The following is a 55,578-nucleotide window of genomic DNA, read 5'->3' on the forward strand; positions in this document are numbered from 1 at the left end:
ACGCCTTGCGGGCCGACGCGGAAGCCGGTCATGACCTCATCGAAAATCAGCACGGCGCCGTGGCGCGTGCACAGTTCGCGCAGGCCTTCCAGGAAGCCCGGGGCCGGCTTGATCAGATTCATGTTGCCCGCCACCGGCTCGACGATCACGCAGGCGATGTCGGTGCCGTGTTCGGCGAAGGCGGTCTGCACCGCCGGCAGGTTGTTGTAGTCGAGCGTGAGCGTGTGCGAGACGAACTCGGGCGGCACGCCGGCCGAGCTGGGGTTGCCGAAGGTCAGCAGACCCGAGCCGGCCTTCACCAGCAGGCTGTCGGAGTGGCCGTGGTAGCAGCCCTCGAACTTCACGATTTTGTTGCGGCCGGTGGCGCCACGCGCCAGCCGGATCGCGGTCATGGTGGCCTCGGTGCCCGAGCTCACCAGACGCACCTGTTCGAGCGAGGGCAGGCGTTGGATCAGCAGCTCGGCGAGTTCGATCTCGGCCTCGGTGGGCGCGCCGAACGACAGGCCGTGCACGGCGGCGTCCTGGACCGCGCGCACCACTTCCGGGTGGGCATGGCCCAGGATGGCGGGGCCCCACGAGCCGACGTAGTCGATGTATTGCGTGCCCTCGGCGTCCCAGATGTAGGGGCCCTGCGCGCGCGCGATGAAACGCGGCGTGCCACCCACGGAACGGAAGGCGCGCACGGGCGAGTTGACGCCACCAGGAATGCTGCGGCTGGCGCGTTCGAACAATTCGGCGTTACGGGACATGGTATGCGGTCTTAAAGTCAGGGTTGGGGGCGGGCCGGCGCGCCGCGCTGGACGCTGGCGCAGGCCGCGGCGCAGGCGCGCGCGGCGGCCCGGATATCGGGCATCTCGAACAGGCCGGTGATCACGGCGATGGCGTCGGCGCCGGCCTGGGCCACGAGCGGCGCGTTCTGAGCGGTGATGCCGCCAATGGCGACCACGGCGGGGCGCGGCGCGGGGCAGGTGTCGGCCAGCGCCGCCGCTTCGGTGAGCAGCGAGAGCGGGGCCTGAACGGCCTGCGGCTTGGTGGACGAGGCGAACACCGCACCGAAGGCGATGTAATCCGCGCCCTGGGCGAGCAGGTCGCGCGCCCGGTCGAGGTCGTTGTAGCAGGAGACGCCCAGCAGCAGGTCGGGCCCGACTTCGCGGCGCACCCCGGCGAGCGCGTCGTCGTCGCGGCCCAGATGCGCGCCGTCGGCGCCGACCTCGAGCGCGAGGCGCCAGTCGTCGTTGATCATCAGCACGACGCCGAGCTCACGGCACAGCGGCACGAGGGCGCGCGCCTGGGCGGCGCGCTCGTCGGCGGTGGCGTTTTTGCGGCGCAGCTGCAGGGAGCGCATGCCCCCTTCGGCGGCGTGGCGTACGGCGGTCAGCAGGCGGGCGGTATCGGCCCAGTCGGGCGTGACCCCATACAGGCCGGCCGGAAAGCGCAGGGGTTTCATTGCAGGGTGGCTCCGGCGTCGACGTGGCGGCGCGGCACGCGCCGGCCCATGCCGGGCAGGAAACTTGCGGCGAGCACCTGGTCGGCGTGCTGCAGCGCCTGTTCGACGGCCTGAGGCATCTCGAGCCCCTGCGCCAGCAGCGCGGCCGCGGCCGCGGCCGTCACGCCGCCGGTGTCGGCATTGCGGTCGGGCGCGGCCTGCCAGGGCAGGTTGCTGGTCTGGCCGCCGGGGCCCACGAGCAGGTTGGTGTAGTGGCCCGGCCGGGTCGGGTGGCCGAGCACCAGCGCCCATTGGGCGCCGCCAGCCAGCAGGGCATGGCCCGGCGTGGGCGAACCCGAGGTGTCGATGCTGCCATCGGACTGCCATTGCGCCAGGCGCATGTGCTCGACCACGACCAGGTCGGTCTGGGGCAGCACGAGCTCGAACGTGGCGGCGAGCAGGTCGTCGGCGTCGTCCTGTTCGACGGCGTCTTCGGGCAGCAGCGCGCGCGGACCGAGGTGCAGGACCAGCGGTACCTGGCTGTAGTCGGCCGCGATCTGGGCCGCCACGCTGGCGCCTTCGGCGGTGTAGAGCCCGCCGACCTTGATCGCCTGCACCTGCATGTCTTCGAGCAGGCAACGCGCCTGGTCGTCGAGCAGCTCGGGCGAGACGGGATGGATTTCTTCGATGCCGGCGGTATCCTGGACGGTCAGGGCCGTCGCGGCGGCCAGGGCATGACAGCCCAGCCGGGCGCAGGTGACGGCGTCGGCCGGCAGCCCGTCGGTGCCAGTGGGATCGAACGGGCCGAACACGAGTACGAGAGGGGGGGCAAGAGGGGCCAATTGAACCTGAACAGCGCGCATCGTGATGGCGAACTTCCCGATTTGCGTTGCATCAGGAAAGAACCCCATCGGGTTTCGGTAAGATATGCCCATTCTAATGGATGCTTTCCGCGAATTGCCCGCTCCGGGGCAGCGCGGCGCAAGGCAAGAGAGAACTATGCGTACTTGGATGTGTCTTATCTGTGGCTGGGTTTACGACGAGGAGGCAGGCTTGCCCGACGAGGGAATCGCTCCCGGCACCCGTTGGGAAGACGTACCGCCGAACTGGGTCTGTCCCGAGTGCGGCGCACGCAAGGAAGATTTCGAACTGATGGAAATCTGAGCCCGTAGCGGCTCAAGGCAGGCCGCCCTCGGGGCGGCCTCGTGCCCCCGGCGGGTGCCCGCTCAGATTGCCCTTGCAAGGGGTTTGCCATGACCGAACACACTCGCACCGACGACGCCGACGACGCACCTGCGTTGGCGGCCGATTTCTCCAATCAGTTCCTGCTCGCCATGCCCGGCATGGTCGAGGGCGCCCTGGCGGGCACCGTGATTTTCGTCTGCGAGCACACGCCTCGCGGCGCGCTCGGGCTCGTCATCAACCGGCCCACCGATCTCACGCTGGCGCTGCTCTTCGAACGCATCGATCTCAAGCTCGAGATCGGACCAGTCGACGATCCCGTCTTCTTCGGCGGACCCGTCCAGACCGACCGCGGCTTCGTGCTGCATGCGCCGGCGGGCGAATACACGTCCAGCATCCGGCTGGGCGAGCTCGCGCTCACCACCTCGCGCGACGTGCTGCAGGCCGTGGCCGACGGCAACGGGCCGAGCCGCATGCTGGTCACGCTTGGCTATGCCGGGTGGGGCGCGGGCCAGCTCGAGAGCGAGATGGCACAAAACGCCTGGCTCAACGTCGATGCCGAAGCCCACATCATCTTCGATACGCCTGCCGAAGAACGCTATCCCGCCGCGCTCAAGCTGCTGGGCATCGATCCGGTGATGCTGGCCGGTGAAGCCGGACATGCGTGAGGAAACCCTGCTCGCGTTCGATTTCGGCGAAAAGAAAATCGGCATCGCGATCGGCAACACGCTCACCCGGCACGCTCGCCCGCTCGAGATCATCATGTCCGAGCGGCGCGATGCGCGCTTCGGCCGCATCGAACAGCTGCTCCAGGAGTGGCAGCCGCAGCGCGTCATCGTGGGCCTCGCGCTCGATAGCGATGGCGGCGATCAGCCGGCCACGCTGCGCTGCCGGCGATTCGCCAACCAGCTGCACGGCCGCTTCGGCCTCGACGTGACGCTGGTCGACGAGCGCGGCTCGAGCATGGAGGCCCAGCGCCTGCTGGGCAGCCACGCGGCCGACGATGCGATGGCCGCTGCCGTGATCCTGCAGCGCTACCTCGACGCGCTGCCGCAGGTCTGATGTTCAATCCCCAGCTCGACCGGCAGGGCGCGCTCGTGCATCTGCTCACAACCGAAGGCTTGCCGCGGCGCCTGCTCGAGCCGCTGCTCGATGGCGCGGCAAGTCATGCGCGCGATGCCGCCGTGGCGCCCCGCGCGCCGGCGGGGGCGGTCTCGATGCTGTTCGATGCGCCGGATCCCTTCTGGGAGCAGGCGTGTGCGGCCGCCGCCGAGCTGACGGGCCGTGCCTGCGTGGCGCCCGGCGTGCCGTGCCTGCCGCGCGGGGCCGCACTGCCGCGCTGGCTCGGCGAGCTGCGCGCGCGTGGCGTGACCACGTTGGTGCTGCGGCACGGCAGCAGCGGTGCCGCGCACCTGGCCGCGCGTCATGCGCCGGCGGGCCTGCGCGTCATCAATGCCGGCGATGGTCTGCATGCCCAGCCGCTTGCCGCGTTGGCCGACCTGATGGCCATCCGCGACGCGCTGGGCGGCTTTACCGAACTCACCGTGACGCTGCTCGGCGATCTGGCCCATGCGCCCGCCGCGCGCTCGCTCATTCATGCCCTCACCACGCTGGGTGCGCCGCAATTGCGCGCCGTGGCGCCTGCTGCCCTGTTGCCGGACGGTCTGGCCGAGCTGGGCGTGCACGGCTGGCCCGACCTCGATTCCGGGCTGGCCGGCGCCGATGTCGTGGTCGTGCTGCCGCTCGCGCCCGAAAGCGTGGCGCAGGGCCGCGTCGCCAGCGCGGCCGCGTATGCGGCCGATTGGCGCCTGGACGGTGCGCGTCTGGCGGCGACGCGTCCGGATGTCGTGGTCCTGCATGCCGACGTCGATGCCGCAGCCGCGCTCGAGCTCGACGCGGCCGCCGTGCAGCGGGCCCGTCCGGCCATGGCCAGTCGCGCGGTTCACGCGCGGGCGGTCGTGGCGGCAGTGTTCGATCAGATCGCGGAGCTCCGATGACAGCCCCGGCCAGTCTGCGTATCGACAACGCCCGCCTGCTCGACCCCGCCAGCGGCCGCGATGCCATCGGCTCGCTGCGCGTGGTCGATGGCCGCATCGCGGCGCTCGGCGAGCTGACGCCCGGCCCGAACGCCGAGCGCGTGGTCGATGCGCGGGGCAGGGCGCTGCTGCCCGGTTTGATCGATCTCTCGGTGCGCCTGCCCGACGACAGTGCCGCCTCTCGCGCGGTGCTGCAGGCGGCCCTGCGCGCCGGCGTGACCTCGCTGGTCCTGCCGGCGTGGCATGGCGCCACCGCGCTGACCGATGCGGCCACGCTGCCTGCCGCGCGCGCGCTCGGCGCGCCCGGCCTGCCGCGCGTGTTTGCCTGTGGCCTGCTTCACGACGGCGAGTCGCGCCGGGCCGATCCCGCCGCGCTGGCCCGCGCCGGTGCGCTGTCGGGGGCGCTCGACCCCGCGCTGCCGCGCGATGCGCGCGTGCTGCGCTGGCTCATGCAGGACGCGGCGCAGGCCGGCCTGCCGCTGTGGATACGTCCGCACGACCCGCGCTTCGGCGCGGGTGTAGTGGCCGCCGGCGCCTATGCCACGCGGCTCGGCCTGCCCGGCGTGCCGCTGGCCGCCGAAACCCAGGCGGTGCAACTGCTGCTCGCGCTGCAACGCGAAACCGGCGCGAGGCTGCATCTGACGCGTCTGTCGAGCGAGGCCGCCGTGACGCTGGTGCGGCAGGCGCGCGCTGACGGCCTGTCCGTCACGTGCGACGTGTCGATCCAGCATCTGCACCTCACCGAGCTCGATATCGGTTTCTACGACGCCCATTGTCATCTGCGGCCGCCGCTGCGCGGTCAGCGCGACCGGGCGGCACTGGCTCAGGGCCTGGCCGACGGCACCATCGCCGCGCTCTGCTCGGATCATGCCGTGCTCGGTCCGGACGACAAGATCGCGCCCTTTGCCGAGACCGCCCCGGGGGCGGCGGGCGTGGGGCTGTTGTTTTCGCTGGCCTGCAAATGGGCGCTGGACAGCCGCTTGCCGCTCTCGCGGGCGCTCGCCTGCGTCACCAGCGGTCCGGCCGCGGTGGCCGGTCTGGCGGCGGGGCGCCTGCAGGTCGGCGCGCCCGCGGATCTCTGCCTGGCCGACCTCGACGCGGAGTGGTTCGCCAGTCCGGACGCGCTGGGCGCCGTGAACGCCGCGACACCGTTCGCGGGTATGATGCTGCCCGGTCGAGTCTGCGCTGCCTGGGTGGGCGGTGATCCGGCCTGGGAGAGTCCGTTTTGAAGCTTTTGCGTTTCGTGTTCCGGGTGGCCCTGGTGCTGCCGTGGATCCTGTTCGGCCTGTTCTGCGTGAGCCTGGTCTACCGCGTCCTGAACGGCCGGCAGCGCGCCGCGCTCAACCGTTTCTGGTCGCGCGTGCTGTTGCGCATGTGCGGCGTGCACGTCACCACCACCGGCGAGCCGCGCCTGACGGGTTCGGTGCTGTGGGTCGCCAACCACGTCTCCTGGATCGACATCTTCGTCGTCAACGCCGTGCGCGCCACGTCGTTCGTCGCCAAGGCCGAAATCCGCGGCTGGCCCGTCATCGGCTGGCTCGCCGCCGGCGCCGGCACCCTGTTCATCGAACGCACCCAGCGCCACGCCGTGCATGCCATGGGCGAATCGATTCAGTCCTGTTTCGACCGGGGCGAGGCCGTCGGCCTGTTTCCGGAAGGCACCACGACCGAGGGCCTGGATCTGCGGCCCTTCCATGCCAGCCTGTTCGAACCGGCGCGCGCCGCCGACGTGGCCGTGCAGCCCGTGGTGCTGCGCTTCATGCACCACGGTCAGCGCAGCGGGTTCGCCGCGTTCGTGGGCGAAGAAAGCCTGGTCGCGAATCTCTGGCGCGTGCTGGGCGCGACGGGTGTGGCGGTCGAGGTAGCCTTTCTGCCCGTGCTCGCCACGCATCATGCCGACGGTACGCCCTTCACGCGGCTGGAGCTGTCCCGCGCCGCGCGCGAGGCCATCCTCGCCCGGCTCTGAGCACGACGCCCGGCACCATGAAAAACGCGGCCCGAAGCCGCGTTTTTTTTCGTGCCGGCGTGCGCGGTGTCATTCGGATCCGGGCGCCTGCGATTGGGCACAGCGGATCTGCACCAGCTTGCGATCGTGCAGGCGCATGCCGGTAAGCGAGCCACCCCAGACGCAGCCGGTGTCGAGGCAGAGCAGGTGCGGACGCACCAGCAGGCCCAGCGTCGACCAGTGGCCGAATACGATCGTCACGTCGCGCGTGGCACGGTTGGGCACGTCAAACCAGGGCACCAGGCCGGCAGGCCAGGCGCCGGGCGCCACCTTGGTGGCGAACTCCATGTGCCCGTTGGGCGTGCACAGACGAATCCGGGTCAGCGCATTGATGATGACCCGCAGCCGCTTGCCGCCCTTGTGATCTTCTTTCCAGTTGGCCGGCTCGTTGCCATACATCTTCTGCAGGGCCTTTTGCCAGTTGGGGCCGCGCAGCGCGCGCTGGACCTCGTCGGCCAGCTCCAGCACCTTTTCCACGTCCCATTTGGCCAGCACGCCGGCGTGCACCATCAGGTGGCCATGTTCGAAGTGGGCGAGCGGACGGTGGCGCAGCCAGTCGATCAGGTCGCCGGCGTCGGGCGCGCGCAGGATGTCGTCGAGCGTGTCGGATTTGGACGGCTTGCGCACACCGGCGGCCGCCGCGAGCAGATGCAGGTCGTGGTTGCCCAGCACCGACACGGCGCGGTCGCCCAAGCCGATGATGCGGCGCAGGGTCGCGAGCGATTGCGGGCCGCGGTTGACCAGGTCACCCGCGAACCAGAAACGCGCGTCGGGGTCGGCCGCCACCTCGGGGTGAGCCAGCAATTGATCCAGCGAGGCGCAGCAGCCCTGCACATCGCCGATCATCCAGATGCTGCCAGTCATACCGGAACTTTTCTCCAGGGCCAGCGGCGCTCGGCGAGGCGAGAGATCGCATGGCGGTATTCCATCATGGTGAGGGCGCCCAGCGCGAGCGCGAGCGCGGCCAGATTGGGGCCGAGCGCCGTGAGCCAGGGCGGCCAACGGTTGAGCATGCCCACGTTGAGGGCGAGCTGATTGACCATGAAGAAGGCCACGCCCAACAGGATGCCGATGAAGACCTTGGCGCCCACCCCGCCGCGGCGGGTCTGCATGAAGCCGATGGGCGCGGCGATCGTGATCATCACCAGCAGCGTGAAGGGGTAGACGAACTTGCGCCACAGCGCCACGACCTGGCGGTCGGCCTGTAGCTGGTTGTTGTGCAGATAGTCGATGTAATCGATCAGGGTCACGAGCGACATGCGCTCGGGCGTGAGCACCCGCGCCAACAGGCGCTCGCCGCTCAGCGTGGTGTCGAGTCGCAGCTCGGGCACCTTGACCACCTGGGCGGGTTTGCGCTCGGGCGGCTTGCCGTTGGCCAGCGCCTGCGCCGCCTCGTCGTCGATGCGCGTCTCGGTCACGTCCGTGAGGATCAGGTCGCCGTCCTGGAAGCGGCCGCTGGCGGCCTGCGCCAGCCCCTGCAGTTCGAGGTTGGGCTTGAGCTCGAACAGCATGACGTCCCGGACCTGGCCGTCGCCCAGCAGGGTCTTGATGTTGATGACGCGCGTGCCGCCGGTGCCGGTGGGCTCCTTGAACCAATAACCGCTGTTCAGGCGTCCGCCGCCGGCCTTGCCGCGCAGGGTGAGGTCCGCCTCGCCGCTCTTGATCTCGGCGATCGGCGTGACGAACTCGGAGAGCAGGGTGGCGCCGACCATGAGCGGGATCGTGATGAGCCACAGCATGCGCATGAGCCGCATGCCGCTCACGCCGGAGACGCGCAAGATCACGAGCTCGTTGCGCTGCGCCAGGCCGGCCAGGGCCAGGATGGCGCCGATCAGCAGGCCGATGGGCAGGAGGTCGTAGAGGCGCGTCGGCAGGGCGAGACCCTGCATGTAGAACAGCGCCCACATGCTGAATTTTTCACCGACGTTGTCGAGGTCGTCGACCAGCGCGAAGAACGTGAAAAGGCCCAGCAGGGCCAGAAGGACCACTGCGCAGGAGCGATAGATCTCGCGGGCCAGGTAACGGCGGGCAGTACGCATGAATCGAGGAACCGGTGGGACGCGCTTTCTTGGTGACGCGTAAAACGAGACAGCTTAACAAATATGGGACCTGAGCGGCCGTTTGCGGCGTCAGGGAATCTCGACCATGCGCATGCGCCGTTGCAGGGTGGCGGTGCGCGAATTGAGATAGCCGGTGCTGCGGTGCCGGTCGTAGTAACGCGGGTTGGGCAGCATGGCCGCCAGCCGTGCCGACTGGGCCGAGCCCAGCCGGGCCGCGCTGGTGCCGTAATAGTGCTGGGCGGCCGCCTCGGCGCCGAACACCCCGACGCCCCATTCGGCCACGTTGAGGTAGAGCTCTAGGATCCGCTCCTTGGGCATCACGCGTTCGATCATGAAGGTGAGAATCAGCTCCTGGCCCTTGCGCACATAGCTGCGCGAGCTCGACAGAAACAGATTCTTGGCCAGCTGCTGGGTGATGGTCGAGCCGCCGCGCATGCGCTGACCGCCGCGCTCTTCCTGGCGCTGGTTGTACTCCCAGGCCTTGCGGATGGCCTCCCACTCCACGCCTTCGTGCTCGGTGAAGTTGGCATCCTCGGAGGCGATCACCGCCTGCTTGAGCGAGCGGTTGATCTTGTCGTAGGGCACCCAGGTGTACTTGAGCTCGGCCTTGGGATCGGTCTCGCGCAGGCGCGAGAGCTCCTGGCGCATCATGGCCGAGCTGCCGGGTTCGCGATGCGCGTACCAGACCACCATGCAGAAGAGCCAGAGCTGATACAGGATGAAGAGACAGGCCAGCGCCATGATGAGCGCGCCCGACACCTTCAACCAGTTCAGTTTGCCGCGGCTGCGCGACGACGAGCGGGCGGCCGCCATCCTGCTCAGGCCTCCTGAGCCAGCAGCTCGGCGCGCAGCCGTGTAAGCACCGGCGCCGGATCGGGCCGCACGCCGTGCCACAGGAAGAAGCTCTCGGCGGCCTGGCCCACCAGCATGCCCAGGCCATCGGCCGTGCGCGCGGCGCCTTCGGCCGTGGCCTGGCGCATGAAGGCGGTGGGCAGCGCGGCATACATCATGTCGTAGGCGATGGCATCCGCGGCGTAAAGCCCGGGCGGCAGGTCGGGCGTGGTGCCCGCCAGCCCGCTGGCCGTGGCGTTGATGACCACGTTCCAGCCGCCTTCGATGCCGGCCTCGGCCAGGGTGCCCGCGCCAAGCTGCGCGGCGGACGGTGTGCCGCTGGCGTTCCAGTCGGCGATCAGATCGTGCGCGCGTTCGACCGTGCGGTTGACCACGCGGATGCGCTCGCAGCCGGCCTGCACCAGCGGATGGAGCACGCCGCGCGCCGCGCCGCCCGCGCCGACCAGCAGCACCCGCGCGCCGGCCAGGCGCACGCCCAGGCGCAGCAGATCGCTCACCAGGCCCACGCCGTCGGTGTTGCAGCCATGTACCTGACCGTCGCGCCACCACAGCGTGTTGACCGCGCCGGCCAGCCGCGCGCGCTCGCTCAGGCGTCCGGCGGCCAGCGCGTAGGCCTCCTGCTTGAACGGCACGGTGACGTTCAGGCCCGCGCCGCCTTGCGCCACGAAGGCTTCGACGGTGGCCACGAAGCCGTCCACGGGGGCCAGCAGGCGGTCGTAGCGCATGGCCACGCCGGTTTGTTCGGCGAACAGCGCATGGATCTGCGGCGAGCGGCTGTGGCTGATGGGATTGCCCACCACGGCGTAGAGCGGAATCGCGGTCTCCTGGGTCATGGGGCGGAGGTTTCCAGTGTGTCGTTGACGAAATGCCAGGTGCGCGTGATCACGAGTTCATCGGTTTCGCGCGCGAGATCGGGCGGCAGCGGGGCGAACGGCGCGGCCATCTGCACGATGCGTCGCGCGGCCTGATTGAGCACGGCGTGTTCCGAGGGCTGATCGATCTCGAAGCCGGCCAGCGTGCCGTCGGCGCGCACCGTCACCGTGATGCGTAGCGTGCCATAGATTTTGCCGCGCGCCTGTTCAGGGTATTGCTGCGTGCCCACGGTCTCGATGCGTGTGCGCCAGGCGTCGAGGTAGGCGGCATAGGGCGAGGCCTGCGCCGACGGCGCCACGAAGCTGCGGCGCGGCTGCGCGTTGTAGGCCTGCACGCGCGCGGCCAGCGCGGCCACCTGGGCGTTCTGCACCAGGCCGGGCTGGTCCTGCGAGGCGTCGCCCGCGACCGACGAATCGGTCCAGGGATGCACGGCCGTGCGCTCGGCGGCGCCCCGTTCGCGCGCCTGCAGCTGCGTGAGCAGGCGCAGTTGTTCGGCTTCGAGCTGCGCCTGGCGCTGCCGCATGGCTTCGAGCACGATGGTGTCGGGCGATTCGCCGGTCCGGGGCAGGGGCGTGGTGGCGACGCCGCTGGCGGCATTGCCGCCGCCGTCGATGTTGGTCTGGGCGATCACCTGGGCACGCACCGGTGCGCTGTCGGTGTTGGCGTTGACCAGCGTCACTTCGAGACTCGCGGGCACGGACGGCCGCGACGCGGCGGCGCCGAAGCGCCACGCGAGCAGTCCCGCGTGCACCAGCAGCGAGATGGCGATGCCGACGAGCAGGTAGTGCTGGGCGGGAGCACCCAGCCAATGCCAGAAACGCGCCGGCGGCGAGGATGGGGAGTGTGGGGAGCGCACGCGACCGATTTTAGCCCGGTCGCGTGCGTCTGGTGAGGGCAGCGTCAGGCCTCGACGGTGCCGACATAGCGGCAGTCGAGTTCGAGCGAGAGCTCGTCCATGCCCAGAATGTCGATCTGCACCGCGGTGCCGCGTTCGAGTTCGGGCAGGCCCCCCACGCGCGTCACGAGCGGGGCGTCCGCCAGGCGTACGAGGTCTTCGCGCAGCACGTGGGCGACGCTGCGCGTCACGTTGTGCTGCTTGAGCCAGCGCAGCACCCAGTAGCGTTCCATCGCGCTCTGGAACTCGGCCCAGGCCGTGTATTGCGCATCGAACGCGCCGATGATGGCGAACAGATCCGCATCCTTGGGCTTGAACGGGGCCACCAGCCGCGCGGACACGCCGTGCTCCACGGCCGCGATCAGTTGCCACTGATTCACGAGGTCGACGTAGCGGCGCAGCGGCGAGGTGCTCCAGGCGTACTGCGGCACGCCGATGGCTTCGTGCGGCAGGGCCTGGGTGCTCATGCGCACGCGGCCGGCCTGCTGCGAGCGATAGATGCCCGGCACGCCATGCTGGTGCAGCAGGCCGCCCCAGGTGTTGTTGGCCAGGATCATGTATTCGGCCACCATGCGGTCCAGCGGCGCATTGCGCTGGCGCGGCACGAGGCGCACGACCGTGTCGGGATCGTCCGGGTTGCCGTCGAGGTAGAAGCTGTACTCGACGCGCGAGTTGTTCTCGGGCTTGCCGCGCACGGCCTCGCGCTGGGCGGTGAGGTGCTGCGCCAGGCGCCACAGCGGACGCAGCCAATGGCCGTAAGGCAGCACCGCGTCCGGGTCGTTGAGCGCGGCCTCGGTGACCTCGGCGTCCAGCATGTTGTGGCGCAGGTTCTCGCGCACCACGATGCGTTCCAGACGCGTGTCGGTCTCGAGGATTTCGCCGGTCGCGAGATCCGCCGTCACGTAGAGCGACAGGGCCGGCACCTCCCGGCCCGCATCCAGCGAGAAGTGCTGGATCACGCTGTCGGGCTGCATCGGGATCTTGTCGCCCGGCATGTAGACGGTGGACAGGCGCGCGCGGGCGAGCTTGTCGAGTTCGCTGTCACGCGTCACCGACAGGCCGGGAGCGGCCACGTGGATGCCGATGCGTACCCGGTCGCCCTCGAGCGGGGTCACGGACAGGGCATCGTCGATTTCGGTGGTCGTGATGTCGTCGACCGAATAGATCTCGGCATCGGCGAGCGGCAGGTCGCGCCCGATCGGCGGAATTTCCACGTCCGGGAAACCCACGCCGCGCGGGAAATTGACGGCCAGGAAGCGGCGCTTGTGCAGCGCCAGCGGATGCGGCCAGGCGCCCAGCTCGAGCAGCAGGCGGTCGGGGCTCTTCTGCAGACGTGCGCAGGCGGCCTCGAGCGCCTTCCATTGCATGGTGTTCTTGTCGGGGCGCACCACGAGGCTCTCGGCGACCTGCGCGATCTCCTCGGGCAGGCGGCCCGCGGCCATGTCGTCGACCCAGGCCTGCTGCTGCTCGGCCTGGCGCTGCTTCTTGTCGAGCGCGGCCAGCGCGGCGGCCAGGATGTCGGGCGGGGCCGGACGGTACTGGCCGCGGCCGCGGCGATGGAAGTAGGCGGGGGCGCCGTGCAGGCGCATCAGGATGGCGGCCTGTTCGACGGGGCTGGGCGCGTGGCCGAAGTAATCGGCCGCCAGGGCGGGCGAGTCGAACTCCTCCTGCGGCGCGCATTCCCAGAGGAACTGCAGGTCGATCTCTTCGGCCATGGCCTGGGCCTGGCTCATCAGCGCGGCCGGCTCCGGCTTAGCGAACGTGAACAGGGTGTTGTTGCGCTTGATCTTGCTGCGCTTGCCCGATTCGGACTCAACCTGCAGGCTGGCGTCGGTCTCCGACAGGATGTTGCCGGCCTTGAAACTGCCGTCGTCTTCGTAAAACACGTACATATTGAGGGGTCCATCGGGCGGGAGCACCGCACGCTGTCTTTGGGGTCGGATCGTTATCTGTGGGGGTTGGCCAGCGCGAAATCAAGCACTTCGTCGATGTGCTCGGCAAAGTCCGAGAGGCCATGGTCGCTGCCCGGGACGATGCGTTGGCGGCAGCCCTGGAAACGGTCGCGCATCTCGCGCCAGTCCAGCACTTCATCGCCGGTCGCGGCGACCAGGAAATAGCGTTCGGGGCGGGTGATCGCCGCGACGTCCAGCGCCTTCAGCTCGTCCACGTACTCGGGGAGAAACACGAACGGCGCGTCCGAATGATACATGCGGTGCTCGCCCACCTGCGTCGCCAGGTCGCGCGCGGCGTGGACGGCGGGGTTCAGCAGCACCGCCTTGCACCCGAGGCGCTCGGCGGCCCAGGTGGCGTAATAACCGCCCAGTGACGAGCCGATCACCGTCAGGTCGGAAGCCTCGCAGCCGGCGTCCAGCCATTGCCGGGCAAGGCGATCGATCAGGCGGGCCGCCTGTGCCGGACTGGCCGGCAGTTGCGGGCTCGCCCACGCCGCCTCGAGGCCGCGGGCCTGCAGGGCCTCTGCCATCAGCCGCGACTTGAACGAGTCGGGCGATGAGCGGAAACCATGCAGGTACAGGATGCGGTCGCGGGCCATGGTGTCGTGGGGTGGCTATATAGAGAGTAGGGGCTCAGGCGGCGGCGCGTGCGCGCAGCGCGTCGAGCAGCTTGCCATGCACCCCGCCGAATCCGCCGTTGCTCATGACCAGGATATTGTCGCCGGGGCGTGCCGCGGCGGTCACCGCGCGCACCAGCGCGTCGAGGTCGTCATGGCTGGTGGCGCGCTCGCCCAGCGGCGCGAGCACCTCGGCCGGATTCCAGCCCAATGCATGCTTGCCTTCGTGCGCGCCGAAGCAGAAGACCAGATCGGCCTGTTTGAGTGCATCGGGCAGGCGCGCGGCCATCGTGCCGAGCTTCATGGTGTTGGAGCGCGGCTCGAGCACGGCCAGGATCCGGGCCTCGCCCACCTGCCTGCGCAGGCCGGCGATGGTGGTGTCGATGGCGGTGGGGTGGTGCGCGAAGTCGTCGTACACGCGCACGCCATCGACCGTGCCGCGCAGTTCCATGCGGCGCTTCACGCCGCCGAAGCGCGACAGCGCCTCGATGCCCGCGGCCGCTTCCACGCCCACATGCTCGGCCGCGGCCAGCGCGGCCAGCGCGTTCATGCGGTTGTGCTCGCCGCTCAAGGTCCAGCGCACCGTCCCGGCCGGCACGCCGGCTCGTCGCACCTCGAAAGCGCCGTCGGCATCCGCCGGACCCGCGCTCCAGCCTGCATCCGCGCCGAAGTACACGGTTTCGGACCAGCAACCGCGCGCAATCACGCGTTCCAGCGCCGGCGAGCCGGCGGGCAGCACGATCCGGCCCGCGCCAGGAATGGTGCGCACGAGGTGATGGAACTGCGTTTCGATCGCGGCGAGATCCGGGAAGATATCTGCATGATCGAATTCGAGGTTGTTGAGTACGGCGGTTCGCGGACGGTAGTGCACGAACTTGGAGCGCTTGTCGAAGAACGCCGTATCGTATTCATCGGCCTCGATCACGAACGGGCGCACCGAGGGATCGAAACGCGCCGACACCTTGAGATCGTTGGCGACGCCGCCGATCAGGAAATTGGGATTCAATCCGGCGTGCTCGAGAATCCAGGCCAGCATCGAGCTCGTGGTGGTCTTGCCGTGCGTACCCGCCACGGCCAGCACATGCCCGCCGGGCAGGACGTTCTCGCCCAGCCACTGCGGTCCGGACACGTAGCGCGCACCCGAATTCAGGATGGCTTCCATCAGGGGGTTACCCCGGCTCACGACGTTTCCGATGACGAACAGGTCGGGCTGCAGCGCCAGCTGGTCGGCGCCGAAGCCCTCGATCAGCTCGATGCCCTGTTCGACCAGCTGAGTGCTCATCGGCGGGTAGACGCCCGCGTCGCAGCCGGTGACCTTGTGCCCGGCCGCGCGTGCGATCAGCGCCAGGCCACCCATGAACGTGCCGCAAATACCAAGAATGTGCAGATGCATACTGAATCTCCTGGCTGCATTGTAGAGGCATGTCGCGGGCAAGCCGGGGCTCGGCACGGGCGCCATCAGCGGCTATGATCGCAGCATGAACCGCCGACTCTTTCTGTCTACCGCCGCCGTCGCCATCGTGGGTGCGGGCGTGGCCACCTATTTCATTGGCCGCAAGGCCGACACGCCGTCATCGGGCGCTGGCGCGAGCGCGGGTGCCCAATCGGGTCAGGCCGCCGGCGCGCAGCCCTCCGCCGCCGATCTGCTCGCCATGTCGCTGCCCGACGTGGCCGGCCAGACGCAGGCGCTGTCGCAGTGGCGCGGCAAGCCGATGGTGATCAATTTCTGGGCAACGTGGTGCGCCCCGTGCGTTCGCGAGATGCCCGAGCTCGAAGCCTTGAGCAAAAAGTACCCAGGGGTGCAGCTTGTCGGGATCGGCGTCGATAATGTCGACAACATCCGCAAATTCCAGGAGAAAGTGGTGGTCAGCTATCCGCTGCTCGTCATGGGCATGAGCGCCATCGACACACTGCGTCAGCTGGGCAATCCGTCCGGTGGGCTGCCATTTACGCTGGTTTTGAACGCAGATGGCAGCATTAGCGAGAAAATCCTGGGCGAAATCGATCCGGCCAAGCTCGACGCTTCGATAGCGCGCGTAGTGGCTTGATTCAATTGGACAAATAACCGGAATTGGCGTAAAAAGTCGCCTTATCGATTGTTTTGCCAGCATATGGCAAGCTCATGGCACAACGCATACTGGTATTGCATGGCCCCAATCTGAATCTGCTCGGGACTCGCGAACCTCATATCTACGGCAGCCTCACGATGGTGCAGATCAACGAGGGGCTCGAAGCCCTGGCGGCGCAATTGGGCGTGACCCTGGCGGCGTGGCAAAGCAATCACGAAGGGGCGCTGGTGGACCGCATTCAGGCGGCCGCCCAGGACGGCACCGACTTCATCATCATCAACGCGGCGGCTTACACGCATACCAGTGTGGCGGTGCGCGACGCGTTGGCCGGGGTGGCGATCCCATTTATTGAAGTACATTTGTCCAACCTGTACAAGCGCGAGCCGTTCCGGCATCACTCGTACCTGTCCGACCTGGCCATCGGCCTGATCTCCGGACTCGGCGCGGATGGCTATGAGGCAGCCCTGCGCTACGCGGCGCGGCACTGACTCTCACCCGGATCAAGATTCACATCCTAAATATACGGCGCGACCCGCGATAGACACGGGCGCCGTCAAACTCAATCGGGAAGCAGCTTCTATGGACCTCCGAAAACTCAAGACCCTGATCGACCTGGTGGCTGAATCGGGCATTGCCGAGCTCGAAATCACCGAAGGCGAAGGCAAGGTTCGCATCGTCAAGTTCTCCCAGGCCCTTCAGCCGGTCGCCTACCAGGCTCCCGAAGCGCCCGCCGTCGTCGCCACGCCGGCCGCCGCGCCTGCCGCCGCCGAGCCCGCCGCTCCGGTGATCCAGGGCCACGTGGTCAAGGCCCCGATGGTCGGCACGTTCTACCGCTCGCCCAATCCGGGCGCCGCACCGTTCATCGAAGTCGGCCAATCCGTCAAGGAAGGCGATCCGCTGTGCATCATCGAAGCGATGAAGCTGCTCAACGAAATCGAAGCCGACAAGTCCGGTGTGATCAAAGAAATCCTGGTCGAAAACGGCGAGCCCGTCGAGTACGGTCAACCGCTGTTCGTCATTGGCTGATAGCGCAAAATGTTTGAAAAAATCCTGATCGCCAATCGCGGCGAGATCGCTCTGCGCATCCAGCGCGCCTGCCGCGAGCTGGGTATCAAGACCGTGGTGGTGCACTCCGAGGCCGATCGCGACGCCAAGTACGTCCGTCTGGCCGACGAGTCCGTCTGCATCGGACCGGCGCCGTCGCGCGAGAGCTACCTGAACATGCCGGCCATCATCTCGGCCGCCGAAGTGACGGACTCCGAGGCGATCCACCCGGGTTACGGTTTTCTTTCCGAAAACGCCGACTTCGCCGACCGCGTCGAGAAGAGCGGCTTCGTGTTCATCGGCCCGCGCCCCGACACCATTCGCCTGATGGGCGACAAGGTCAGCGCCAAGCACGCCATGATCGAAGCAGGTGTGCCGGTGGTGCCCGGTTCTGAAGGCGCGCTGCCCGATGATCCCCAGGAAATCGTGCGCATCGCGCGCGAGGTGGGCTACCCGGTCATCATCAAGGCCGCCGGTGGCGGTGGTGGCCGCGGCATGCGCGTGGTCTACACCGAAGCCGCGCTGCTGAACGCCGTCACGATGACGCGTTCCGAGGCGGGCGCCGCGTTCAACAACCCTGAAGTCTATATGGAGAAGTTCCTCGAGAACCCGCGCCATGTGGAGATTCAGGTGCTGGCCGATGGCGGCCGCAACGCCGTCTGGCTGGGCGAGCGCGACTGCTCGATGCAGCGTCGCCACCAGAAGGTCATCGAAGAAGCGCCGGCGCCGGGCATCGCCCGTCGTCTGATCGAGCGCATCGGTGATCGTTGCGCCGACGCCTGCCGCAAGATGGGCTACCGCGGTGCCGGCACGTTCGAGTTCCTGTACGAAAACGGCGAGTTCTATTTCATCGAAATGAACACCCGTATTCAGGTCGAGCACCCGGTCACCGAACTGATCACGGGCATCGATCTGGTTCAGCAGCAGATCCTGATCGCCGCCGGCGAAAAGTTCACGCTGCGCCAGCGCGACATCCAGTTCAAGGGTCACGCGATCGAGTGCCGCATCAACGCCGAAGATCCGTTCCGTTTCGTGCCCAGCCCCGGCCGCATCACCAACTGGCACGTCGCCGGTGGTCCGGGCGTGCGTATCGATTCGCACGTGTTCAATGGCTATTTCGTGCCGCCCAACTACGATTCGATGATCGCCAAGGTCATCACGTATGGCGACACGCGTGACCAGGCCCTGGCGCGCATGCGCACGGCCCTGTCCGAAATGGTCGTCGAGGGAATTCAGACCAACATCCCGCTGCATCGCGAGCTGTTGACGGATGCCCGCTTCATCGAAGGCGGCACCAGCATCCACTACCTCGAACACAAGTTGGCTCAGCGTCCCTGACCAGCCTGAATCGGGGGGCCTCTGGCCCCCCGTTTTTTGCTTCGCTATATTAGGTGGGTCGCCCCGCAAGGGCGCTCCACCCATGGAACTCATCACATGCGTGAACTCGTCCTTCATTGCCGCGAGGCGCAGGCCGAAGCGCTGTCCGATGCGCTGCTCGAGGCCGGCGTGCTCTCCGTCTCCGTCGAAGACGCCGATTTCGGTACCGAAGAAGAGCGCCCCTTGTTCGGCGAGCCGGGCACCGAGCCGGAAGTCCAGGCCTGGGACCACAACCGCGTCGTGGCGCTGCTGCCCGATGGCGCCGACCCCGCTCAGTTGCTGGCGCAAGCCGCCGTCGAGGCCGGGCTGGATCCCGCGCTCTTCGAGGGCTGGACGCTGCGCGACGTGCCCGACGCCGACTGGGTGCGCCTGACGCAATCCCAGTTCGGCCCCATCCAGATTTCCGAGCGGCTGTGGATCGTGCCCAGCTGGCATCGCGACGATCCGGGCGTGGCCGAGGCCATCGCCGCCACGCCCGAGGCCTCGATCCATATCGAGCTCGACCCCGGTCTCGCCTTCGGCACCGGCAGCCATCCCACGACCCATCTCTGCCTGGCCTGGCTCGAAGCCGAGCTGCCCCAGGGCGCGAACGTGCTCGACTACGGTTGCGGTTCGGGCATCCTGGCCATCGCCGCGCGCAAGCTCGGCGCCGGCGAGACGCTGGCGGTCGACATCGATCCGCAGGCCGTGCAGGCTTCCGAAGACAACGCCCGCACCAATCAGGTCGAACTCACCGCGATGCTGCCCGAGGGCTTGTCCGACGGCACCTTTGACGTGGTGGTCGCCAATATTCTTTCCAACCCGCTCAAGGTGCTCGCGCCGATGCTGGCCGGACGCGTGGCGCCCGGCGGGGCACTGGTGTTGTCGGGCGTGCTCGAGCGTCAGGCCGAAGAAGTGGCCGCCGCGTATGCGCCCTGGATCGCCCTGTCGGTCTGGCGCGCGCGCGACGGCTGGGTCTGCCTGAGCGGCCGCAAGGCCTGACGACGAGGCGGGGCAGCACATGGCCTTGGTGACACGTTGTCCGCATTGCGGCGCCTCCTTCAAGGTCGTGGCTGACCAACTGCGGATCCGCAATGGGCTGGTGCGCTGCGGCGCCTGCCAGACCGTTTTCGACGGCCGCGCCTGCCTGGTGCAACCGGCCGAGCCGGTGGTGCCCACGCTGACGCAGCCCGCCGATGCGGCGCCGCCCACGCCCGCGGCGCCGTCGTTCGCCCCGGCCGCGAGTCCGCGCGCCACCGAACCGGCGCCGGCCGCCGTGTCGCCCGCCGAACCCGTTTATTCCCATGCCGCGGCGCCCACGCCGGTGGCGCCGCAGCCGCTGCCCCCGGTGCCGCCGGCCGTCCTGCGCGGTCGCGCCGACATGCGCCGCGACACGGTCGAGCCGCAAGCGGACGACGCGTTCGACGACGACGAGGCCGACGCGCCCGCGGCGTCGTCCGCGCCGTATGTGTCGACGCCCCTGGCGGCCGACGCCCTGATGCGGGCCGAACGCGACGAGCGCGAGCCTCGCCTCGGCGCCGCCGCCGTGCCACCCTGGGACGACGAGCCCTCGCTGAGCGACGACGCGCCGGCCGTGATCCGCGGCCCGCGCCGGCCTGGCGTCGGGCGCGATGAACCGCGTCTGGGCGATGCGCCGCGCGAACCGGGTCTGTCGGCCGATGGCGGCCGCGCGCGGCTGACGCCCGTTTATTCCGACTCGGCTGCGCTCGGCCGGCCTGCCACCAGCCGCGCCGCTGCGCGCGCCGAGCCCGTTGCCGCCACCGCCGAGGCCGAGCTCGACGACGACGATCTCGATGCGCATGCCGCCGAGCCCGTGCTCGGCGAGGCCCGCACGCGTTATTCGAGCAGCACCGACAGTGGCCGTACGCCGCCCGAATTCCTCGACGACGATCGCGTGGAATCGCGCCGCGCGGGCCGGCGCATCTGGGGGCTGTTGTGCCTGCTCGGCGTCATCGCCTTGCTGCTGCAATTGCTCTACGTCTATCGCACGCCCATCGCGACCAGCGTACCGGCGCTGCGTCCGGTGCTCGAGCTCGCCTGCAAGCCGCTCGATTGCACGGTGGGCTACGCGCGGCGCATCGAGCGCATCGCGATCTCCGCGTCGTCGCTGCAGCCGCCCAGCGGCGCGGCCGGCGCGTCCGAAGACGGCCGCAGCCGCCTGGTGCTCAACGTGACGCTGCGCAACCGCTTCGACAAACCGCAGCCCTGGCCCGCGCTCGTGCTGCAGCTCACGGACATGTCGGATACGGTGGTGGCGCGCAAGGTGTTGTTGCCGCGCGATTACCTCGCGCCGCAACAGGCGGGCGGGCCTTTCGCGGCCGCCGGCGAAGCGCAGATCTCGGTGCCCGTGGAGGTCACGGGGCTGCAGGTCAACGGCTATCAGCTCGACAAATTCTTCCCCTGATTCACACTTAAGGATCCAGCATGACGGCCCCTGTTTTGATTTGCGGTTCGATGGCGTTCGACATGATCGCCGTGTTCGAAGGCCACTTCAAAGAACACATCCTGCCCAACCGCATTCAGTCGCTGAGCGTGTCGTTCCTGGTGCCGACCATGCGCAAGGAGTACGGCGGATGCGCGGGCAACATCGCCTACAACCTCAAGCTGCTGGGCGGCCAGCCGCTGCCCGTGGCCACCGTGGGGGAAGATGCCGGCGAATACTTCGAACGGCTGGCTGCGCAACAGATCGACAGCACCTACGTGCGCACCGTGCCGGGCACGCTGACCGCGCAGTGCTTCATCACCACCGACCTCGACGACAACCAGATCGCCGCCTTCCACCCCGGCGCGATGTCGTTCTCGTCGCAAAACGACCTGTCGCAGGCGCAGGCCGAATGGGCCATCGTCGCGCCCGACTCGAAAGAAGGCATGTTCGCGCACGCCGAGGCACTGAACGCGCGCGGCATCCCGTTCATCTTCGATCTGGGCCAGGCCATGCCCCTCTTCAACAGCGAAGACATCGAGCGCATGCTCGGCCTCGCGCAGGCCATGACGGTCAACGATTACGAAGCCGGCGTGGTCGAAGAGCGCACCGGCCGCAGCATGCAGGACATCGCCAAGACGCTGAAGGCCGTGGTCATCACGCGCGGCGCGCAGGGCGCCACGCTGATCACCGAAGGCCAGAGCATCGAGATCGAGCCGGTCACGGCCGACGAAGTGGTCGACCCGACGGGTTGCGGCGATGCCCACCGTGGCGGCCTGCTTTACGGGCTGACCTCGGGCTGGAGCTGGGCCGACAGCTGCCGTCTGGGCAACCTGATGGGCGCGATCAAGATCGCCTCGCGCGGTCCGCAGAATCACGCGCCCAGCCGCGCCGACATCGACGCGCGTCTGCACGCGGTCTACGGTCTGCGCCTCGGCTGATCGCATGCCGCGCGTGCCGGGCGAGGGCCGGGCACGCGGGCTGCGAGGCGTGTCGAACCTCACGGTGCGACGCGGCGCATGCGAGCGGGAACCTCCCGCCTGCATGTCGCCTCTAATGATGAGATAGCCCCGACAGGGCCGCTACGCAGGGCGCCGTACCGTGTGGTTACACACTGGCCCACCTTGGTTTCACCCTGTTTCCCGGCAGGAAGTTTCCGGCGTTGGGCCGGGAGTATCATCCAATTAGTGTCGTAGTGTTCCGATCGAGGAGTCTTCATGAACAATACCCTTACCCCCTCTGCTTCGGTTCCGCGCGCCGGCCGCTGGCTGGCAGTCGCTGCCGTCGTCACCTCGGTGGCGGTGCTTTCGGGCTGCGCGAATCCCAGTGCCTCCGCCAATACCTATTCGTATGGCCAGGCGCAGCGTGAGCAGATCGTGCGTACCGGTACCGTCACGGGCGTGCGCCCGATCACCATCCAGAACGACAAGTCCAGCGGCGGCGGCATGCTCGCCGGTGGCGCGCTGGGTGGCGTCGCGGGCAATGCAATCGGTGGCGGCACTGGCCGTACCATTGCCACCGTCGGTGGTGTGATCCTGGGTGCGCTCGCCGGCAATGCCGTCGAAAACCAGGTCGGCCGCAGCTCGGGCTATGAAATCACCGTGCGCCTCGACAACGGCGAAACCCGTGTCGTGGCTCAGGAAGCCGACGTGCCGGTCAGTGTGGGCCAGCGCGTGCAGGTCGTCAGCGGCGCGGGCCCCACGCGCGTCACGCCGCTCTGATGGCAGGCTGAATTACCGTTTTTTCGGGCATCGCGCGCAGTCGGATGGGCCCCACTGCGGAGTTGGTTTAGCGCCAGCTCCATGCGAGCAAACCCGCGTCCTTCTGGACGCGGGTTTTTTCATGGCCGCGAAGCCGAGATCAGAACGGGCCGATCGCCATGGCGCGATAGCTGAGATTGGTGACGACCATCATCAGCACCTGCGCGAGGATGAGCACGACCAGCGGCGAGAAGTCGATGGCGGTGCGGGGCAGGACGCGGCGTACCGGGTCCAGCAGCGGCGCGGTCAGCATCTGCAGCAGGCCCATCAACGGCGAGGCGGGGTTCACCCACGACAGCACGGCCTGGATCAGCGTGAGCCACACGATCAGGTTGAGCGCCCACTTGAGCACCTGAAGCACGGCCACCAGCAGCAGCGTGGGAAACAGCGCGCCGATCAGTTGCAGCGGCAGCGTGATCAGCAGGCTGAGAACGAGAAACAGGATGGCGGCAAGCCAGGCCGCGAAGAGGCTCGCCCATTCGATGCTGTTGCCGGAAGGAATCACGCGGCGCAGCGGCAGCACGAGCCAGTTGGTGCCCTGATAGACAGCCCGCGCCAACGGATTGAAGGGCGGCATGCGCACGGCATGGATCCAGGCCCGCAGCACCAGACCGGCGCCGAACAGGGTGAACAGGATGTCGATCAGGAAATTCAGGATTTGCGCGAGCATGGACTCTCTACCGGACTGGGCAAGCGAACATTTTCGCATGCATCAATGTAAAAAGCCGCCTGGCGAGGCCAGGCGGCTGAAGTACTGCTAGCGCGTAGACGCGTCCGTATTACGGACGGCCACCCGTGGGGAAGGGCCACGACGCGGCGGGGTTCAGCGCGGTCTTGGCACCCGGGGCAGCAGCCGTGGAGGGCGGCGTTGCGGGCTTCTTCGGGGCAGCCTTCTTGGCAGCAGGCTTCTTTGCAGCAGCCTTCTTGGCAGCCGGCTTCTTCGCAGCGACAGCCTTCTTGGCAGCAGCAGGCGCCTTCTTGGCAGCAGCAGCCTTCTTGGCCGGAGCCTTCTTGGCAACCGCCTTCTTGGCTACGGCCTTTTTGGCAGGCGCCTTTTTGGCGACGGCTTTCTTGGCAACGGCCTTCTTGGCGACAGCCTTCTTGGCTACGGCCTTCTTGGCGGGCGCCTTCTTGGCGACGGCCTTCTTGGCGACAGCCTTCTTGGCAACAGCCTTCTTGGCTACGGCTTTCTTGGCTGCCGGCTTCTTGGCGGCGACCTTCTTGGCGGCCGGTTTCTTGGCGGCTACCTTCTTGGCTGCCGGCTTCTTGGCGGCGACCTTCTTCACTGCCGGCTTCTTGGCAGCGACCTTCTTCACAGCGACTTTCTTGGCTGCGGCTTTCTTGGCCGGAGCGGCCTTCTTCACCACCGCCTTCTTGGCTGCGGGTTTCTTAACCGCCTTCTTGGCGGCTTTCTTGGCAGTTGCCATGGTCATGCTCCTTAGGTTCAGGGGTCCCAGAACTTAAACCCGCGTCATCACCCGCCAACAAGGCGGACAACACCCGGGCTATTCATCGGCGCATGCCACTGTCCCTGACAGGCGACAGCACTTCAGCTTGCGCTAATGAATTCAGCACAGCCATTTGATATGGCCCTCGCCTCGTGCGCGAGCCATCTCAAATGGCGACGGTAGGCACATGCCTACCGCTACGTCCTACGTGTCCGAACACTGACCGGGGCATCCCATGCTCGCCGTTCGACTGGCCAACAGCCAGCGAGCGGCGAGTACAGAGAGGTCTTATTCCCAGCTCAGCGTACCGCCGGTCTGGTATTCGATCACGCGAGTCTCGAAAAAGTTGCGTTCCTTCTTCAGGTCGATCATTTCCGCCATCCACGGGAAGGGATTTTCTTCCTGGGGGAACAGCGGTTCGATGCCGATCTGCTGGCAACGACGATTGGCGATGAAGCGCAGGTAGGACTTGAACATCGGTGCGTTCAGGCCCAACACGCCGCGCGGCATCGTGTCTTCGGCGTAAGCGTATTCGAGTTCGACCGCTTTTTGGAAGAGTTCACGAATTTCTTCGCGGAACTCCGGCGTCCAAAGGTGCGGGTTCTCGAGCTTCACGGTGTTGATCAGGTCGATGCCGAAGTTGCAGTGCATGGACTCATCACGAAGGATGTACATGTACTGCTCGGCGGCGCCGGTCATCTTGTTCTGGCGGCCCAGCGCGAGGATCTGCGTGAAGCCCACATAGAAGAACAGGCCTTCCATCAGGCACGCGAACACGATGAGCGACTTGAGGAGCGTCTGGTCCGCTTCGGGCGTGCCCGTGCGGAAATCCGGATCGGCAATCGCCTCGATGAACGGGATCAGGAACTCGTCCTTGGCGCGGATCGAGGGGACCTCGTTGTAGGCGTTGAAGATCTCGGCTTCGTCCAGGTCGAGACTTTCGACGATGTATTGATAAGCGTGGGTGTGGATCGCTTCCTCGAATGCCTGGCGCAGCAGGAACTGGCGGCATTCGGGCGCCGTGATGTGGCGATAGGTGCCCAGCACGATGTTGTTGGCCGCGAGCGAGTCGGCGGTCACGAAGAAACCCAGGTTGCGCTTGACGATGCGGCGCTCGTCCTCGGTGAGCCCGTTGGGGTTCTTCCAGAGGGCGATGTCGCGCGACATGTTGATTTCTTGCGGCATCCAGTGGTTCGCGCACGTGGCCAGGTATTTTTCCCAGGCCCACTTGTACTTGAACGGAACCAGCTGGTTGACGTCGGTTTCGCCGTTGATGATGCGCTTGTCGGCGACCCGCACGCGACCGGCGGTGGCGCCGCTGGTCGAGAGCGAAGCGGCGTGCGACGGCGCGGACGGGGTCGGCAGCGCCGAATCACCGAACACCCCCGTCGCGGCGCGCACGGAGTCGTCTCCGGACGCGCCCTTACCCGCGCCGGAAGACTCCGGCGATTTCGCGGGTTGCGTGGCGAGGTTGTCGTTGTCCCAATTAAGCATGATCGAATTCTCCGGTGGCGGTTACTGGCAGGCCTCGCACTCTTCGAAGCCGGGATCACCCGGTCGCATAGTGCACGCCGCCCCGACGATTTCGGGTTCAGGCAAAACAGGTGCTGCTGCTGCGGATGCCGCGGCGCTGTGGCCGCTGGCGCTGACGGCGTTGAGTTCGCCGCCGCGGCCCGTGGACTTCTCGGCGCTGGTGGCACCCATCGTGCGGAGGTAGTAGGTGGTCTTGAGACCACGCTGCCACGCCAGCTTGTAGGTGTCATCGAGCTTCTTGCCCGACGCGCCTGCCATATAGATGTTCAGCGACTGCGCTTGATCGATCCACTTCTGGCGACGCGACGCGCACTCGACCAGCCAGCTCGGTTCGACTTCGAACGCGGTGGCGTAGAGTTCGCGGAGTTCGGAAGGTACGCGATCGATACGGGACAGGCTGCCGTCGAAGTACTTGAGGTCGGCGACCATGACTTCGTCCCAGAGACCGAGTTTCTTCAGGTCACGCACGAGGTAATCGTTAACGACCGTGAACTCGCCGGAGAGATTCGATTTGACGTACAAGTTCTGGAAGGTGGGTTCGATGCACGCAGATACACCAATGATATTGGAAATCGTCGCGGTTGGGGCAATAGCGACACTGTTCGAGTTGCGCATGCCGTGTTCTTTGATGCGCGCACGCAACGCATCCCAATCAAGCGTGCTCGACTCATCGACTTCAACGAAGCCACCGCGTGCATCACGCAGCATCTTCAACGTGTCTTGCGGCAGGATGCCACGCGACCACAGCGAACCATCGTAGGACTTGTAGCGGCCGCGTTCTTGCGCGAGTTCGCTCGATGCCCAGTACGCGTGATAGCACACGGCTTCCATCGAACGATCCGCGAATTCGATCGCGTCTTGCGATGCGTACGGCACGCGCATCATGTGCAGGCAATCCTGGAAGCCCATGATGCCCATGCCGACCGGACGATGCAGATCGTTCGAGTTGCGCGCCTTCTCGACAGCGTAGTAGTTGATGTCGATGACGTTGTCGAGCATGCGCATCGCGATGCTCACGGTGCGCTTGATCTTGTCGTGATCGAGTTCGAAACCGCCATTGGCCGAAGGCTTCATGTGCGCGACCAGGTTCACGGAACCCAGGTTGCACACCGCGATTTCCTTCTCGTTGGTGTTCAGCGTGATCTCGGTGCAGAGGTTCGAGCTGTGCACCACGCCCACGTGCTGTTGCGGCGAGCGGATGTTGCAAGGATCCTTGAACGTGATCCACGGGTGGCCGGTTTCGAACAGCATCGACAGCATCTTGCGCCACAGCGACAGCGCCGGCATCTTCTTGAAGAGCTTGAGTTCGCCGCTGGCGACGCGGGCTTCGTAGCCCACGTAGGCCGCTTCGAATTCGGCGCCGTACTTGTCGTGCAGGTCGGGGCAGTCGGACGGCGAGAACAGCGTCCACTCACCGCCTTCCATGACGCGCTTCATGAACAGGTCGGGAATCCAGTTCGCCGTGTTCATGTCGTGCGTGCGGCGGCGTTCGTCGCCGGTGTTCTTGCGCAGCTCCAGGAATTCTTCGATGTCCAGGTGCCACGTCTCGAGGTACGTGCAGACCGCGCCCTTGCGCTTGCCGCCCTGGTTCACCGCCACGGCGGTGTCGTTGACGACCTTCAGGAACGGCACGACGCCCTGGCTTTCGCCGTTGGTGCCCTTGATGTGGCTGCGCAGTGCGCGCACCGGGGTCCAGTCGTTGCCCAGGCCGCCGGCGTACTTGGCCAGCAGCGCGTTTTCCTTGATGGCGTCGTAGATGCCTTCGAGGTCGTCGGAGACGGTGGTCAGGTAGCACGACGACAGTTGCGAATGCAGCGTGCCCGAGTTGAACAGCGTCGGGGTCGAGCTCATGAAGTCGAACGACGACAGGATTTCGTAGAACTCGATGGCGCGGGCTTCGCGGTCGGCTTCACGCAGCGCCAGGCCCATGGCCACGCGCATGAAGAACACCTGCGGCAGCTCGATGCGCGTGCCGCGGATGTGCAGGAAGTAGCGGTCGTACAGCGTCTGCAGGCCGAGGTAGCCGAATTGCAGATCGCGCTCGGCCTTCAGGGCGCCGGCGATGCGGGCCAGATCGAACTTGGCCAGCTCGGGCGACAGCAGGCCACCTTCGATGCCGCGGGTGATGAAGGTCGGGAAGTACTCGGCGTAGCGGGAGGCCATGTCGGCCTGCGACACTTCTTCGCCCAGCACTTCGGTACGGACCGTGTGCAGCAGCAGACGGGCGGTGACCTGGCTGTAGGCCGGGTCTTTTTCGACCAGCGCGCGCGCCGACAGAATGGCCGACTTGAACACTTCGTCGATCGGCACGCCGTCGTACAGGTTCTTGACCGTTTCCTTCAGGATGGTCTCGGTGTCGATGAATTCGGTCAGGCCGACGCCGGCGGCTTCGATGGTGGCGCGCAGGGCGGACAGATCGAGCGGACGGCGGGCACCGTTGTCGGTGACGTACAGCACGTGTTCCTGGGCGGCCGGTGCGGACTTGTCGAGCACTTCGGCGGCGGCGGCGCGCTCTTGCGAACGCTTTTCGCGGTAGAGCACGTAGGCGCGCGCGACGTCGTGTTCGCCCGAGCGCATCAGGGCCAGTTCGACCTGATCCTGCACGTCTTCAATATGGAAGGTGCCGCCACCGGGGCGGTTGCGCACCAGGGCGTTGACGGCCTGGCTGGTCAGTTGCTCGACGAGCTCGCGCACGCGAGCCGAGGCAGCGCCCTGGCCGCCGTTGACGGCCAGGAAGGCCTTGGTCATGGCGATGGCGATCTTGCCGGGTTCGAAGCCCACCACCGAGCCGTTGCGGCGGATGATGTTGTAGCTGGCGAACTGGCCGGTCGGGGTGCCCGGTTGGGCGTCGTTGGATTCGGGCGGCACGGCGGAGGGCCGAGTCACAGAGGCGATCGTAGTCTGCATGGAAGCTCCTGTGGGAATGCGAAAAGAATGGATAAGACATGGCCAGTGCCATGCCAGGGTGCTGATGAATTCGGTATGCGGGGACGCAATGCTGGACGGAAAAAGTTCGACGCGGGGTCGTGGGTCCAGCTAGGAATGACCACTATATGTAGTGTACCACCCCGCGCGCCGCACTAATTCTAGTGAGGGAGGGGGTTCGCTACAAGACACTCGCGTGACGGGGACCCGATATAGTTGTTACAAAATGCACAGGGCGCGCCATCACTGGCGCGCCCCGGTTAGTGACCGCTCAGAATGGCTATTTATGCGCTTCTGCGCACCGGGATGGCGACAAACCCAGGCGTTTCAAAGCTCGTCAGGAGGCGCGCACATTCTTCACGATATCGGACGATGGCGGCTTCCTTGACGTGTCCGTATCCACGGACCGATTCAGCAAGGGCAGCGATTGTAGCCGCTTCGCCGATCTTGTCCGCGGTCAGGCCGTCGAGCAGGCGCTGGACCAGCGCGCGGTACTCGTCGATCAGCTGGCGTTCGGTGCGGCGCTCGGCGGTGCGGCCGAACGGATCGGCCCAGGTGCCCCGCAGCCGCTTGCCGTGCGCCAGCCAGCGCAGGACCGTGCGGGTGCGCGGACCCAGGGCCATTTTGCGCGGCACGCCGGTGTGCGGATCCTTGCGCGCCAGCAGCGGCGGCGCCATATGGAAGCGCAGCGTGTAGTCGCCCTCGAACTGGGCATCGAGCTGCGCCTGGAAGGCGGGGTCGGAGTACAGCCGGGCGACCTCGTATTCGTCTTTGTAGGCCATGAACTTATAGAGTCCGCGGGCGACCGCCAGCGCCAGACGCGGGCTGCGCGCCTCGGGCGCGAGTTCGCGCTCGCGTGCCGCGACGGCGTCGACCACCTCGCGGTAGGCGCGGGCGTAGGCGGCATTCTGGTAGGCGGTCAGGTCGCTTTCGCGGCGCGCCACCACCTGGGCCAGGGTCTCGGGCACCTGCAGCTTGATGACCTGGGCCTTGGGCGCGAGCATGCCGGCCAGCGCCTCGGGCTCGTGCGCGGCCAGGCGGCCGGCATTGAAGGCCGCGCGGTTCGACGCCACGGCCACGCCATTGAGCTCGATCGCGCGGTCGAGCGCGGCGTGCGAAAGCGGGACATCGCCGCGCTGCCAGGCGTAACCCAGCATGAAGATATTGGAGAGGATGCTGTCGCCGAACAGCGCCAGCGCCGCGGCGTGCGCGTCGATGGCGGCCGTCTGCTCGCGGCCGGCGGCGTGCTCGATCTTGGCCAGCAGCGCCGGGGCGTTGAGCGGTGCATCCGGGTTGCGCGTGAAATCGGACACCGGCGCGACATACGTATTGACCGTGACGCGGGTGCGGCCGTGCGCCAGCGCGCCGAGCGAGTCGGGGGCGGTGGCGGCGAGCGGGTCGCACAGGATGGCGGCGTCGGCCTGCTGCCAGTCCAGCCGCACCGGGCCGGGCGCGGCGTGCGCCGGCGCGAGCCGCAGGTGGCTCACGACCGTGCCGCCCTTCTGGGCCAGGCCGGTCAGGTCGAGCACGCTGGCCGACAGGCCCTGCAGATGCGCGGCCATCGACACCAGCGCACCGATCGTGATGACGCCGGTGCCGCCCATGCCCGCCACCAGCAGGCGATAAGGAGCGTCGAGTTCGGGCACCAGCGGCAACGGCAGCGCCGCGATCCGCGCGGCCAGGCGATCCATGTCGGGTTTGGGGGCGGCGCTCTTCTTGAGCGACCCGCCCATCACCGACACGAAGCTCGGGCAGAAACCCTCGGCGCAGGAGAAGTCTTTATTGCAGCTGGATTGGTCGATCGCGCGTTTGCGGCCGTAGGGCGTTTCGAGCGGCACCACCGACAGGCAGTTGGATTGCACGCCGCAGTCGCCGCAGCCTTCGCAGACCGCGGCATTGATCAGCATGCGGCGCGCCGGGTCGGGGAACTGGCCCTTCTTGCGGCGACGACGCTTCTCGGCCGCGCAGGTCTGGTCGTGAATCAGCACAGTCACGCCGGGCGTGGCGCGCAATTCGCGCTGCAGGGCGTCGAGTTCGCGGCGATGGTGCACGGGCACGCCGGCGAGGTCCACGCCGCGATACTTCTCGGGTTCGTCGCTGGTGACGACGATGCGGGCGACGTTCTCGCCGCGCAGTTGCTGGCAGATCTGCGGCACCGAAATCGGACCGTCGACCGGTTGGCCGCCGGTCATCGCGACCGCATCGTTGAAGAGGATCTTGTAGGTGATGTTGGTGCCCGCCGCCACCGCCTGGCGGATCGCCAGGTATCCGGAGTGGTAGTAGGTGCCTTCGCCCATGTTCTGGAACACATGCGGCGTGTCGATGTAGCGCGACAGGCCGATCCAGTCCACGCCTTCACCGCCCATCTGGGTCAGGCCGCCGGTGTCGCGCTCCATCCAGGCGGCCATGTAATGGCAGCCAACGCCCGAGAGCGCCTGACTGCCCTTGGGCACCTTGGTGGACGTGCTGTGCGGACAGCCCGAGCAGAAGTAGGGGCGGCGGCGCATGCCGTCGGCTTCGTTGGCCAGCGGCTGCGGACAGGCGAAGGCCTCGCCGTCGACGTTGGCATGCAGGCCGAGCGTGCGGCCGAGCCACGACGCCAGCGGCGCGGCCAGCTGCGACGGGCGCAACTGGCCGGCGGTGGTGATCAGGGTTTCGCCATCGAGGCCGGTCTTGCCGCACACCGTGGGCCGGTCCGGCAGGTTGAACAGCATGTCCTTGATCTGCGGCTCCATGACGCCGGCTTTTTCTTCGATGACCAGGATATGGGTCAGGCCCTGGGCGAAGGCGAGCAGACGCTCGCGATCCATGGGCCAGACCAGGCCGGGTTTGTAGACGCGCACCGGCGACTGCGCCGCGTGCACGTCGATGCCCAGGCGCGCCAGCGCCTCGAGCGTGTCGAGCGTGACCTTGCCCGCGGTGACGATGCCCACGCGCGCCTGCGGCGCGGGCGCGATCAGGCGGTCCAGGCTGTGGGTGCGGGCGAATGCGCGCACGGCGGCGAGGCGGCGGTGCATGCGGGTTTCGATGGCGAGCGACAGGAAGTCGCGCGCGTTGTACTCGCGCTCGGCGGCTTCGCCATCGTCGGGCATGTCGAAGCGCGCCGGGGGCGCGCTCACATACGACTGCCCGGTTTCGACGGATTCGGAGGTGGCCTTGAGCGCGACCCAGCTGCCGCTGTAGCGCGACAGGGCCCAGCCCCACAAGGCAAAGGTCTCGTACTCGTCGATCGAGGCCGGGTGAACGATCGGAATCTGCCAGCCGATCAGCGAGGTCTCGCTGGCATGCGGAATCGAGGACGAGACCGCGGTGTGATCGTCGCCCACGACCAGCAGCACGCCGCCGTGGCGCGAGGCGCCGGCCGCGTTGCCGTGATGCAGGGCATCTCCGGCGCGGTCCACGCCCGGGCCCTTGCCGTACCAGAGCGCGAAGACGCCATCGACCTTGCGGTCTTCGCGCATGCCGGCCTGCTGCGTGCCCATCACCGCCGTGGCGGCGAGGTCTTCGTTGATGCCGGGCATGAAGGTGACGTCATGGGCGTCGAGCGCCTTCTGTGCCTTCCACATGGCCATGTCGACGCCACCCAGCGGCGAGCCGCGATAGCCGGAAACGAAGCCCGCGGTGTTGAGGCCGCGCGCGCGGTCGGCGCGGCGCTGCGCCAGCACCATGCGCACGATCGCCTGGGTGCCGGTGAGAAAGATGCGGCCGCGCTCGCGTACGAGGTTGTCCGAAAGTTGATAGTCGCTGTCGAGAGAGGGTTCGACTGCCGGGGTGCCGTCCATGCTGCGCGCTCCTTGGGCTTTTAGTCATGATAGGTGCGCAAGCCTCGGCGTTTATTGCGTTATCGGATCGTGGATTCCCTATAATTTGAAATGAACGTTTCGTTCCGGGCGCGTATCTGGCTGAACGCCGTCTGCATATATATAAGAGGAGACATCATGGACAAGACCGACCTGGGCATCCTGCGGGCCCTGCAGGACGACGGGCGCGCCTCGGCGCAGCAGCTGTCGGAATCGGTGGGCCTGTCGGCCGCACCGGTGTGGCGCAGGGTCAAGGCCCTCGAGGCCAACGGGGTGATCCAGGGCTACGGCGCGCAGATCGATCGCAGCAAGGTGGGGCTGGGCGCCTGCATGTTCGTGCAGATCAGCCTGGAGCGGCACGCCGCCACCAACGTGGAGAACTTTGAACGGACGGTGCGCGACGCGCCCGAGGTCGTCGACTGCTATGCGGTCACGGGCGACTCGGATTACCTGCTGCGCATCCTGGTCGAAAACACCGATGCGTACGACCGGTTCATGCATCGCTTTCTGTTCAACCTGCCGGGCATCCGCCAGACGCGCACGATCGTCGCGCTGCGCGAGATCAAACACGAGGTGAAGCTGCCGCTCTGAGCTCGCGAACGCCTGCCACGATCGGCGCGCGCGGCGCGAAAAATGCTGTCACCAAACTGACGGGGGCGGTTCGAAAACCGTGTAACCATGCGGGTTCCGAGCCGATTTACAACACTCTGCGCCGCGCCGATGCACCGCCTGCAGAAGCGCATTGATTTGTCTCACGCCGCTATTTAGAGTGCGTGCATGCCGCGCATGTGCATTCGAAAAATGCGTGCGGCAGATCGTGCAGGGGTGGTCCCGAGGAAGTCATGATTCGTTCGTATCTGTCGTGGACCCGCGCCGTGGGCGTGGGGCTGGTCATTGGTGTGGCGCTGGCAGGCTGCGTCACCAAAAAACAATCCGGGGCCGCCGCGGTCCCCGCCGAGCCGGCGCCTCCCCGGAAGGTCGCGTGCACACCCGCCGCCGCCAACAGTCCGTTGGTCGGCACGTGGTATTCGGTGTCGCGCCCGCGCGGCTTCGCCGGCGACTTTCAATCGCTTACCGTCCTGTCTGCCGATGGGACGATGAGTTACGAAACGCAGCTCAAGGTGGGCAAGCGCACGCGCCCGGCGCTGCGCGAAACGGGCTGCTGGACGCACGACAACGGCGTCTACACCCTGCAGACCACGCAATCGAACGGCGAGCCGGTCGACGCCGATGATCCGATCTATCGCAACGCCTACCGCGTCGAGTCCGTCGACCGTTCCAAGCTGGCGCTGCGCGAGATGAAGTCCAATGGCCAGTCGATCACGGCCAAGCGGATGCAGCCCGGCTATCGCATGCCTTATTGAGGCAGTCGTCAAACGCAGGCGCCGGGTGTAAGGTGGCGGGCTTGTCGTCCGTCCCCTTCCTCACGCCTTCGCCATGACCACCGCGTATTCAGAGTCGCGCGCCATCGCGCTGCTCGCCCTGGCCGCCTTCGTCAGCGCCAGCGCCTTCCGCATTTGTGATCCCATGCTGCCCCAGCTGGCGGCCGACTTCGGCACGTCCACGGGCCAGGCGGCGCATGCCGTGACCGCCTTCGCGGTGGCGTATGGCGTGCTGCAGATGTTCTTCGGGCCGGTGGGCGACCGGTTCGGCAAGTACCGGGTGATCTCGATCGCGACCTACGCGTGCGCGCTGGGCAGCCTGGGCGCCGTGTTCGCGCAAAGCCTCGACTGGCTGGTGCTGTGCCGCGCGCTCTCCGGCGCCGCCGGGGCCGGCATCGTGCCGCTCTCGATGGCCTGGATCGGCGACAACGTGCCGTACGAACGGCGTCAGGCGACGCTGGCGCGCTTCCTGACGGGCACCATCCTCGGCATGGCGGCGGGCCAGCTCGCGGGCGGGCTGTTCGCCGACACCATCGGCTGGCGCGCGGCGTTCGCCACGCTGGTGCTGGGCTATCTGATGGTGGGGCTGCTGCTCACGCGTGAGGTCCGGCGTCAGCGCGCCGCGGGCATCGCCATCGTGCAGGCGCCCGCCGTGCAGGGCTTCGTCGCGCAGGCGCGCACGGTGCTGCAGGTGCGATGGGCGCGGGTGGTGCTCTTCACGGTGTTTTGCGAGGGCTTGCTGGTGTTCGGCGCGCTGGCCTTCGCACCCGCCTATCTGCATGATCGCTTCGGCATCTCGCTGACCGCGGCGGGCGCGCTCGTTGCTGTGTACGCCTTCGGCGGGCTGGCCTACACCGTGGTGGCGGGCCGTCTGGTCAAGCGCCTGGGCGAACGCGGCATGGTCGTGGCGGGCGGGCTGGTGCTGTGCATCGCGTTCCTCGCATACTGGCTCGGGCCCGTCTGGGCTTTCGGCCTCGTGGCGAGCGTGCTGGCCGGCTTCGGCTATTACCTGTTGCACGCCACGCTGCAGACCAACGCCACCCAAATGGTGCCGAGCGCTCGCGGCACGGCCGTGGCATGGTTCGCGTCGTGCCTGTTCATGGGACAGGCGGCCGGCGTGGCGGTGGGCGGGCTCGTGATCGATGCGGCGGGCGCGGGCGTGCTGTTCGCCGCCGCGGCCGTGCTGCTGCCGCTGTTGAGCGCGGGGTTCGCCCGCGCGTTGTTCCAGCGGCATCGCGCGGCGGTGCAGGCGGCCTGAACGCGGGGGGCGGCGCGCCCTTCGCACCAAACAAAAAAGCCAGGGCATGCCCTGGCTTTTTCGTGGCCGCAACGCGCGCTCAGGCGGGCAGGTTGGCCAGGCGTTCGAGCACCTTGTCCTTGCCCAGCAACGCCAGCACGGCGTCGACGGCCGGCGTCTGCGGGCGGCCGAACACGGCCACGCGCAGCGGGATCGCCAGCTGCGGCATCTTGATGCCGCGCTCGGCCAGCACCTGCTTGATGAGGGCCGACACGCCCTCGCGGGTCCAGTCGGCGCTCGCGGCGGCCTGGGCGAATGCCGCCAGGGCCTCGCGCGCCGCGGGCGTGAGGTGCTGCGCGGCGAGCTCGGCATTGGCCGGCACGAATTCGCCGCAGAACAGCATGGCGTCGTCGGCCAGCTGCTCGAGCGTTTCGGCGCGGTCCTTGAGCAGGCCCATCACGGCGGCCAGGTCGGCGGCGGCCGGGTTGCCACCCCGACGCTCGACACGCGGCGCGACGCGGCGGGCGAGTTCGGCGCTGTCCATCTCTTTGATGTAGTGCGCATTGACCCAGTTGAGCTTCTTGGGATCCCACTGCGAGGCGGACTTGGTGAGGTGGTCGGTGTCGAACCACTCGACCAGCTGCTCGCGCGAGAACAGTTCGTCGTCGCCATGGCTCCAGCCCAGGCGCGCCAGGTAATTGACCATGGCCTCGGGCAGATAGCCCTGGGCGTCGTAGTCCATCACGTTGACCGCGCCGTGGCGCTTGGACAGCTTCTGGCCATCCGGGCCCAGGATCATGGGCACGTGGCCGTACTGCGGCAGCTCGGCGCCCAGCGCCTTGAGGATGTTGATCTGACGCGGCGTGTTGTTGACGTGATCGTCGCCACGCAGCACGTGGGTGATGCCCATGTCCCAGTCGTCGACGACCACGCAGAAGTTGTAGGTGGGCGTGCCGTCCGGGCGCGCGATGATCAGGTCGTCGAGCTCGGTGTTGTCGAAGCTGATCGTGCCCTTGACCATGTCATCCCAGCTGGTGGCGCCGGTCTGGGGGTTCTTGAAGCGGATCACGGGCTTGCGGTCGGCAGGCACCGGCGGCAGGGTCTTGCCGGGCTCGGGGCGCCAGGTGCCGTCGTAGCGCGGCTTGTCGCCACGGGCGCGCGCGGCTTCGCGCATGGCCTCGACTTCTTCGGGCGAGCTGTAGCAGTGGTACACGGTGCCCGCTTCCAGCATGCCGGCCAGGACTTCGCGGTAGCGATCCATGCGCTTCATCTGATAGAACGGACCTTCGTCGGGCTGCATGCCGAGCCAGTCCATGCTGTCCAGGATGGCCTGCACGGCGGCGTCGGTGGAGCGCTCGACATCGGTGTCTTCGATGCGCAGCACGAACACGCCCTTGTGGTGGCGGGCGAAGGCCCACGAGAACAGGGCGGTCCGCGCGCCGCCCAGGTGCAGGAAGCCGGTGGGCGAGGGGGCGAAGCGGGTGCGTACGGGTTTCGAGGCTTGGGAAGTCATAGGCGGACCTTGGCGCGGCGGTGAACGGCGCGCTCCTTGGAAAATAGCGCGCCGTGGCCGGCTCGCCGTGTCGAGTTATTGTTACGATGAACGCCATTTTAGATGAGTGTCCAGACCGCGATGCTGCGCCATGCCCTCGCCCCGATGTTCGAGCCGCGATCCTTGCTGATCGTGGCCGACCGCAGCCTGCCGGCCGCCTCGGTGTTGCCGGCGGCGCTGCGCGCCCGCACGACCCTCGTCGACACCGACTGCGGCGAGGCGCCGCTGCTGCCCGAAGCCTGCGCCGGCCTGGCGCCGGGCGAACGGCCCGACCTGGCGCTGGTGTGCGTGTCGCCCGCCGTGCTGCCCGAAACGCTGCGCCGCCTGGGCGCGCTCGCGCCGCGCGCGCTGATCCTGTTGCCGCACGAGCTGCCCGACCCGTACCCGCGAGGCACGCAGGCGCTGTGCCGCAGCTGGGCCGAGGCACATCAGTGCGAGCTGCTCGGACCGAGATCGTTCGGTGCGCAACGCCCGCACGCGGGGCTCAACCTGAGCCAGCACCCCACGCTCGCGCGGGCCGGCCGGGTCGCGCTGGTCGCGCAGTCGCGCTCGATCATGGCCGCCGTGATGGACTGGGCCGAAGATGTGCACATCGGATTTTCCACGGCCGTGTCGCTGGGCGACGAGGCCGTGGTGGGCCTGTCGCAGGTGCTCGATTTCCTGGCCAGTGATCCGCGCACCGACAGCATCGTGCTTTATCTCGAAGACGTGGGCCCGGCGCGCGAGTTCATGAGCGCGCTGCGCGCGGCCGCCAGCGTCAAGCCCGTGATCGTGCTCAAGGCCGGACGCGCCGACGACGATGGCGCCGACGCGGTGTTCGATGCCGCGCTGCGCCGCGCCGGCGCGGTGCGCGTGCGCTACTTCGTGCAGCTGTTCTCGGCGGTCAAGGTGCTCGGCTATGCGCGCCGGCCGCGCGGGCGGCGCGTGGCGCTGCTGTCCAACGGCAGCGGCCCGCCGCAACTGGCGCTCGATCTGATCGGGCCGGATGCCGCGGTGATGCGCGCCGAGCTCGCGCCGGCCACCCGCCGCGAACTGGCCGCGATGCTCGAGCCGGACGCCGCCACCGACAATCCGGTCATCACCTACACGCCGCTGAATCCCGAGCGCATGCAGTCGCTGCTCGACAGCCTGCTGGCCGACAACGCGGTCGACGGCGTGCTGGTGCTGCTCGCGCCCGATGCGCTGGCCGATATGCCGGCCGTGGCGCGCCAGCTCGCCCAGATCGCGCCCAAGGCGCGCAAGCCGGTGGTCACCTGTTTCATGGGCGATGCGGGCATGCGGCCGTTGCGCCGCATGCTGGACGATGCCGGCACGCCGGCATTCCGCACGCCCGAGTCGGCCGCCGATGCCTTCGGCGTGCTGGCCACGCATTTCTACAACCAGCAATTGCTGCTGCAGACGCAGCCGCCCGAGCCGCCGAGCCTGGTGCCCGACGTGGCGGCGGCGCGCGACATCGTCGCGCAGGCGCGCGCGCAGGGCCTGCGCGAGCTGTCGCCGGCGGATTGCCGCACGCTGCTGGATCTGTTCTATGTGCCGCTGCGCGCCGGTCCGCTCGACGTGCGCCCGGTCGAGACCGAATCGCGACCGATGGCGATCCGCGTGCGGCGCGATCCCAACTTCGGGCCGGTGATCCGGTTCGGCGCGGGTGGCCCCGACGCAATCCTGAGCGCCGACCGCGGCATGGACCTGCCGCCGCTCAACGGCTATCTGGCGCGTCAGATGATCGAACGCAGCCGCCTCTGGCGTCGCGTGCTGGCGCCGCAGGTGAGCAACGCCGCGGCCGACGCCCTGCAGCATGCGCTGGTGCAGGTATCGGAGCTCGTGTCGGAGCTACCCGATATCGAGTCGCTCGATATCGATCCGCTGCACGCCGGCGAGAGCCAGCTGCGCGCGGGCGGACTGAAGATCACGCTCACCGCCGAGCCCGCCTGCGAATCGCCGCAGGTGAGCGGCTATCCGCATATGGCCATCCATCCGTATCCGGCCCGGCTGGTGCAGGTGCGCCGCTTCGACGACGGCACGCCGTGGGTGATCCGGCCGATCCGGCCCGAAGACGGCGAACCGCTGCAGGAATTCATTCGCGGCCTGTCGGAACGCTCGCGCTACATGCGCTTCGTGTCGATGATGCGCGAGCTCACTCCCAGGATGGTGTCGCGCTATACGCAGGTCGACTACCACCGCGAGCTCGCGCTGGTGGCCGCCACGCAGGTGCCCAATCCGGCCAATCGCGGTCATCCGCGCGAGGTGATCATCGGTTTCGCCCATTACCTGCGCAATCCGGACGGCCGCGGCGCGGAGTACGCGCTCGTGATCGGTGACGACTGGCAACGCCGCAAGCTCGGCGGGCAATTGATGTCGGCGCTGATCGAGGCCGCGCGCGAGCAGGGGCTGGAATACATCGACGGCCTGGTGCTGTCGACCAACCGCCCCATGCTCACGCTGATGACGCGGCTGGGCTTCACGAACGACGCGGATCCGGAAGATCCCACGATGCGCCGCGTGTGGCTGGACCTCGACCCGCCCGCGGGCGAGCCGGGGCGGGCCACCGATCCCGTCTGACCGGGCGATACGACCCGTGTCAGACGGCCGACACCTCGCCGCCCGCGCCGCTGCGTGCGTTCAGCACCGGCGGCGTCGTCACGATGGACGTGAGCGCGGGGTCGGCGGGCTTGAGCGCGCCGATGTCGGGGCGCGGGCGTTGCAGCCCCTCGATGCCGGCGAAGGCCTGTTCCATGCCTTGCGCCGCCGCCAGCACCTCGCGATCGCCCCGAAACCGCCCGACCATCTGCAGCCCGAACGGCATGCCGTTCTGGTCGCGGCCGCAAGGCAGCGTCAGCGCGGGATGGGTGGTGAGGGTGATGACGTAGGTGAGGGCCAGCCAGCGATAGTAGTTTTCCTGACGCTTGCCGTTGATGGTGTCGGCGTAGAGCTGCGTCCAGGGAAACGGCGAGACGGGCGTGGTCGGCGACAGGATCAGGTCGTAGTCGTCGTAGACGCGCTGAAAGCGCTTGATGAGCCGGGTCTGCTCGGCCTGCGCCCAGGCGCAGTCCATGAGGCTCATGGCCGCGCCCATTTCGAAGTTGGCGCGCGGATTCGGGCCGAGGCTGGCCGGATCCTTCTCGTAGGCGTCGCGCATGCCCGCCACGAAGGCCTCGGCGCGCAGGATGTCGAAGCACCGGTGCGCATCGCCGAAGTCGATATCGATCGGATCGCAGGCCGCGAAGAGATGGCGCATGCCCGCGATCTTGGCGCGGAACGTCGCGCGGATGCCGTCGTCGACGTCGCACAGGCCGAAGTCTTCGGTGTAGGCCACGCGCAGACGGCCCAGGTCGGCCGTGCCGGGATTCAGAAACTGCAGTGGATCGAGCGGATAGCTGAGCGGATCGCCCGCATCGGGACCGGCGCTCGCGGCCATCTGCAGGCACGCGTCGGCAACGGTGCGGCCCATCGGGCCGACCACCGAGATCGGCGTCCAGCCCAGCGGCTTGCGCACGCTGGGCACCACGCCCGGCGACGGGCGGAATCCCACCACGCCGCACTTCGCCGCCGGAATGCGGAGCGAGCCGCCCGTGTCCGAACCCGTGCACACGGGCAACAGATCGCTGGCCAGCGCGGCCGCGGACCCGCCGGAGGAGCCGCCGGCGTTGAGGTTGGGATTGAAGGGATTGCCGGTCGCGCCCCACACGGTATTGCGCGAGTTGGCGCCCGCGCCCATGTCGGGCACGTTGGTCTTGGCCGCCACGATGGCGCCCGCGCGGCGCAGGCGCGCCACCAGCGCCACGTCTTCGGTCGGCACGTGATCGCGATAGATCGCCGAGCCGAAGGTCGTGAGCAGGCCGGCCGTGGGCTCGAGGTCCTTCACGCCCATGGGCAAGCCGTGTAGCAGGCCGAGCGCCTCGCCTGCCATGACCGCGCGCTCGGCGGCGCGCGCCTCTTCGCGAGCCCGGTCGAACGCGGTGGCCGTGATGGCATTGATGAACGGATTGACGGCTTCGATGCGTGCGATGCACGCCTCGAGCAATTCCACCGGCGAAAGCTGCCGTGCGCCGATCAGGCGCCGCAGTTCCACGGCCGTCAGGGAAACCAGCGAATCGTCCAGGCTCATGTCCTGCTTCCTTCAATCGAGTTTGATATTGGCGCGCTGCGCGAGGTCACGCATGATCGGCAGCTCTTTCTGGATGAGCGCCTCGCCGTCGGCCGCGCTGGCGTAGGCCGCTTCGAAGCCCTGCGCCTCGAGGCTCTTGCGCACATCGGGCGATGCCAGGGTGGCCTTGAGCGCGCCTTCCAGGCGGGCCTTCACGTCGGCGGGCAGGCCGCGCGGGGCGGTCAGCATGAGCCAGGTGTCCATGTTCACCGTGGGATAGCCCTGCTCGGCGAACGTGGGCACGTCGGGCAGGAAGGCCGAACGCTGGGGCGCGGACACGGCGATCACGCGCACCTTGTCCTGTTTGCTCTGCGGCAGCGCGGCCGCCACGGTGTCGACCGAGAACGGAATCTGGCCGCCGATCAGGTCGGTCATGGCAGGCGAACTGCCCTTGTAGGGCACATGCGTCATTTTAATGCCGGCCGCCGCGAGGTAGGCCTCGCCCACGAAGTGCGCGGTGGTGCCCGCGCCGAACGAACCGTAGGCCGGTTGATCCGCGCCGCGTCCCTTCACGTAGGCTTCCAGTTCTTTCAGGTTCTTGACCGGGACCTTGGGGTTGGCCAGCAGGGCCAGGCCGGTGCGGCCCAGAATGCCGATGGGCTCGAAGCTCTTCACCGGGTCGTAGGGCAGCTTGCTTTGAATGGCGGGGTTGACCGTGAACGTGGTGCCCGAGCTGATGAGCAGCGTGTAGCCGTCGGGGGCCGCCTTGGCGACGAAGCCGGCGCCGATGGCCGTGCCCGCGCCCGCGCGGTTTTCCACCACGATGGTCTGACCGATTTCCTGACCGAGCTTCTGCGCGACCACGCGGCCGAGCACATCGGTGGCGCCGCCCGGCGGAAACGGCACGACGAGCGTGATGGGGCGCGTGGGGTAGGTGTTCTGGGCGCTCGCGGGGGCGGCGGCGGCCAGCGCGCCGGCGAGGGCGGCGCCGAGCGCGATCAAGGCAGTTTTCATCGTCATACTCATTGGGGGTGGTGGAGGGGGGGCGCGTCTGTCGGCGCCTGGTTGCCGGCCACGAGCGAATGCCCGCGGCTCAGGAATCGCTCATATTCTTCGGCGGGCACGAACAGGCCGCCGGTGGTCCAGGCCAGATGGGTGGCGCGGCTCAGGTGCGGCTGCAGCCCCCGCGCCTGCAGCCAGGCCTGACCGGCGGGGCTGCCCAGCAGCAGGCCCGGGCCGGAGAAACCCGCGGCGGCGGACGGCTCGATACGCAGGCCCGTGCTGTCGTGCAGGCGGGCGAGGTCGGCGTGCAACGCGTCGTCCGTCACGGTGTAGACGCCCGCGAGCGTCCCGCCGACGGCCGTGTAGGCCAGCTCCGACGCCCGCGGCACGGCGAGGCCGTCGGCGTCGGTGAGATTGTTCAAGCCGATGTCGTACACGGACGGCGGTACCGGCAGGCCGGGCAGCTGGCCTTCACCGGACATCATGCGCAGCAGGAAGCAGGGCGATTGCACGGGCTCGGCGAAGAAGCAGTGCACGTGTTCGCCATAAAGCAGCGACAGGCCGTACGCGATGCCGCCCGGCGCGCCGCCCACGCCGCAGGGCAGGTAGACAAAGAGCGGATGCTCCGCATCCACGCGGATATCGGCCTGCGCGATCTGGTCGCGCAGGTACAGCGCGGCCGCCGCGTAACCCAGAAACAGCGACGCCGAGCGTTCGTCGTCGACGAAGTAGCCGTGAGGATCGGCCTCCACCTGGCGGCGGCCCGCGGCCACCGCTTTTTCATAGTCGCCCTCGTGCTCGACGACTTCGACGCCACGCGCGCGCAGCCGCGCCTTTTTCCAGGCCTTGGCATCGGCCGACATGTGCACCGCGGCGCGAAAGCCTAGCGCCGACGCGATCACGCCGATCGACAGTCCGAGGTTGCCGGTCGACCCGACCGCCACCTGATAGCGGCCGAAGCACGCACGGGCCTCGGGCGTCGCAAGCTTGCGGTAGTCGTCGCCGGGCTGGATCAAGCCCTGCTCGAGCGCGAGGCGTTCCGCGAACTCGAGCACCTCGTGAATACCGCCGCGTGCCTTGATCGAGCCCGCCACGGGCAGGACATGATCGGCCTTGATCCACAGGCGTCCCGCGGTGGGCGGCAGCTCGAGCGCCGCCTGCATCGCGCTCGCGTCGAGCAGCGGCGACTCGATGACGCCCTGCGTGGCCGTCAGTTCGGGAAACAGCTGAGCCAGCAAGGGGGCGTAGCGGGTGAAGCGTGCCTGGGCCGCCTGCACATCGGCCAGGCTGAACGCAGCGGCGTGAGCCGACGGCGTGTCGGAACGCGTCCACAGTACGGGCCGGGCCGCGCGCAGCGTCTGCAGCCATTCAGGAGAGAGCGAAGAAGAGGACACGTTCATAGGTATGACAAAGCGGTGACACCGGTGATGCGCACATGCTAGGCGTGACGCTCGCGTTGCAGCAATATGAATGCTTAGAATGGTGCTTTGCGTTTCCCGCAAACCTCGGGTGAACCCTATGGACCCGCAAATCCTGCAAGAAATGGCGATGCGCTACTTCCTCGAAGTGGTGCGCTGCGGCTCGGTCAGCGCGGCCGCCGAGCGCCTGGACGTGGCGCCGTCGGCGGTCAGCCGGCAGATCGCCCGGCTCGAGCGCGCGCTCGGCACCCTGTTGTTCGAGCGGCGCGCGCGCGGCATGGCGCTCAATGCGGCCGGCGAGCTGCTGGCCGCCCATGCCAAGCGGGCACAACACGACATCGATCGGATCACCGGCGAGATCATGAGCCTGCGCGGCCTGCGTCAGGGCCTGGTGCGCATCGTCTGCACGGAAGGTTTCGCGCATGACTTCGTGCCCGTCGCGATCGCGACGTTTCGCCAGCGCTATGCCGGCATCCGGTTCACCCTGGATATCTGTTCGCAAGGCGAGGTGCCGCTGCGGGTGCGCGATGGCGCGGCCGACATCGGCATCACGCTGAGCCTGACCTCCCATCGCGACGTGAGGGTGGAGCTGCGCATGCCCGCGCCGGTGCGCGCGGTGGTGGCCGCGGATCACGTGCTGGCGCGCCAGCCGGAGCTGTCGCTCGCGCAGTTGATGGCCTATCCGCTGGCATTGCCCGACACGGAGTCGACGCTGCGCCAACTGATCGACATCAGCTGCAGCCGTCAGCAACTGCATTGCGAGCCGGTGTTTTCGAGCCGCAGTGTGGATGCGCTGGTCGCGTTCGCGGGGGCGGGCGGCGGCGTGGCTTTCTGTGGCGAGCTGGCGGCCCGGAACCGCCTGCGCGGCAAGGAAGTGGTGGCGGTGCCGCTGCGCGATCGCGAGATGAACGAGCGCCACTTCGAGGTTCAGACGCTGGCTGGACGCGTGTTGCCGGACGCGGCCAAGGCGTTTATCGCGAGTCTGCGGGAGGGCCTGAGCGACGCCGAGTTGGCGGCGTGGGACGCCGCCGGCTGACCTAGGCGCGCCGCGCGGGCGCGCCACGCTCGAAATACCACTGCGCGGCGTGATGCACGTGGCGCGATGCCAGCATGCTGGCGAGTTCTGGGTCGCCCGCCTTCACGGCACCGAGGATGCCCGCGTGCTCCTGCCAGATCTGGGTGGCGCGCGCGCTGTGATTGCGCGAGAACAGCAGCGCGGTGCGGTCACGCAGCGAGCGCATCAGGTCCTGCAGCACCGCATTGCTGCTCGCGCCGCCCAGCAGGTCGTGAAAGCGCCGGTTCTGCTCGAGCAGCGCCGGCATGTCGCCGCATTCGATGGCCGCCTGTCCCGCGCGGATGGCGCTGTCGAGCGCCGCCATCTGCGGCGCGTCGCGGCGCTCGGCCGCGAGCCGGGCGTTGAGTGCTTCGAGCGTGGCGCGGACTTCGACGATGTCGTGCGCGTGCTCGCGCGACAGGCTCGTCACCGATGCGCCGCGACGCGGTTCGATGCGCACCAACCCTGCCGACGCGAGCGCCCGCAGGGCCTCACGCACCGGGATGCGTGAAACCCCCATCTCCAGCGCGATATCGCCTTCGACGAGCCGCTCGCCCTGCTGGTAGTGCCCGGTCAGGATGCGGCGGCGCAACGTGTCCTGCACGAGCGCGAACAAAGGGGCGTGCTGGCTGCCTGGAGTCATGGACGGGGAGCGGGGGTGGCGAGGAGTTTTCAACGTATATCGTATTCAATCTCTCGTCAATCGGGAAACTCCTGCTCATGGGGTTTGTCTGCGTGTCGGCCGATAAGTCTATAAAAAACAATGCCTTATGCGAAGTTCCACGGTTTTCTGGACAAACCATAGAACACGCGACTTTTTGTCTAGAACGAATATAGTATACGAATCGCCACGCACCTCGCCGTCCAGAGCCGGGGGTGGCGTCCGATGCGACAAACAGCCGATCCATTCGGCGTACAAGGGGAAGTTCATGAATCAGGAAGTCGTCATTACCGCGGCGCACTGGATGTATTTGCTCGGTGTACTGGTCATCGTCGTCACGATGATCTTCCGGGCCAACGTCGTCGTGCCGTCGCTGGTCGCCACCATGCTCGTGGGCATGGCGTTCGCGGGAGGCAGCGTGGTGGCCGGCGTGACCGCCGTGTTCAACGCCAGCTTCACCGCGGCCAAGGAGCTGTTCAACATCTTTCTGGTCATCGCGTTCATGACCGCGCTGCTCAACTCGCTCAAGACGCTCGGGTCGGATGTGCGCATGGTGCAGCCGTTTCGAGCGGTGATGACCAACGGCCACATCGCGTTCGTGGTGCTGGCGCTGGCCACTTACCTGATCTCGTTGTTCTTCTGGCCCACGCCGGCGGTGCCCCTGGTGGCCGCGATCCTGCTGCCCGCCGCCATCGCGGCAGGCCTGCCGCCGCTGGGCGCCGCGTGTGCGATCGCGATCGCCGGGCAGGGCATGGCGCTGTCGTCCGACTACGTGATCGGCGTGGCGCCGGGGATCAGTGCCAAGGCCGCCAACGTGGCCGTCGCGCTGGTGGCGGAACGCACGCTGGTGCTGTCGCTGGTGACCGGCTTGCTGGCGCTGGCCCTCGCCTACCTGGCGATGCGGCGCGAGATCGTGGCGCCTTCAGAGCGCCTGCTGGCGGCCTGGCAGCGCAAGGCCGTGGCGGTGCCGGAGTCGGTCGAAGAGGCAGGCACGATGGATAAAGAGTCCCTGGCCGAAGCGGTCGAGTACGGGCCGGGGCCTGTCGCGGTGCCGGACACGGCGTGGTCACGCGTGTTCGCCATCGTGACGCCGCTCGCCTTCCTCGCCAACGTGCTGGTGATGGTGGCGCCGCGCCTCTTTCCCAATCTGCCGCCGCTGCGCGGCGGCGAGGCGGCCGCGCTCGTGGGTGGTACGGCGGCCTTGCTGATGGTGGCCGCGACGGCGGCCGGCGTCGCCGGGCGCGACTTCCTCAACACCGCGGCGGATCACGTGACCGACGGTTTCGTGTTCGCGTTCAAGGCCATGGGCTCGGTGCTGCCGATCGCCGGCTTCTTCTTTCTGGGTGCGCCGGATCAGGCCGCCAATATCCTTGGCGCGGCACCGGGCCAGGCGCCCAATCTGCTGTTCGATCTGCTGCAGGCCTCGCAGGGCTTCATTCCGGACAACGCCTTCGTCGTCGGCTTCGGCGTGCTGCTGGTCGGCATCATCACCGGCATCGATGGCTCGGGCTTTTCGGGCCTGCCGCTCACCGGCGCGTTGTCCGGCGCGCTGGGCGCGACCTCGGGCGTGGACGCGGCCACGCTCGCCGCGATCGGACAGATGGGAGCAGTCTGGACCGGCGGCGGCACGCTCGTGGCGTGGTCCTCGCTGATCGCGGTGGCCGGCTTTGCGCGCGTGTCCGTGCTCGATCTCGTGCGGCGCCTGTTCGTGCCGGTCGTCATCGGGCTGATCACATCCACGGTGGTCGCGATCAGCTTTCTGACCTGACCGCGATCCCGGGCGTCGACCTAGACGCCCAGGTAGCGCGCCAGCGCCTCGGGCCGGCGGGCGAACGCGGCACTCTCGCCGCCTTCGACCAGCCGGCCTTTTTCCATCACGACGCAGCGATCGGTGTGATCGAGCACGGCGCGAAAATTCCGGTCGACGATCAGGGTCGAGATGCCGGTGGCACGGATCTGCGCGATGATGCGCCAGATCTCGGCCACCACCAGCGGCGCGAGGCCTTCCGTCGCTTCGTCCAGCACCAGCAGCTCGGGATTGGTCATCAGGGCGCGGCCGATGGCCAGCATCTGCTGCTCGCCACCCGAGAGTTGCTGGCCACCGTGCTGCAGCCGCTCGGACAGGCGCGGAAACGTGGCGAGCACGCGTTCGTAGTCCCATCCCGCGCGCGCGCCCCGGCCGCGGCGCGCGGCCACCATGAGGTTCTCGCGCACGCTCAGGTTCGGAAAGATGCCGCGGCCCTCGGGCACATAGGCGATGCCGAGCCGCGCGATCGCGTGGGGCTGGGCGCGCGTGCAATCGCGCCCGTCCACATGCACGCTGCCCTGGGTCGGACGCACCAGACCCAACAGCGTGCGGATCAGGGTGGTCTTGCCCATGCCGTTACGTCCGATGAGACCGATGGCCTCGCCGGGCGCGATCTCCAGATCGACGCCGCGCAGCACATGGCTCGCGCCGTAATGCGTATGGAGTTCCCGGGTCTGCACCAGCGCGGCGGTCATGCGTGTTCTCCCAGATAGGCGGTCTGCACGTCGGCGTTGGCGCGGACGGCGGCGGGCGTGCCGCTGGCGAGCGTGCTGCCATTGACCATCACGGTGATCGTGTCGGCCACGCGGAACACCGCGTCCATGTCGTGCTCGACCAGCAGGATCGCGTGATCGCGCCGCAGTTCGTCCAGCAGCGCCAGAATGCGTTCCGTTTCTTCGGGGCCCATGCCGGCGAGGGGCTCGTCGAGCAGCAGCACGGTCGGGCCGCCGGCCAGACACATGGCGATCTCGAGCTGACGCTTGTGGCCGTGGGGCAGCGCGCCCGCCAGGCTGTTCGCCTGACCGGCCAGCCCCGTCCGGTCCAGCGCGACGCGCGCGCGTTCTGCGCTGGACGTGCAGGCCTGCGCGTCGGCCAGCCAATGCCAGAAGCGCTGGTGGCGGGCCTGCGCGGCAAGCCGGCAGTTCTCGTAGACCGACAGGGTCGGGAAGATCGTGGAGCGTTGATAGGTGCGGCCCAGGCCGGCGCGGGCGCGGCGCGGTTGCGGCCAGGCGCTCACATCCACCTCGGACAGCGTGACGCGGCCGCTGGTGGGCGCCAGCTCGCCCGACAGAATATTGATCAGGGTGGACTTGCCCGCGCCGTTGGTGCCGATCACCGCGTGCACGGCGCCGCGCGCGAGCGTGAGCGACACGGCATCCACCGCGAGCAGTCCGCCGAAGCGGCGGGTGATGGCATGGGCCGAGAGCAGGGCGTCAGGCATGGGAGTCTCCGGAAACGGACAGCGGCTGCGCCTTGTCGTCCGCGCTGGTCCGCGCGGCGGCGGCCGGGGGCGGGGCGGCCGGTGGCGTCCGCCGCTGCACCAGGCCGATGAGACCATCGGGCAACCAGGCGACCAGCGCGATGATGGCCAGGCCCAGCGACAGGTGCCAGTGGCGCGCGTAGTCGCCGAAGATCTCCTGCGACTGGAACAGCTCCTGCAGCAGCACCAGGGCCGCGGCGCCCAGCACCGCGCCCTTTCCGGTGCTCGAAGGGCAGTCGATCGGTGTGTTGCCGCCCGGCACCGACGCGCAGGGGCGCGCGCACCATGCGCGCCAGTACTCGCTCGCCAGTCCGCGCAACGGCGAGCGTCCGGGCTACAACAATCTCTCGATCACCGTGAAGCGCGTGACCGAGACCCACGACGGCGCCGCCGTGCAGGGTGTCTGTTCCAACTATCTTTGTGATCTGGCCAAGGGCGACAGCGTCAGCGTGATCGGGCCATTCGGCAACACCTTCCTGATGCCGAACCATCCGCGCGCCAATCTGATGATGATCTGCACCGGCACCGGCGCGGCGCCCATGCGCGCCATGACCGAAAACAGCCGCCGCCGTATCGCAGAGGGCCAGCTGGGCGAATTGATGCTGTTCTTCGGTGCGCGCACCGAACGCGAACTGCCGTATTTCGGGCCGCTCATGAAGCTGCCGCGCGACTTCATCGATATCAATCTGGCGCTCTCGCGCGAACCGGGCCAGCCGCGCCGCTATGTGCAGGACGTGATGCGGGAGCGCGCCGCCGACGTGCTGCGGCTGCTCGTGCAGGGCGATACCTTCGTGTACGTGTGCGGCCTCAAGGGCATGGAGGCGGGCGTGCTGGCGGCGCTGGCCGACATCGCGAGCGAGGCCGGCCACGACTGGGCCGGCCTGTCCGATCGGCTGCGCCGCGAAGGGCGCCTGCACCTCGAGACCTACTGACGCGGCTCAGGCCGTCTTGCGCGGCTGCGCCGCCGGTCGCAGCCGCGCGGCCGCTTCGTCCACGGTGAGCACGTCGCCGAAAAACAGGATCCAGCCCTGCAGGGCGTGCTCGTGCTCCTCTGGCGTGACCGCGGCGAGCCCGTCGTCGATCATGACCGTGCGGAAGTCCCGCATCATTGCATCGCGCGCGGTCGACTCGCAGCACACGTTGGTGACCGTGCCGGTGATGAACAGCGTGTCGATGCCACGGCCGCGCAGGAGCGGTTCGAGCTCGGACGATCCGGGCGCGAGCGCACTGTAAAAGCGCTTGGTCACGCGCAGGTCGCCAGGCCGGGCGTCCATCTCGGGGTGGAGTGCGTAGCCCGGCGCGTCGCGCTTGAGCGTGTCGAGACGCCGGCGGCTGCGCTCGGGCGTCAGCATCACGCCGTGGTGATGCGACCAGAAGGTGTCCGCGTTATCCGATGCCGTCTGCACCCACACGACCGTGCCGCCGGCGTCGCGCAGGCTCGCGCACAGGCGGTTGATCGGCGCGATGATGGCGCGCGCCGGCGCGCACTCGCCCTGGAAGCCGGGCTCGGTGAAGTAGCGCTGCATATCGATCACCACCACCGCCGTGCGGGCGGCGTCGAAGTGATCGTACGGATGCAGACGGCCCTGGCGGGCGATGACGCGGTCCTGGACCCACTGAGGAAATTCCATCTTCGTCTCCTTGTCAGGCGTAGCGCCGCATCACCGCGGCTTCGACGCGATAGATCACCAGATACATCAGGCTCGAGATCACCGCGAGCAGCGTGATCGCCGTCATCACGATGTTGAGCTTGAAGATCTGGCTGCCGTTCATGATGAGAAAGCCCAGGCCAGAGTCGGCCGACTGGAATTCACCGACGATCACGCCGACCAGGGCCAGGCCGATGTTCATCTTCACGGCGGCGATCAGGGTGGGCACGCTGCCCGGCAGGACGACCTTGGTCAGGATCTGCCAGCGCGACGCCCCGAAGGTGTGGGCGAGCTTGATCTTGTTGGCGTCGATCCCGCGAAAGCCCGCATAGACCACCATGATGGTCACGAACACCGCAATCGCCACGGCCATGCCGTACACGGCGTAATCCGAACCCAGCCAGAGATAGAAGATGGGCACGAACGCGATCTTGGGCATGGCGTTGGCCACGACCAGGAACGGGTCCAGCACCTTGTAGGCGAAGTCCGACCACCACAGCAGGGCCGCGCAGGCGATCCCCAGCGCCATCGACAGGCCGAAGCCGACCAGCGTGGCCGACAGCGTGGTCAGGATGTGGTGGAACAGATTGCCGTTGCGCCACAGCTCGATGAAGGTGGGCCAGAGCGCGCTGGGATAGCTCGTCAGCAGCGGGTTGAGTACATGCATGCGCGGCAGGATCTCCCAGAGCGCGAAGAACAGCACCAGCAGCGCCAGCTGGGCGAGCCGGATGTGATGCTTGCGGCGCTGGCTGCTGCGCAGATAGGCCTGGTATTGCGGGCTGGGCGCGGCGACCGGGCGCAGCGCGACGGCGGGAGCATTCATGGTTCAGCCCTCCACGTGAACGTCCAGCTCCTTCCAGAGCTGATCGAAGTAGGCGTTGAATTCCGGCCGCGTGCGCGCCTGGAACGGCGTGGGACGCGGTTGCGCGTAATTGATGCGGTGCTGGCTCTTGATGCGCCCGGGCCGGCGCGACAGCACGATCACCCGATCCGTCATCGCGATGGCTTCGCCGATGTCGTGCGTGACCAGCACCACCGTCTTGCCCTCGCGTCTCAGAATGTCCACCACCTCGTCGGAGATCGCGATGCGGGTCTGCGAATCCAGCGCGGAAAACGGCTCGTCGAGCAGGATCACGTCCGGCTCGGTCACCAGGGTGCGCGCGAGCGCGGCCCGTTGACGCATGCCGCCCGACAGCTGGCGCGGCGTGTGCGCGAGAAACGCGCCGAGCCCGCACTTTTCGAGCAGATGCACCGCCCGCGCCTCGCTGCGGGCATCGCGCCGGCCCTGGATCTCCGCGCCGAGCATCACGTTGTCGAGGATGCTGCGCCACTCGAAGAGATAGTCCTGCTGCAGCATGTAGCCGATGCGCGGCGACGGTTTGGTGACCGGCACCCCGTCCACCAGCACGCTGCCGGACGTGGGCGAGATCAGGCCCGCCATGAGCGAGAGCAGTGTGCTCTTGCCGCATCCGCTCTGACCGATCAGGCTGACGAACTCGCCCGCGGCCAGCTCGAACGAGACGTTGTCCAGCGCCTGCGTCTCGCCCTCGGGGGTGAAGTAGCTCAGGCACACGTCGCGGATCTCGATCTTCGCCGTGGCGGCCGCCGCAGACGGCGCGAGGGTATGCACGACCGCGCTCATGGCTGCGCCTTTTTCGCGAAGTCGGCCACCACCACGTCTTCGTACTTCACGCGGGCGTTTTCCTTCATCACGGCGCTCGCGACCAGCATGTCCTGCAGCTGGTTCATGGCCTGCGCCGTGACGAGCGGCGTGGTCTTCCAGATCTGGTATTTCTTGTAGCGCTCGATCGCGTCGATGATGCCTGCCTGGTCCATGCCCGGAAAGAAACTCGATATCTGCGGTGCGAGCGTGGCGGCCGGCGTGGCCTGTACGTATTTTTCGGCGCGCGCCACCACGTCGGTCCAGGCCTGGATCACCTTGGGGTTGTCGCGGATGTATTTGTCGGTGGCGGTGAAGACCGTGTAGTCGACCTGACCGACTTCATGCCCGATCGAGGCCACGATGTGGCCTTTGCCGTTGCGCACCAGCTCGCCGGCTTCGGGTTCCAGGAAGATGCCGTACTCGCCCTGGCCGGCCATCCAGGCGCCGGCGCGCGCCGGAATGCCGATGTTGTTGAGCAGCTTCACGTCTTTCTGTGGATCGATGCCATGCTTGCGCAAGGCTGTTTCGAGAAACACGATGGGGTTGGAGCCCGGACGAAAGCCGATGATCTCTTTGCCTTTGAGCATGCTCCAGTCGAATTTGTCGACCGGTTTGCGCGCCAGCAGAAAGAAGCCGTCGGTGGCCGTGAGGCCGGCGAAGATCCGCGGTTTGACCGGCGATTCGCTGTTCTGCACATAGATGGAGGCCTCGGGCCCGATAAGCACGATGTCGGCGCTGCCCGACAGCAGGGCGGTCATGCCCTTGTCGGTGCCCTGCGAGGTCTTCATGGACACGTCCAGCCCCGCCTCCTTGAAATAGCCCTGCGACAGCGCGACGTACTTCGGCACATACAGGATCGAGCGCACCACTTCTTCGTAGCGCACCTTGACCGGAGGATTCAGCGCCTCGGCGGCCATCACGGCGGACGCGGAACAGAGCAGGGCGGCGGCGCTCAGCCAGCGGCCAATCGAAGCGGATGGGAAAGTCTTCACGGCGAACTCCGGGCATGCGCGGGCCGGCCGCCTGCCCGGCTGCGCCGGCGGTGAGCGGACCGCGGAATCGAGGGAAAGGAGTGAGGCGTCGTACAGCGGTGCAGCGACAGCAGGACCAGCGGTAAAGCGCAAAGACATGGGCGGCGGCGTGAGCCGGGATGGCCTTGGGGGGCCCCGCCTGCCCGACCGCGTCTGGAGGCGGGCGCGGGGCATGGATTGAATACTATATTCAGCGATCGCGCCGAACAAGACGGGCAGACCTAGCGTTTTCCTGTAGAAAGCGCGTTTTTACTGCCTTGTGGGATACCCGCTTGTATACAAGCGGACGGATGAGCGGTTGATGCCGGGATGCGGCGCTTCGTTGCCGGAGCGGGCGAGGCCGGGCCGCCTCAGGCCGGGCCGCGCCAGACCGGGCAGCGTTTGGCCTGACCGCACCAGGCCCCGGCCGCGCTGCGGGACCACGTAGCGCGGGCCGCGGTGTCGCGCGCCCTCAGCGGGTCTGTTCGCGCAGGAACTCGCCGATGGCGGTGATCTCTTCGAGGCAGACCGAATGCGGCATCGGGTAGGTGTGCCAGCGCACGTCGTAGCCCAGGGCTTCGAGCCGGGCGCGCGAGGCCTCGGCGCGGGCGATGTTGACGACCGGATCGTGCAGGCCATGGGCCATGAAGATCGGCGTGTCACGATTGGCCTCGTGGCGTTCCGCCTCGGCCAGGTCGATCAGGGGCAGATATCCCGACAGGGCGATCATGCCGCCCAGCTTTTCGCCCAGGCGCAGCCCCGTGTGCAGCGTCATGGCGCAGCCTTGCGAAAAGCCTGCCAGAAAGATGCGCGAGGTCGGAATGCCACGGGCGTTCTCGCGTGCGATGAGCGCCCGCACCGCCGCTTCGGAGGCGCGGATGCCATTCGCGTCTTCCTGGCGCACCAGATCGAGCACCAGGATGTCGTACCACGAACGCATCGCCATGCCGCCGTTGATGGTCACGGGCTGCACCGGTGCGTTGGGGAACACGAAGCGCACGGGCGGCGTGGCGCCCAACCGCAGTTCCGGCACGACCGGCACGAAGTCGTTGGCGTCCGCGCCCAGCCCATGCAGCCAGATCACGGCATGGGTGGGGTTGGGTCCGGTTTCGAGTTCGATGCAGTCCAGCAGGTCGGCGGTATCGGTCATGTCGGTGCGGCTTGGATTCAAGGAAGAAGGGTCAGGCGAGCAGGGCCTTGAGCGCCTGGAACAGCGCGCGATACTGCTTGCGCTGGGGTTCCTGGCCCGGGTTGAGCGCGGCGTTCTGCTGCGATTCTTTGCGCGCGGCACGGATCACGGCGCGCAACTGCTGCACGTCGGCGCTCGGGTGCGTCTGCAGCAAGGTGGTGAGCGCTTCGTCGTCGGCCAGCAGGCGGTCGCGCAGGCCTTCGAGCCGGTGCATCGCGGCGGTTTCTTCGCGCGAGCCGTTTTCCCAGACGTCGAGCTGGTGGCGTATTTCGTCGACCGGCGCGATGCGCAGCAGCTTGCCCACGAAGTGGGTCTGGCGGCGCAAGCCTTCGCGGCTGGTGGTGCGCTGGGCCTCGCGAATGGCCTCGTAGAGGCGCTCTTCGAGCGGCAACTGGCGCAGCTGACCCGGCGACAGGTCGATGAGCTGCTTGCCTAGGTCGACCAGGGCGAGCAGGTCACGTTTGACCTGGGATTTACTGGGGCGGTCGTAGCCGTTGTCGTCGAACTCGGCGTCGTCGCCGGAATCCTGGTGTGGAAAACTCATTGGAACACTGCAAAAAGACGGACTTGGCTATGATAACCGTCTCTGCAAATTGGACAGCAATGGTCACTTCCTCTTCTTCCCTGCCCATCGCCGCGAATCACGCGCGATTTTCCGAACTGGTCGAGAGCGCGCTGGCGCATGCGCGCAAGGCGGGCGCAAGCGATGCCGTGGCCGAAGTGTCCGAGAGCCTGGGTCTGTCCGTGTCGGTGCGTAAAAACGACATCGAAACCGTCGAACAGACGCGTGATCGTTCGCTGGACATCACCGTCTACGCCGGCCAGAGCCGCGGTTCGGCCTCCACCTCCGACTTCTCCGACGAGGCCGTGCGTCAGACCGTCGAGGCCGCCTGGCACATCGCGCGCCATACCGCGGCCGACAGCGCCGCCGGTCTGCCCGACGCCGACATGCTGGCCACCGAATTCCCCGACCTGCGTCTGCATCATGGCTGGTCCGTGACCACCGCCGAGGCCGCCGAGCTGGCGCTGCGCGCCGAGCGAGCCGCCCGCGACGTGGATCCGCGCATCACCAACACCGATGGCGCCAGCGTGGGCACCTACGAAGGCCAGTTCGTGATGGGCAACACCCGTGGCTTCATGGGCGGCTATCCCTATTCGCGCCACAGCCTGTCGGTGGCGCCGATCGCGGGCCGCACCAACAACATGCAGCGCGACTACTGGTACACGTCCGAGCGCGATCCGGCCCGCATGGCCTCGCCCGAGGCCGTCGGCCGCTACGCCGCCGAACGCACGCTGGCCCGTCTGTCGGCGCGCCGCATTCCCACCGGCAAGGTGCCGGTGCTGTTCGAGGCGCCGCTGGCGCTCGGCCTGCTCGGTGCCTTCACTCAGGCGACCAGTGGCGGCGCGCTCTATCGCAAGGCCAGCTTCCTGCTCGACTCGCTCGGCAAGCCGATCTTTCCCGACCACATCGATGTGCTCGAAGATCCGCACGTGGCGGGCGCCATGGGCAGCTCGCCGTTCGACGACGAAGGCGTGCGCACCCAGGCGCGCCGCGTGGTCGATGGCGGCACGCTCGAAGGCTACTTCCTGTCCAGCTACACCGCGCGCAAGCTCGGCATGGCCACCACCGGCAACGCCGGCGGCTCGCACAACCTGAGCCTGGTATCGCGCAAAACCCGCCGCGGCGACAACTTCGAAGCCATGCTCAAGAAGATGGGCACTGGGCTGCTCGTCACGGAGCTCATCGGTCAGGGCGTCAATTACGTCACCGGCGGCTACTCGCGCGGCGCGTTCGGCTATTGGGTCGAAAACGGCAAGATCCAGCATGCCGTCGAAGAAGTCACGATCGCGGGCAATCTGGCCGAGATGTTCAGCCAGATCGTCGCCGTGGGCGCCGATACCATTTCGCGCGGCACCAAGACGTCCGGCTCGATCCTCATCGAGCAGATGTCGGTCGCGGGCGCCTGAGCGCGACTGTCGCGAGGCCTGGCGCAGGCGTCCGGTTTCTCGGGCTGAACCCTGCGCCTGGCAACGGCGATGGCCGGCGGCCCCAGCCGCCGCAACCCTCTCCACGGCATGTGGCCTGCCGGGCCGCATGGCAGCTCGATTTTCCG

51 protein-coding genes and 1 pseudogene (1 of these 52 only partly in view) are annotated in these 55,578 nt (G+C 67.9%); 22 read left to right on the top strand and 30 right to left on the bottom strand.

Annotated features, from left to right (window positions below):
- The 3 genes in view from hemL to thiD are tightly spaced (at most 17 nt apart) and all read right to left on the bottom strand, a layout consistent with a single transcriptional unit that may run on beyond the window.
- Positions 1-749 carry the 5' portion of a glutamate-1-semialdehyde 2,1-aminomutase gene (gene hemL, locus CAL25_RS03655; RefSeq protein WP_094798555.1) on the bottom strand. 535 nt of this gene lie to the left of the window's left edge, so only the first 749 of its 1,284 coding nucleotides appear in the window; the start codon lies at positions 747-749; its stop codon lies off the left edge, out of view.
- Between the two features lie 17 nt (positions 750-766).
- Positions 767-1,447: a thiamine phosphate synthase gene (gene thiE, locus CAL25_RS03660; RefSeq protein WP_094798556.1), complete on the bottom strand. Its 681-nt coding sequence runs from the start codon at positions 1,445-1,447 to the stop codon at positions 767-769.
- Positions 1,444-2,268: a bifunctional hydroxymethylpyrimidine kinase/phosphomethylpyrimidine kinase gene (thiD, locus tag CAL25_RS03665; RefSeq protein ID WP_249278930.1), complete on the bottom strand. Its 825-nt coding sequence runs from the start codon at positions 2,266-2,268 to the stop codon at positions 1,444-1,446. The genes thiE and thiD overlap by 4 nt, the downstream gene beginning before the upstream one ends.
- A gap of 157 nt (positions 2,269-2,425) precedes the next feature.
- Between thiD and CAL25_RS03670 the strand changes: the two genes are divergently transcribed.
- From CAL25_RS03670 to CAL25_RS03695, 6 genes are all read left to right on the top strand, one after another.
- Positions 2,426-2,590 carry a rubredoxin gene (locus CAL25_RS03670; RefSeq protein WP_003814980.1) on the top strand — a complete coding sequence of 55 codons (165 nt, stop codon included), beginning with the start codon at positions 2,426-2,428 and terminating at the stop codon, positions 2,588-2,590.
- Positions 2,591-2,679: 89 nt separating this feature from the next.
- On the top strand, positions 2,680-3,276 hold the full coding sequence (locus tag CAL25_RS03675) for a YqgE/AlgH family protein (RefSeq protein WP_094798557.1): 597 nt from the start codon (positions 2,680-2,682) through the stop codon (positions 3,274-3,276).
- A complete protein-coding gene (ruvX, locus tag CAL25_RS03680; protein WP_094798558.1) occupies positions 3,269-3,670 on the top strand; it encodes a Holliday junction resolvase RuvX in 402 nt (133 codons plus the stop codon). The genes CAL25_RS03675 and ruvX overlap by 8 nt, the downstream gene beginning before the upstream one ends.
- Positions 3,670-4,605: a hypothetical protein gene (locus CAL25_RS03685; protein ID WP_094798559.1), complete on the top strand. Its 936-nt coding sequence runs from the start codon at positions 3,670-3,672 to the stop codon at positions 4,603-4,605. Before ruvX ends, CAL25_RS03685 begins: the two co-directional genes overlap by 1 nt.
- A complete protein-coding gene (locus CAL25_RS03690; RefSeq protein WP_094798560.1) occupies positions 4,602-5,873 on the top strand; it encodes an amidohydrolase family protein in 1,272 nt (423 codons plus the stop codon). The genes CAL25_RS03685 and CAL25_RS03690 overlap by 4 nt, the downstream gene beginning before the upstream one ends.
- Positions 5,870-6,610 carry a lysophospholipid acyltransferase family protein gene (locus tag CAL25_RS03695; RefSeq protein ID WP_094798561.1) on the top strand — a complete coding sequence of 247 codons (741 nt, stop codon included), beginning with the start codon at positions 5,870-5,872 and terminating at the stop codon, positions 6,608-6,610. The genes CAL25_RS03690 and CAL25_RS03695 overlap by 4 nt, the downstream gene beginning before the upstream one ends.
- 69 nt (positions 6,611-6,679) lie before the next feature.
- Here the strand turns inward: CAL25_RS03695 and CAL25_RS03700 are convergent, their stop codons facing one another.
- The 8 genes from CAL25_RS03700 to mpl all read right to left on the bottom strand — a co-directional run bounded on the left by CAL25_RS03700 (position 6,680) and on the right by mpl (position 15,291).
- A complete protein-coding gene (locus CAL25_RS03700; RefSeq protein ID WP_094798562.1) occupies positions 6,680-7,513 on the bottom strand; it encodes a symmetrical bis(5'-nucleosyl)-tetraphosphatase in 834 nt (277 codons plus the stop codon).
- Complete coding sequence (gene lptG, locus CAL25_RS03705; protein ID WP_094798563.1) at positions 7,510-8,688, bottom strand: LPS export ABC transporter permease LptG; 1,179 nt, start codon at positions 8,686-8,688, stop codon at positions 7,510-7,512. The genes CAL25_RS03700 and lptG overlap by 4 nt, the downstream gene beginning before the upstream one ends.
- Before the next feature lie 90 nt (positions 8,689-8,778).
- On the bottom strand, positions 8,779-9,522 hold the full coding sequence (mtgA, locus tag CAL25_RS03710; RefSeq protein ID WP_141217884.1) for a monofunctional biosynthetic peptidoglycan transglycosylase: 744 nt from the start codon (positions 9,520-9,522) through the stop codon (positions 8,779-8,781).
- Positions 9,523-9,527: 5 nt separating this feature from the next.
- Positions 9,528-10,394: a shikimate dehydrogenase gene (gene aroE, locus CAL25_RS03715; RefSeq protein WP_094798564.1), complete on the bottom strand. Its 867-nt coding sequence runs from the start codon at positions 10,392-10,394 to the stop codon at positions 9,528-9,530.
- The gene (locus CAL25_RS03720; protein ID WP_094798565.1) at positions 10,391-11,290 is read right to left on the bottom strand and encodes a TonB family protein; all 900 of its coding nucleotides are present in this window, start codon (positions 11,288-11,290) and stop codon (positions 10,391-10,393) included. The genes aroE and CAL25_RS03720 overlap by 4 nt, the downstream gene beginning before the upstream one ends.
- A 44-nt stretch (positions 11,291-11,334) precedes the next feature.
- Positions 11,335-13,221 (bottom strand): ribonuclease catalytic domain-containing protein, encoded by a 1,887-nt coding sequence (locus CAL25_RS03725; RefSeq protein WP_094798566.1) that lies wholly within the window; start codon positions 13,219-13,221, stop codon positions 11,335-11,337.
- Between the two features lie 53 nt (positions 13,222-13,274).
- Positions 13,275-13,880 carry a YqiA/YcfP family alpha/beta fold hydrolase gene (locus CAL25_RS03730; RefSeq protein WP_094798567.1) on the bottom strand — a complete coding sequence of 202 codons (606 nt, stop codon included), beginning with the start codon at positions 13,878-13,880 and terminating at the stop codon, positions 13,275-13,277.
- Positions 13,881-13,914: 34 nt separating this feature from the next.
- A complete protein-coding gene (gene mpl, locus CAL25_RS03735; protein WP_094798568.1) occupies positions 13,915-15,291 on the bottom strand; it encodes a UDP-N-acetylmuramate:L-alanyl-gamma-D-glutamyl-meso-diaminopimelate ligase in 1,377 nt (458 codons plus the stop codon).
- Positions 15,292-15,376: 85 nt separating this feature from the next.
- Between mpl and CAL25_RS03740 the strand changes: the two genes are divergently transcribed.
- The 8 genes from CAL25_RS03740 (at position 15,377) to CAL25_RS03775 (ending at position 22,531) form a co-directional block, all read left to right on the top strand.
- Positions 15,377-15,946 (top strand): TlpA family protein disulfide reductase, encoded by a 570-nt coding sequence (locus CAL25_RS03740; protein ID WP_094798569.1) that lies wholly within the window; start codon positions 15,377-15,379, stop codon positions 15,944-15,946.
- Positions 15,947-16,020: 74 nt separating this feature from the next.
- Positions 16,021-16,455, top strand: a complete 435-nt coding sequence (aroQ, locus tag CAL25_RS03745) for a type II 3-dehydroquinate dehydratase (RefSeq protein ID WP_094798570.1) — start codon at positions 16,021-16,023, stop codon at positions 16,453-16,455.
- Between the two features lie 91 nt (positions 16,456-16,546).
- On the top strand, positions 16,547-16,993 hold the full coding sequence (accB, locus tag CAL25_RS03750) for an acetyl-CoA carboxylase biotin carboxyl carrier protein (RefSeq protein ID WP_094798571.1): 447 nt from the start codon (positions 16,547-16,549) through the stop codon (positions 16,991-16,993).
- Positions 16,994-17,002: 9 nt separating this feature from the next.
- Positions 17,003-18,349: an acetyl-CoA carboxylase biotin carboxylase subunit gene (accC, locus tag CAL25_RS03755; RefSeq protein ID WP_094798572.1), complete on the top strand. Its 1,347-nt coding sequence runs from the start codon at positions 17,003-17,005 to the stop codon at positions 18,347-18,349.
- Between the two features lie 96 nt (positions 18,350-18,445).
- On the top strand, positions 18,446-19,369 hold the full coding sequence (prmA, locus tag CAL25_RS03760; protein ID WP_094798573.1) for a 50S ribosomal protein L11 methyltransferase: 924 nt from the start codon (positions 18,446-18,448) through the stop codon (positions 19,367-19,369).
- Between the two features lie 19 nt (positions 19,370-19,388).
- A complete protein-coding gene (locus CAL25_RS03765; RefSeq protein ID WP_094798574.1) occupies positions 19,389-20,792 on the top strand; it encodes a DUF3426 domain-containing protein in 1,404 nt (467 codons plus the stop codon).
- Between the two features lie 20 nt (positions 20,793-20,812).
- On the top strand, positions 20,813-21,751 hold the full coding sequence (locus CAL25_RS03770) for a carbohydrate kinase family protein (protein ID WP_094798575.1): 939 nt from the start codon (positions 20,813-20,815) through the stop codon (positions 21,749-21,751).
- A 276-nt stretch (positions 21,752-22,027) separates the two neighbouring features.
- Positions 22,028-22,531 carry a glycine zipper 2TM domain-containing protein gene (locus CAL25_RS03775; protein ID WP_094798576.1) on the top strand — a complete coding sequence of 168 codons (504 nt, stop codon included), beginning with the start codon at positions 22,028-22,030 and terminating at the stop codon, positions 22,529-22,531.
- A 139-nt stretch (positions 22,532-22,670) separates the two neighbouring features.
- Here CAL25_RS03775 and CAL25_RS03780 read toward each other — a convergent pair whose 3' ends face one another.
- From CAL25_RS03780 to CAL25_RS03800, 5 genes are all read right to left on the bottom strand, one after another.
- Entirely contained in the window at positions 22,671-23,240 is a 570-nt protein-coding gene (locus CAL25_RS03780; protein WP_094798577.1) for a YggT family protein, read from the bottom strand.
- 109 nt (positions 23,241-23,349) lie between these two features.
- Complete coding sequence (locus CAL25_RS03785) at positions 23,350-23,997, bottom strand: histone H1-like repetitive region-containing protein (RefSeq protein WP_094798578.1); 648 nt, start codon at positions 23,995-23,997, stop codon at positions 23,350-23,352.
- Positions 23,998-24,306: 309 nt separating this feature from the next.
- A complete protein-coding gene (locus CAL25_RS03790; RefSeq protein ID WP_094798579.1) occupies positions 24,307-25,512 on the bottom strand; it encodes a ribonucleotide-diphosphate reductase subunit beta in 1,206 nt (401 codons plus the stop codon).
- 21 nt (positions 25,513-25,533) lie between these two features.
- The gene (locus tag CAL25_RS03795) at positions 25,534-28,458 is read right to left on the bottom strand and encodes a ribonucleoside-diphosphate reductase subunit alpha (protein WP_094798580.1); all 2,925 of its coding nucleotides are present in this window, start codon (positions 28,456-28,458) and stop codon (positions 25,534-25,536) included.
- 302 nt (positions 28,459-28,760) lie between these two features.
- Complete coding sequence (locus CAL25_RS03800) at positions 28,761-32,258, bottom strand: indolepyruvate ferredoxin oxidoreductase family protein (protein ID WP_094798581.1); 3,498 nt, start codon at positions 32,256-32,258, stop codon at positions 28,761-28,763.
- Between the two features lie 156 nt (positions 32,259-32,414).
- Here CAL25_RS03800 and CAL25_RS03805 point away from each other — a divergent pair, with 156 nt between their 5' ends.
- The 3 genes from CAL25_RS03805 to CAL25_RS03815 all read left to right on the top strand — a co-directional run bounded on the left by CAL25_RS03805 (position 32,415) and on the right by CAL25_RS03815 (position 34,916).
- Complete coding sequence (locus CAL25_RS03805) at positions 32,415-32,867, top strand: Lrp/AsnC family transcriptional regulator (protein ID WP_094798582.1); 453 nt, start codon at positions 32,415-32,417, stop codon at positions 32,865-32,867.
- A gap of 251 nt (positions 32,868-33,118) precedes the next feature.
- Positions 33,119-33,640: a hypothetical protein gene (locus CAL25_RS03810; protein ID WP_094798583.1), complete on the top strand. Its 522-nt coding sequence runs from the start codon at positions 33,119-33,121 to the stop codon at positions 33,638-33,640.
- A 73-nt stretch (positions 33,641-33,713) separates the two neighbouring features.
- Complete coding sequence (locus tag CAL25_RS03815; RefSeq protein ID WP_094798584.1) at positions 33,714-34,916, top strand: MFS transporter; 1,203 nt, start codon at positions 33,714-33,716, stop codon at positions 34,914-34,916.
- 79 nt (positions 34,917-34,995) lie between these two features.
- Here the strand turns inward: CAL25_RS03815 and gltX are convergent, their stop codons facing one another.
- Positions 34,996-36,408, bottom strand: a complete 1,413-nt coding sequence (gltX, locus tag CAL25_RS03820; protein WP_094798585.1) for a glutamate--tRNA ligase — start codon at positions 36,406-36,408, stop codon at positions 34,996-34,998.
- A 120-nt stretch (positions 36,409-36,528) separates the two neighbouring features.
- Between gltX and CAL25_RS03825 the strand changes: the two genes are divergently transcribed.
- Positions 36,529-39,006, top strand: coding sequence for a GNAT family N-acetyltransferase (locus CAL25_RS03825; RefSeq protein ID WP_094798586.1), 2,478 nt, complete (start codon positions 36,529-36,531; stop codon positions 39,004-39,006).
- A 19-nt stretch (positions 39,007-39,025) separates the two neighbouring features.
- On the opposite strand, the gene CAL25_RS03830 is transcribed toward CAL25_RS03825, so the two are convergent.
- Genes CAL25_RS03830 through CAL25_RS03840 form a run of 3 tightly spaced genes read right to left on the bottom strand, consistent with a single transcriptional unit; the run spans position 39,026 to position 42,933 of the window.
- On the bottom strand, positions 39,026-40,552 hold the full coding sequence (locus CAL25_RS03830; RefSeq protein WP_094798587.1) for an amidase: 1,527 nt from the start codon (positions 40,550-40,552) through the stop codon (positions 39,026-39,028).
- A gap of 12 nt (positions 40,553-40,564) precedes the next feature.
- Positions 40,565-41,551, bottom strand: coding sequence for a Bug family tripartite tricarboxylate transporter substrate binding protein (locus CAL25_RS03835; protein WP_094798588.1), 987 nt, complete (start codon positions 41,549-41,551; stop codon positions 40,565-40,567).
- A 2-nt stretch (positions 41,552-41,553) separates the two neighbouring features.
- A complete protein-coding gene (locus CAL25_RS03840) occupies positions 41,554-42,933 on the bottom strand; it encodes a D-serine ammonia-lyase (protein ID WP_094798589.1) in 1,380 nt (459 codons plus the stop codon).
- Between the two features lie 118 nt (positions 42,934-43,051).
- Here CAL25_RS03840 and CAL25_RS03845 point away from each other — a divergent pair, with 118 nt between their 5' ends.
- Positions 43,052-43,987 carry a LysR family transcriptional regulator gene (locus tag CAL25_RS03845; RefSeq protein ID WP_094798590.1) on the top strand — a complete coding sequence of 312 codons (936 nt, stop codon included), beginning with the start codon at positions 43,052-43,054 and terminating at the stop codon, positions 43,985-43,987.
- Position 43,988: 1 nt separating this feature from the next.
- On the opposite strand, the gene CAL25_RS03850 is transcribed toward CAL25_RS03845, so the two are convergent.
- Positions 43,989-44,648, bottom strand: coding sequence for a GntR family transcriptional regulator (locus CAL25_RS03850; RefSeq protein ID WP_094798591.1), 660 nt, complete (start codon positions 44,646-44,648; stop codon positions 43,989-43,991).
- Between the two features lie 286 nt (positions 44,649-44,934).
- Here CAL25_RS03850 and CAL25_RS03855 point away from each other — a divergent pair, with 286 nt between their 5' ends.
- On the top strand, positions 44,935-46,434 hold the full coding sequence (locus CAL25_RS03855) for a hypothetical protein (protein WP_094798592.1): 1,500 nt from the start codon (positions 44,935-44,937) through the stop codon (positions 46,432-46,434).
- Between the two features lie 20 nt (positions 46,435-46,454).
- Here CAL25_RS03855 and CAL25_RS03860 read toward each other — a convergent pair whose 3' ends face one another.
- The 3 genes from CAL25_RS03860 to CAL25_RS03870 are packed head-to-tail and all read right to left on the bottom strand — an operon-like array spanning position 46,455 to position 48,161.
- Entirely contained in the window at positions 46,455-47,168 is a 714-nt protein-coding gene (locus tag CAL25_RS03860) for an ABC transporter ATP-binding protein (protein ID WP_094798593.1), read from the bottom strand.
- Complete coding sequence (locus CAL25_RS03865; RefSeq protein WP_094798594.1) at positions 47,165-47,914, bottom strand: ABC transporter ATP-binding protein; 750 nt, start codon at positions 47,912-47,914, stop codon at positions 47,165-47,167. The genes CAL25_RS03860 and CAL25_RS03865 overlap by 4 nt, the downstream gene beginning before the upstream one ends.
- Positions 47,907-48,161 carry a hypothetical protein gene (locus tag CAL25_RS03870; protein ID WP_432759219.1) on the bottom strand — a complete coding sequence of 85 codons (255 nt, stop codon included), beginning with the start codon at positions 48,159-48,161 and terminating at the stop codon, positions 47,907-47,909. The genes CAL25_RS03865 and CAL25_RS03870 overlap by 8 nt, the downstream gene beginning before the upstream one ends.
- Before the next feature lie 4 nt (positions 48,162-48,165).
- Between CAL25_RS03870 and CAL25_RS03875 the strand changes: the two are divergent.
- Positions 48,166-48,885: pseudogene (locus CAL25_RS03875) on the top strand (benzoyl-CoA oxygenase); the annotation flags it as partial.
- Positions 48,886-48,891: 6 nt separating this feature from the next.
- Here CAL25_RS03875 and CAL25_RS03880 read toward each other — a convergent pair.
- The 6 genes from CAL25_RS03880 to yjgA form a co-directional block, all read right to left on the bottom strand.
- Complete coding sequence (locus CAL25_RS03880; RefSeq protein WP_094798595.1) at positions 48,892-49,584, bottom strand: isochorismatase family protein; 693 nt, start codon at positions 49,582-49,584, stop codon at positions 48,892-48,894.
- A gap of 13 nt (positions 49,585-49,597) precedes the next feature.
- Positions 49,598-50,425, bottom strand: a complete 828-nt coding sequence (locus tag CAL25_RS03885) for an ABC transporter permease (RefSeq protein WP_094798596.1) — start codon at positions 50,423-50,425, stop codon at positions 49,598-49,600.
- Between the two features lie 3 nt (positions 50,426-50,428).
- Positions 50,429-51,244 carry an ABC transporter ATP-binding protein gene (locus CAL25_RS03890; protein WP_094798597.1) on the bottom strand — a complete coding sequence of 272 codons (816 nt, stop codon included), beginning with the start codon at positions 51,242-51,244 and terminating at the stop codon, positions 50,429-50,431.
- Positions 51,241-52,257: an ABC transporter substrate-binding protein gene (locus CAL25_RS03895; RefSeq protein WP_094798598.1), complete on the bottom strand. Its 1,017-nt coding sequence runs from the start codon at positions 52,255-52,257 to the stop codon at positions 51,241-51,243. The genes CAL25_RS03890 and CAL25_RS03895 overlap by 4 nt, the downstream gene beginning before the upstream one ends.
- 490 nt (positions 52,258-52,747) lie before the next feature.
- A complete protein-coding gene (locus tag CAL25_RS03900; protein WP_094798599.1) occupies positions 52,748-53,425 on the bottom strand; it encodes an alpha/beta hydrolase in 678 nt (225 codons plus the stop codon).
- 31 nt (positions 53,426-53,456) lie between these two features.
- On the bottom strand, positions 53,457-54,008 hold the full coding sequence (gene yjgA / locus CAL25_RS03905; protein WP_094798600.1) for a ribosome biogenesis factor YjgA: 552 nt from the start codon (positions 54,006-54,008) through the stop codon (positions 53,457-53,459).
- Between the two features lie 59 nt (positions 54,009-54,067).
- On the opposite strand from yjgA, the gene pmbA reads away from it, so the two are divergent.
- Positions 54,068-55,432 (top strand): metalloprotease PmbA, encoded by a 1,365-nt coding sequence (pmbA, locus tag CAL25_RS03910; RefSeq protein ID WP_094798601.1) that lies wholly within the window; start codon positions 54,068-54,070, stop codon positions 55,430-55,432.
- Positions 55,433-55,578 lie beyond the last annotated feature (146 nt).

Origin of the sequence: Bordetella genomosp. 5 (assembly GCF_002261315.1) — a bacterium.
In the GTDB taxonomy this organism is placed as follows: Bacteria; Pseudomonadota; Gammaproteobacteria; order Burkholderiales; family Burkholderiaceae_B; genus Bordetella.

Excerpts from the sequence above, each read along its gene's own strand:
- CAL25_RS03780 (WP_094798577.1), bottom strand. The coding sequence starts at position 23,240 with ATGCTCGCGCAAATCCTGAATTTCCTGATCGACATCCTGTTCACCCTG.
- lptG (WP_094798563.1), bottom strand. The coding sequence starts at position 8,688 with ATGCGTACTGCCCGCCGTTACCTGGCCCGCGAGATCTATCGCTCCTGC.
- CAL25_RS03815 (WP_094798584.1), top strand. The coding sequence starts at position 33,714 with ATGACCACCGCGTATTCAGAGTCGCGCGCCATCGCGCTGCTCGCCCTG.
- CAL25_RS03825 (WP_094798586.1), top strand. The coding sequence starts at position 36,529 with ATGCTGCGCCATGCCCTCGCCCCGATGTTCGAGCCGCGATCCTTGCTG.
- CAL25_RS03845 (WP_094798590.1), top strand. The coding sequence starts at position 43,052 with ATGGACCCGCAAATCCTGCAAGAAATGGCGATGCGCTACTTCCTCGAA.
- CAL25_RS03800 (WP_094798581.1), bottom strand. The coding sequence starts at position 32,258 with ATGGACGGCACCCCGGCAGTCGAACCCTCTCTCGACAGCGACTATCAA.
- CAL25_RS03765 (WP_094798574.1), top strand. The coding sequence starts at position 19,389 with ATGGCCTTGGTGACACGTTGTCCGCATTGCGGCGCCTCCTTCAAGGTC.
- CAL25_RS03700 (WP_094798562.1), bottom strand. The coding sequence starts at position 7,513 with ATGACTGGCAGCATCTGGATGATCGGCGATGTGCAGGGCTGCTGCGCC.
- CAL25_RS03810 (WP_094798583.1), top strand. The coding sequence starts at position 33,119 with ATGATTCGTTCGTATCTGTCGTGGACCCGCGCCGTGGGCGTGGGGCTG.
- CAL25_RS03880 (WP_094798595.1), bottom strand. The coding sequence starts at position 49,584 with ATGGAATTTCCTCAGTGGGTCCAGGACCGCGTCATCGCCCGCCAGGGC.
- CAL25_RS03830 (WP_094798587.1), bottom strand. The coding sequence starts at position 40,552 with ATGAGCCTGGACGATTCGCTGGTTTCCCTGACGGCCGTGGAACTGCGG.
- CAL25_RS03855 (WP_094798592.1), top strand. The coding sequence starts at position 44,935 with ATGAATCAGGAAGTCGTCATTACCGCGGCGCACTGGATGTATTTGCTC.
- ruvX (WP_094798558.1), top strand. The coding sequence starts at position 3,269 with ATGCGTGAGGAAACCCTGCTCGCGTTCGATTTCGGCGAAAAGAAAATC.
- aroE (WP_094798564.1), bottom strand. The coding sequence starts at position 10,394 with ATGACCCAGGAGACCGCGATTCCGCTCTACGCCGTGGTGGGCAATCCC.
- CAL25_RS03805 (WP_094798582.1), top strand. The coding sequence starts at position 32,415 with ATGGACAAGACCGACCTGGGCATCCTGCGGGCCCTGCAGGACGACGGG.
- CAL25_RS03675 (WP_094798557.1), top strand. The coding sequence starts at position 2,680 with ATGACCGAACACACTCGCACCGACGACGCCGACGACGCACCTGCGTTG.
- CAL25_RS03795 (WP_094798580.1), bottom strand. The coding sequence starts at position 28,458 with ATGCAGACTACGATCGCCTCTGTGACTCGGCCCTCCGCCGTGCCGCCC.
- yjgA (WP_094798600.1), bottom strand. The coding sequence starts at position 54,008 with ATGAGTTTTCCACACCAGGATTCCGGCGACGACGCCGAGTTCGACGAC.
- CAL25_RS03725 (WP_094798566.1), bottom strand. The coding sequence starts at position 13,221 with ATGTACGTGTTTTACGAAGACGACGGCAGTTTCAAGGCCGGCAACATC.
- CAL25_RS03850 (WP_094798591.1), bottom strand. The coding sequence starts at position 44,648 with ATGACTCCAGGCAGCCAGCACGCCCCTTTGTTCGCGCTCGTGCAGGAC.
- aroQ (WP_094798570.1), top strand. The coding sequence starts at position 16,021 with ATGGCACAACGCATACTGGTATTGCATGGCCCCAATCTGAATCTGCTC.
- CAL25_RS03840 (WP_094798589.1), bottom strand. The coding sequence starts at position 42,933 with ATGAACGTGTCCTCTTCTTCGCTCTCTCCTGAATGGCTGCAGACGCTG.
- CAL25_RS03900 (WP_094798599.1), bottom strand. The coding sequence starts at position 53,425 with ATGACCGATACCGCCGACCTGCTGGACTGCATCGAACTCGAAACCGGA.
- pmbA (WP_094798601.1), top strand. The coding sequence starts at position 54,068 with ATGGTCACTTCCTCTTCTTCCCTGCCCATCGCCGCGAATCACGCGCGA.
- CAL25_RS03690 (WP_094798560.1), top strand. The coding sequence starts at position 4,602 with ATGACAGCCCCGGCCAGTCTGCGTATCGACAACGCCCGCCTGCTCGAC.
- accC (WP_094798572.1), top strand. The coding sequence starts at position 17,003 with ATGTTTGAAAAAATCCTGATCGCCAATCGCGGCGAGATCGCTCTGCGC.
- CAL25_RS03785 (WP_094798578.1), bottom strand. The coding sequence starts at position 23,997 with ATGGCAACTGCCAAGAAAGCCGCCAAGAAGGCGGTTAAGAAACCCGCA.
- CAL25_RS03670 (WP_003814980.1), top strand. The coding sequence starts at position 2,426 with ATGCGTACTTGGATGTGTCTTATCTGTGGCTGGGTTTACGACGAGGAG.
- CAL25_RS03835 (WP_094798588.1), bottom strand. The coding sequence starts at position 41,551 with ATGACGATGAAAACTGCCTTGATCGCGCTCGGCGCCGCCCTCGCCGGC.
- CAL25_RS03890 (WP_094798597.1), bottom strand. The coding sequence starts at position 51,244 with ATGAGCGCGGTCGTGCATACCCTCGCGCCGTCTGCGGCGGCCGCCACG.
- mpl (WP_094798568.1), bottom strand. The coding sequence starts at position 15,291 with ATGCATCTGCACATTCTTGGTATTTGCGGCACGTTCATGGGTGGCCTG.
- CAL25_RS03865 (WP_094798594.1), bottom strand. The coding sequence starts at position 47,914 with ATGCCTGACGCCCTGCTCTCGGCCCATGCCATCACCCGCCGCTTCGGC.
- CAL25_RS03685 (WP_094798559.1), top strand. The coding sequence starts at position 3,670 with ATGTTCAATCCCCAGCTCGACCGGCAGGGCGCGCTCGTGCATCTGCTC.
- CAL25_RS03885 (WP_094798596.1), bottom strand. The coding sequence starts at position 50,425 with ATGAATGCTCCCGCCGTCGCGCTGCGCCCGGTCGCCGCGCCCAGCCCG.
- thiE (WP_094798556.1), bottom strand. The coding sequence starts at position 1,447 with ATGAAACCCCTGCGCTTTCCGGCCGGCCTGTATGGGGTCACGCCCGAC.
- CAL25_RS03860 (WP_094798593.1), bottom strand. The coding sequence starts at position 47,168 with ATGACCGCCGCGCTGGTGCAGACCCGGGAACTCCATACGCATTACGGC.
- CAL25_RS03770 (WP_094798575.1), top strand. The coding sequence starts at position 20,813 with ATGACGGCCCCTGTTTTGATTTGCGGTTCGATGGCGTTCGACATGATC.
- prmA (WP_094798573.1), top strand. The coding sequence starts at position 18,446 with ATGCGTGAACTCGTCCTTCATTGCCGCGAGGCGCAGGCCGAAGCGCTG.
- CAL25_RS03790 (WP_094798579.1), bottom strand. The coding sequence starts at position 25,512 with ATGCTTAATTGGGACAACGACAACCTCGCCACGCAACCCGCGAAATCG.
- mtgA (WP_141217884.1), bottom strand. The coding sequence starts at position 9,522 with ATGGCGGCCGCCCGCTCGTCGTCGCGCAGCCGCGGCAAACTGAACTGG.
- CAL25_RS03775 (WP_094798576.1), top strand. The coding sequence starts at position 22,028 with ATGAACAATACCCTTACCCCCTCTGCTTCGGTTCCGCGCGCCGGCCGC.
- accB (WP_094798571.1), top strand. The coding sequence starts at position 16,547 with ATGGACCTCCGAAAACTCAAGACCCTGATCGACCTGGTGGCTGAATCG.
- CAL25_RS03740 (WP_094798569.1), top strand. The coding sequence starts at position 15,377 with ATGAACCGCCGACTCTTTCTGTCTACCGCCGCCGTCGCCATCGTGGGT.
- gltX (WP_094798585.1), bottom strand. The coding sequence starts at position 36,408 with ATGACTTCCCAAGCCTCGAAACCCGTACGCACCCGCTTCGCCCCCTCG.
- CAL25_RS03730 (WP_094798567.1), bottom strand. The coding sequence starts at position 13,880 with ATGGCCCGCGACCGCATCCTGTACCTGCATGGTTTCCGCTCATCGCCC.